The 57,671-nt window shown below is 35.9% G+C and carries 54 protein-coding genes (2 of these 54 cut by a window edge); 32 read left to right on the top strand and 22 right to left on the bottom strand.

Annotated elements, in window-relative coordinates; translation table 11 throughout:
- Nucleotides 1–79 carry the final stretch of a TonB-dependent receptor gene (locus NBT05_RS13115; RefSeq protein WP_265770306.1) on the top strand. The gene continues 2,291 nt to the left of window position 1, outside the view, so 79 of the gene's 2,370 nt are visible here — the last part of the coding sequence; its start codon lies beyond the left edge, outside the window; its stop codon occupies nt 77–79.
- A 2-nt stretch (nt 80–81) separates the two neighbouring features.
- Nucleotides 82–915 (top strand): DUF4249 family protein, encoded by an 834-nt coding sequence (locus NBT05_RS13120; protein WP_265770307.1) that lies wholly within the window; start codon nt 82–84, stop codon nt 913–915.
- A gap of 211 nt (nt 916–1,126) precedes the next feature.
- Here NBT05_RS13120 and NBT05_RS13125 read toward each other — a convergent pair whose 3' ends face one another.
- The 4 genes from NBT05_RS13125 to pheT all read right to left on the bottom strand — a co-directional run bounded on the left by NBT05_RS13125 (nt 1,127) and on the right by pheT (nt 4,868).
- The gene (locus NBT05_RS13125; protein ID WP_265770308.1) at nt 1,127–1,339 is read right to left on the bottom strand and encodes a hypothetical protein; all 213 of its coding nucleotides are present in this window, start codon (nt 1,337–1,339) and stop codon (nt 1,127–1,129) included.
- 10 nt (nt 1,340–1,349) lie between these two features.
- A complete protein-coding gene (locus tag NBT05_RS13130; protein ID WP_265770309.1) occupies nt 1,350–1,577 on the bottom strand; it encodes a putative signal transducing protein in 228 nt (75 codons plus the stop codon).
- A gap of 5 nt (nt 1,578–1,582) precedes the next feature.
- Nucleotides 1,583–2,299 (bottom strand): hypothetical protein, encoded by a 717-nt coding sequence (locus NBT05_RS13135; RefSeq protein ID WP_265770310.1) that lies wholly within the window; start codon nt 2,297–2,299, stop codon nt 1,583–1,585.
- Between the two features lie 142 nt (nt 2,300–2,441).
- Nucleotides 2,442–4,868, bottom strand: a complete 2,427-nt coding sequence (gene pheT / locus NBT05_RS13140; RefSeq protein WP_265770311.1) for a phenylalanine--tRNA ligase subunit beta — start codon at nt 4,866–4,868, stop codon at nt 2,442–2,444.
- Between the two features lie 515 nt (nt 4,869–5,383).
- Here pheT and NBT05_RS13145 point away from each other — a divergent pair.
- The 3 genes from NBT05_RS13145 to NBT05_RS13155 all read left to right on the top strand — a co-directional run bounded on the left by NBT05_RS13145 (nt 5,384) and on the right by NBT05_RS13155 (nt 9,188).
- The gene (locus NBT05_RS13145; protein ID WP_265770312.1) at nt 5,384–5,752 is read left to right on the top strand and encodes a hypothetical protein; all 369 of its coding nucleotides are present in this window, start codon (nt 5,384–5,386) and stop codon (nt 5,750–5,752) included.
- A gap of 140 nt (nt 5,753–5,892) precedes the next feature.
- Nucleotides 5,893–7,986: a phosphate acetyltransferase gene (gene pta, locus NBT05_RS13150; protein ID WP_265770313.1), complete on the top strand. Its 2,094-nt coding sequence runs from the start codon at nt 5,893–5,895 to the stop codon at nt 7,984–7,986.
- 20 nt (nt 7,987–8,006) lie between these two features.
- Complete coding sequence (locus tag NBT05_RS13155) at nt 8,007–9,188, top strand: acetate/propionate family kinase (RefSeq protein ID WP_265770314.1); 1,182 nt, start codon at nt 8,007–8,009, stop codon at nt 9,186–9,188.
- Between the two features lie 66 nt (nt 9,189–9,254).
- On the opposite strand, the gene recG is transcribed toward NBT05_RS13155, so the two are convergent.
- Nucleotides 9,255–11,357 carry an ATP-dependent DNA helicase RecG gene (recG, locus tag NBT05_RS13160; protein WP_265770315.1) on the bottom strand — a complete coding sequence of 701 codons (2,103 nt, stop codon included), beginning with the start codon at nt 11,355–11,357 and terminating at the stop codon, nt 9,255–9,257.
- Nucleotides 11,358–11,486: 129 nt separating this feature from the next.
- Between recG and NBT05_RS13165 the strand changes: the two genes are divergently transcribed.
- Entirely contained in the window at nt 11,487–13,529 is a 2,043-nt protein-coding gene (locus NBT05_RS13165) for a M1 family metallopeptidase (RefSeq protein WP_265770317.1), read from the top strand.
- Nucleotides 13,530–13,533: 4 nt separating this feature from the next.
- A complete protein-coding gene (locus NBT05_RS13170) occupies nt 13,534–14,457 on the top strand; it encodes a patatin-like phospholipase family protein (RefSeq protein WP_265770318.1) in 924 nt (307 codons plus the stop codon).
- An 8-nt stretch (nt 14,458–14,465) separates the two neighbouring features.
- Here NBT05_RS13170 and NBT05_RS13175 read toward each other — a convergent pair whose 3' ends face one another.
- The 4 genes from NBT05_RS13175 to NBT05_RS13190 form a co-directional block, all read right to left on the bottom strand.
- Nucleotides 14,466–14,882 carry a hypothetical protein gene (locus NBT05_RS13175; RefSeq protein WP_265770319.1) on the bottom strand — a complete coding sequence of 139 codons (417 nt, stop codon included), beginning with the start codon at nt 14,880–14,882 and terminating at the stop codon, nt 14,466–14,468.
- 116 nt (nt 14,883–14,998) lie between these two features.
- Nucleotides 14,999–16,570, bottom strand: coding sequence for an FMN-binding glutamate synthase family protein (locus tag NBT05_RS13180; protein ID WP_265770320.1), 1,572 nt, complete (start codon nt 16,568–16,570; stop codon nt 14,999–15,001).
- A gap of 33 nt (nt 16,571–16,603) precedes the next feature.
- On the bottom strand, nt 16,604–17,893 hold the full coding sequence (locus NBT05_RS13185) for an amidohydrolase (RefSeq protein WP_265770321.1): 1,290 nt from the start codon (nt 17,891–17,893) through the stop codon (nt 16,604–16,606).
- 179 nt (nt 17,894–18,072) lie between these two features.
- Nucleotides 18,073–18,348, bottom strand: coding sequence for a hypothetical protein (locus tag NBT05_RS13190; RefSeq protein ID WP_265770322.1), 276 nt, complete (start codon nt 18,346–18,348; stop codon nt 18,073–18,075).
- A 436-nt stretch (nt 18,349–18,784) separates the two neighbouring features.
- On the opposite strand from NBT05_RS13190, the gene NBT05_RS13195 reads away from it, so the two are divergent.
- From NBT05_RS13195 to NBT05_RS13280, 18 genes are all read left to right on the top strand, one after another.
- Nucleotides 18,785–19,180 carry a hypothetical protein gene (locus NBT05_RS13195; protein ID WP_265770323.1) on the top strand — a complete coding sequence of 132 codons (396 nt, stop codon included), beginning with the start codon at nt 18,785–18,787 and terminating at the stop codon, nt 19,178–19,180.
- A gap of 667 nt (nt 19,181–19,847) precedes the next feature.
- Nucleotides 19,848–20,633, top strand: a complete 786-nt coding sequence (locus NBT05_RS13200) for a sensor histidine kinase (protein WP_265770324.1) — start codon at nt 19,848–19,850, stop codon at nt 20,631–20,633.
- A complete protein-coding gene (locus NBT05_RS13205; protein ID WP_265770326.1) occupies nt 20,630–21,307 on the top strand; it encodes a response regulator transcription factor in 678 nt (225 codons plus the stop codon). Before NBT05_RS13200 ends, NBT05_RS13205 begins: the two co-directional genes overlap by 4 nt.
- 346 nt (nt 21,308–21,653) lie before the next feature.
- A complete protein-coding gene (gene ilvD, locus NBT05_RS13210) occupies nt 21,654–23,330 on the top strand; it encodes a dihydroxy-acid dehydratase (protein ID WP_265770328.1) in 1,677 nt (558 codons plus the stop codon).
- A gap of 114 nt (nt 23,331–23,444) precedes the next feature.
- Complete coding sequence (gene ilvB / locus NBT05_RS13215; protein ID WP_265770329.1) at nt 23,445–25,178, top strand: biosynthetic-type acetolactate synthase large subunit; 1,734 nt, start codon at nt 23,445–23,447, stop codon at nt 25,176–25,178.
- A gap of 337 nt (nt 25,179–25,515) precedes the next feature.
- Nucleotides 25,516–26,049: an acetolactate synthase small subunit gene (gene ilvN, locus NBT05_RS13220; RefSeq protein ID WP_265770330.1), complete on the top strand. Its 534-nt coding sequence runs from the start codon at nt 25,516–25,518 to the stop codon at nt 26,047–26,049.
- 65 nt (nt 26,050–26,114) lie between these two features.
- On the top strand, nt 26,115–27,590 hold the full coding sequence (ilvC, locus tag NBT05_RS13225) for a ketol-acid reductoisomerase (protein WP_265770331.1): 1,476 nt from the start codon (nt 26,115–26,117) through the stop codon (nt 27,588–27,590).
- A 520-nt stretch (nt 27,591–28,110) separates the two neighbouring features.
- Nucleotides 28,111–28,782, top strand: a complete 672-nt coding sequence (locus NBT05_RS13230; RefSeq protein WP_265770332.1) for a GNAT family N-acetyltransferase — start codon at nt 28,111–28,113, stop codon at nt 28,780–28,782.
- Nucleotides 28,783–28,801: 19 nt separating this feature from the next.
- Nucleotides 28,802–29,992, top strand: a complete 1,191-nt coding sequence (locus NBT05_RS13235; RefSeq protein ID WP_265770333.1) for an argininosuccinate synthase — start codon at nt 28,802–28,804, stop codon at nt 29,990–29,992.
- Nucleotides 29,989–30,966: an N-acetyl-gamma-glutamyl-phosphate reductase gene (gene argC, locus NBT05_RS13240; protein WP_265770334.1), complete on the top strand. Its 978-nt coding sequence runs from the start codon at nt 29,989–29,991 to the stop codon at nt 30,964–30,966. The genes NBT05_RS13235 and argC overlap by 4 nt, the downstream gene beginning before the upstream one ends.
- Before the next feature lie 16 nt (nt 30,967–30,982).
- Complete coding sequence (gene proC / locus NBT05_RS13245; protein WP_265770336.1) at nt 30,983–31,780, top strand: pyrroline-5-carboxylate reductase; 798 nt, start codon at nt 30,983–30,985, stop codon at nt 31,778–31,780.
- A 262-nt stretch (nt 31,781–32,042) separates the two neighbouring features.
- Nucleotides 32,043–33,197 (top strand): aspartate aminotransferase family protein, encoded by a 1,155-nt coding sequence (locus NBT05_RS13250; protein ID WP_265770337.1) that lies wholly within the window; start codon nt 32,043–32,045, stop codon nt 33,195–33,197.
- 101 nt (nt 33,198–33,298) lie between these two features.
- Nucleotides 33,299–34,519, top strand: a complete 1,221-nt coding sequence (locus NBT05_RS13255; RefSeq protein WP_265770338.1) for a glutamate-5-semialdehyde dehydrogenase — start codon at nt 33,299–33,301, stop codon at nt 34,517–34,519.
- Nucleotides 34,497–35,282, top strand: coding sequence for a glutamate 5-kinase (proB, locus tag NBT05_RS13260; RefSeq protein ID WP_265770339.1), 786 nt, complete (start codon nt 34,497–34,499; stop codon nt 35,280–35,282). Before NBT05_RS13255 ends, proB begins: the two co-directional genes overlap by 23 nt.
- A gap of 159 nt (nt 35,283–35,441) precedes the next feature.
- The gene (locus NBT05_RS13265; protein WP_265770340.1) at nt 35,442–35,825 is read left to right on the top strand and encodes a VOC family protein; all 384 of its coding nucleotides are present in this window, start codon (nt 35,442–35,444) and stop codon (nt 35,823–35,825) included.
- 125 nt (nt 35,826–35,950) lie between these two features.
- Nucleotides 35,951–36,925: an N-acetylornithine carbamoyltransferase gene (locus NBT05_RS13270; RefSeq protein WP_265770341.1), complete on the top strand. Its 975-nt coding sequence runs from the start codon at nt 35,951–35,953 to the stop codon at nt 36,923–36,925.
- Between the two features lie 64 nt (nt 36,926–36,989).
- Nucleotides 36,990–37,769, top strand: coding sequence for an acetylglutamate kinase (gene argB, locus NBT05_RS13275; RefSeq protein WP_265770342.1), 780 nt, complete (start codon nt 36,990–36,992; stop codon nt 37,767–37,769).
- A gap of 643 nt (nt 37,770–38,412) precedes the next feature.
- Nucleotides 38,413–39,477 (top strand): M20 family metallo-hydrolase, encoded by a 1,065-nt coding sequence (locus NBT05_RS13280; RefSeq protein ID WP_265770343.1) that lies wholly within the window; start codon nt 38,413–38,415, stop codon nt 39,475–39,477.
- A gap of 209 nt (nt 39,478–39,686) precedes the next feature.
- On the opposite strand, the gene NBT05_RS13285 is transcribed toward NBT05_RS13280, so the two are convergent.
- Nucleotides 39,687–40,529, bottom strand: a complete 843-nt coding sequence (locus NBT05_RS13285) for an IS3 family transposase (RefSeq protein ID WP_265770344.1) — start codon at nt 40,527–40,529, stop codon at nt 39,687–39,689.
- Nucleotides 40,529–40,924 (bottom strand): transposase, encoded by a 396-nt coding sequence (locus tag NBT05_RS13290; RefSeq protein WP_265770345.1) that lies wholly within the window; start codon nt 40,922–40,924, stop codon nt 40,529–40,531. The genes NBT05_RS13285 and NBT05_RS13290 overlap by 1 nt, the downstream gene beginning before the upstream one ends.
- A 408-nt stretch (nt 40,925–41,332) precedes the next feature.
- Here NBT05_RS13290 and argH point away from each other — a divergent pair, with 408 nt between their 5' ends.
- From argH to NBT05_RS13305, 3 genes are all read left to right on the top strand, one after another.
- Nucleotides 41,333–42,667, top strand: a complete 1,335-nt coding sequence (argH, locus tag NBT05_RS13295) for an argininosuccinate lyase (RefSeq protein WP_265770346.1) — start codon at nt 41,333–41,335, stop codon at nt 42,665–42,667.
- Nucleotides 42,668–42,693: 26 nt separating this feature from the next.
- Nucleotides 42,694–43,053 (top strand): cupin domain-containing protein, encoded by a 360-nt coding sequence (locus NBT05_RS13300; RefSeq protein WP_265770347.1) that lies wholly within the window; start codon nt 42,694–42,696, stop codon nt 43,051–43,053.
- Nucleotides 43,054–43,410: 357 nt separating this feature from the next.
- Entirely contained in the window at nt 43,411–44,574 is a 1,164-nt protein-coding gene (locus tag NBT05_RS13305; RefSeq protein ID WP_265770348.1) for a putative Ig domain-containing protein, read from the top strand.
- Nucleotides 44,575–44,660: 86 nt separating this feature from the next.
- On the opposite strand, the gene NBT05_RS13310 is transcribed toward NBT05_RS13305, so the two are convergent.
- The 5 genes from NBT05_RS13310 to NBT05_RS13325 all read right to left on the bottom strand — a co-directional run bounded on the left by NBT05_RS13310 (nt 44,661) and on the right by NBT05_RS13325 (nt 47,243).
- Nucleotides 44,661–45,476 carry a Cof-type HAD-IIB family hydrolase gene (locus tag NBT05_RS13310; protein WP_265770349.1) on the bottom strand — a complete coding sequence of 272 codons (816 nt, stop codon included), beginning with the start codon at nt 45,474–45,476 and terminating at the stop codon, nt 44,661–44,663.
- Between the two features lie 389 nt (nt 45,477–45,865).
- Nucleotides 45,866–46,240 (bottom strand): hypothetical protein, encoded by a 375-nt coding sequence (locus tag NBT05_RS13315; protein WP_265770350.1) that lies wholly within the window; start codon nt 46,238–46,240, stop codon nt 45,866–45,868.
- Between the two features lie 365 nt (nt 46,241–46,605).
- The gene (locus tag NBT05_RS13320) at nt 46,606–46,917 is read right to left on the bottom strand and encodes a helix-turn-helix domain-containing protein (protein ID WP_265770352.1); all 312 of its coding nucleotides are present in this window, start codon (nt 46,915–46,917) and stop codon (nt 46,606–46,608) included.
- Nucleotides 46,898–46,999: a type II toxin-antitoxin system RelE/ParE family toxin gene (locus NBT05_RS18470; RefSeq protein ID WP_416346167.1), complete on the bottom strand. Its 102-nt coding sequence runs from the start codon at nt 46,997–46,999 to the stop codon at nt 46,898–46,900. The genes NBT05_RS13320 and NBT05_RS18470 overlap by 20 nt, the downstream gene beginning before the upstream one ends.
- A gap of 19 nt (nt 47,000–47,018) precedes the next feature.
- A complete protein-coding gene (locus NBT05_RS13325) occupies nt 47,019–47,243 on the bottom strand; it encodes a type II toxin-antitoxin system RelE/ParE family toxin (RefSeq protein ID WP_322874179.1) in 225 nt (74 codons plus the stop codon).
- Nucleotides 47,244–47,548: 305 nt separating this feature from the next.
- Between NBT05_RS13325 and NBT05_RS13330 the strand changes: the two genes are divergently transcribed.
- Entirely contained in the window at nt 47,549–48,076 is a 528-nt protein-coding gene (locus NBT05_RS13330; protein WP_265770110.1) for an IS630 family transposase, read from the top strand.
- A complete protein-coding gene (locus NBT05_RS13335; RefSeq protein ID WP_265770353.1) occupies nt 48,060–48,596 on the top strand; it encodes an IS630 family transposase in 537 nt (178 codons plus the stop codon). Before NBT05_RS13330 ends, NBT05_RS13335 begins: the two co-directional genes overlap by 17 nt.
- A 149-nt stretch (nt 48,597–48,745) precedes the next feature.
- Here the strand turns inward: NBT05_RS13335 and NBT05_RS13340 are convergent, their stop codons facing one another.
- The 6 genes from NBT05_RS13340 to NBT05_RS13365 all read right to left on the bottom strand — a co-directional run bounded on the left by NBT05_RS13340 (nt 48,746) and on the right by NBT05_RS13365 (nt 55,602).
- Nucleotides 48,746–50,287: an acyl-CoA carboxylase subunit beta gene (locus tag NBT05_RS13340; protein ID WP_265770354.1), complete on the bottom strand. Its 1,542-nt coding sequence runs from the start codon at nt 50,285–50,287 to the stop codon at nt 48,746–48,748.
- 6 nt (nt 50,288–50,293) lie between these two features.
- Complete coding sequence (gene accC / locus NBT05_RS13345; protein WP_265770355.1) at nt 50,294–51,736, bottom strand: acetyl-CoA carboxylase biotin carboxylase subunit; 1,443 nt, start codon at nt 51,734–51,736, stop codon at nt 50,294–50,296.
- Between the two features lie 6 nt (nt 51,737–51,742).
- A complete protein-coding gene (locus NBT05_RS13350) occupies nt 51,743–52,225 on the bottom strand; it encodes a biotin/lipoyl-containing protein (protein ID WP_265770356.1) in 483 nt (160 codons plus the stop codon).
- 458 nt (nt 52,226–52,683) lie between these two features.
- Nucleotides 52,684–53,688: a metal-dependent hydrolase gene (locus NBT05_RS13355; protein WP_265770357.1), complete on the bottom strand. Its 1,005-nt coding sequence runs from the start codon at nt 53,686–53,688 to the stop codon at nt 52,684–52,686.
- Between the two features lie 4 nt (nt 53,689–53,692).
- Entirely contained in the window at nt 53,693–54,886 is a 1,194-nt protein-coding gene (locus NBT05_RS13360; protein ID WP_265770358.1) for a hypothetical protein, read from the bottom strand.
- 311 nt (nt 54,887–55,197) lie between these two features.
- The gene (locus NBT05_RS13365; protein WP_265770359.1) at nt 55,198–55,602 is read right to left on the bottom strand and encodes a response regulator; all 405 of its coding nucleotides are present in this window, start codon (nt 55,600–55,602) and stop codon (nt 55,198–55,200) included.
- A gap of 188 nt (nt 55,603–55,790) precedes the next feature.
- Here NBT05_RS13365 and NBT05_RS13370 point away from each other — a divergent pair, with 188 nt between their 5' ends.
- Both NBT05_RS13370 and NBT05_RS13375 read left to right on the top strand, forming a co-directional pair.
- Entirely contained in the window at nt 55,791–56,660 is an 870-nt protein-coding gene (locus tag NBT05_RS13370; protein WP_265770360.1) for an aldose 1-epimerase family protein, read from the top strand.
- Between the two features lie 11 nt (nt 56,661–56,671).
- Nucleotides 56,672–57,671, top strand: partial view of a protein adenylyltransferase SelO gene (locus tag NBT05_RS13375; protein WP_265770361.1) — the 5' portion only. Its footprint extends 566 nt past the window's final position; the window shows 1,000 of its 1,566 coding nt (coding positions 1–1,000); its start codon is at nt 56,672–56,674; its stop codon lies beyond the right edge, outside the window.

The following is a 57,671-nucleotide window of genomic DNA, read 5'->3' on the forward strand; positions in this document are numbered from 1 at the left end:
TAACGGAAATAAAGAAACTTTAACACGAGTTTCCTTATTGCAATTTGTTCCATCATTTACCTATACTTATAACTTTTAATTATGAAAAACATATATATCCTATTCATAGGCTTTCTTATCATATTAGCTTCCTGTGAAACAGAATCCGATGCCAGCGGGTTGTTTGATGCGGAAGAATTAACGGTTATTCAAGGTTTTATCTCTCCACAGGCAGAAATGATTGTGATAGAAGTAGCCAGATCCGAACCTAGATTTGGAAATAATAATTCACTTTTTGAAGATTTTGTCATACCCGACGCGGAGGTAAGGATTAAAAACGAAGACAGTGTTGAAATTGTATTACCCTTTAATGCAGGTACAAGACAATATGAAATTAGTACGGAAACCTTTAAAATTATAAGTGGTGAATCATATGCTCTAGAAGTAACAGTAGACGGAAAACGATTTACTGCTACCTGCCAGGTACCCGAAAATACAGTGGATATTATTTCCTCAGAAGTAGCAGAGAAAGATCAGGATTTTAATTCGGTGAACATAAGGTTTAAAGACGTTGAAAATATTAGAAATTTTTACGTAGCCGGATTTAATTTTCCTACTAGTGGTTTTCAAAATGCTGAAGTTCAAAACCTTTTTATTACAGATACCAATAAAAACGGAAATATTATATCTTCTTCTGTGGATTATGATACCTTTAATATTAGAACAGATACTATAATCAGTTATACTGTTCGATTAGCAAATGTAGAACCCATTTTATTTGACTACCTAAAGGCTGTTTCTAATGATACAGGTTTTGAAAGTCCTTTTTTAGAACCTATTGTTTATCCCACTAATATTAAAGGAGACAAGAGTTTTGGTATTTTTGCCGGATTCACAGAATCAGAAAAGAAGGCATCTTATGATCCGAGAAACTAAAGTAAAATATAATGGTTTATGGCTCTAGTTTAGGATAGCTTAGATAATTCCGATTTATATAAATCCCATCCTTAGCACTTTCCAAAGGGAAGGTAGCTAAAAGTTTTTTCGTTTGGAAAGGATTTAGGATAAGATAATAGCTGTAAATAAAATAGTTGGGTCAATTTTGATACACTAACACTATTATAAAATAGGGCTTCGTTTATTTCTACTAGGCTTGTTTTCGATAATAACGATAAATTAAAAAACTTCCGAAAAATAGATAAAGGAAGCTAAAACCGTGAGCATACCAGTCAAAATTTTGATGCTTGTAGAATAAAAGAAAAATCTTAAAACTACTATGAACCACCATCATCACTCCAATGAAAAAATCCCATTTTTTGTATTTAAATTTTTCTTTGGTTTCCGGAGTATCATCTGACATTACCATTGATTTAAGCTATGCTTTTTTCAATAATAGGAACAGCAGTTGATAAGTCTGTTTTTTTAACAAATAATTGAATGTGATCCGGAATTCCTCCTCCAAAACCAGCCATCAGTCCGGATTTCATGTCATCTCGGGTAATGGTTGCAATACCTCGGTCTTCTAATACGGACTGTAGCATTTTAATAGTAGCAATGCCACCTGTGTACACCCGTTCGTATTCACTTTCTGAAAACATACTTTTTAAGCGTTAAAATATTTACTATCCCAGATAGCCGTATTAAAGTTTTTGCCTAGTGCAAAACCATAAAATAAAACTACCGCAGCGACGGACTTAAACATAAAGAAAAATACCATGATAAAGTTAGAAACACTATTTTCCTTTGAGAATAACCCGTCTGGTACTAAGAACGTAGCCAGTAAACTAACCAAAAAAGTCAAAACGATCAGGTTTTCAAAACTTTTAAAAAACCACATAAAAAGTTTACGAAAAGGGTTCAAATCGTTACCCCATTTGTGAATTAAGTAAAAATAACCATTTCCGATAGGAGCGAATAATAAAGGGTCATCCGCATTCTCTAATTTAAATAATTTAGAAGGTGCCATGATTTTAAAGCCCTGAAGCTGCGTATCATGTTGTTTTTCTAAATCTTTAATAATTGATAAAGCCTCATTTGGTATTTTACCTTTAAAATACTTCGTATCTAAAAATCGCAACCTGTAATCTACACAAATCTTCTTTATTTGATCAATATGATAGATTCTATTCGTCTCTAATAGATCAAAAGTAAAATCATTAGAATCCGAATAAGTGCCTTCTTTTATGGTTTTTAAAATTTGATCGCTTTTTCTAGAGTCTGTAGCAAAAACAGCCTCTACCTGATCTTTCCAGGTATTTTCATCAAAATGTTTGGCTCTTACCTTCGAAAGTCGGGCTTCTATATTTGTTTTTGGAAACATCTTTATTTTCTTTTTCTTTAGCATCACTAAGTTAAGTAAATACCCAGAATATTACAACAAAGAAAACGAATGATTGTTAATTGGATTCATTCTAAATTAAGGCTAAAAGCAATCAAGGATTTTAGTATTACTAAAGTCTAATTTAACGTAGACTTGCGCCTAATTTTTGTTCAAAATTATGTTGTAGTTTCTTCATCACTTTATCTATCTGTTTATCCGTCAAAGTTTTATTTTCATCGCTAAATATAAAACTTACTGCATAAGACTTCTTACCTTCCGGAAGGTTTTTTCCTTCATAGACATCAAAAAGGTCAATTTTCTTTAATAATTTCCTCTCCGTACTCCTGGCAATTTGCTCAATTTCATTAAAGCGTATATGCTTATCTAATAATAAAGCAAAATCACGTCGTACTTCCGGATATTTCGAAATCTCTTTAAAAGTAATCTTAGATTTTTTAGTCAATTGTACCAAGGTATCCCAGTATATATCAGCGTAAAAAACCGGATTTTTGATAGAAAGATTTTCTAATATTTTAGTATTTACGGAACCAAAATTTAGCAGTTCCAATTTATTATGATAATACGTTAAGGCTTCATTATATATATCCAAAGAAACTTCTTCACTGTTAGTGATTTCAATACCTAAACGTTTTAATATGGCGTGAACAATTCCTTTTAAATAATAGAAATTAGTGGTGTCCGAAGTAACTTTCCAGTTCTCTTTAAACTTTTCACCAGAAATTAAAATACTTAAGCGTTTTTGCTCCGAACGTTCACCATTTTTCTGGTTATAAGTTTTTCCGAATTCAAATAATTTTAGATCGCTTTGTTTTCGATTCGTGTTATAGGCTATGCTTTCTAAACCTGAAAAAAGTAGCGTACGTCGCATTATAGCCAAATCCTGGCTAAGTGGATTTAAAATACTGACGTTCTCCGCATCGTCAAAAGATGAAGTAAGCTGATGGTAACTCGCAGAAGTCAAAGAATTAGCTAAAATCTCATTAAAACCCTGACCAATTAATTGATTTGCAATAGTATCTTGGATACGATGATCAGCATATGGATCAATAGATGCAATAGAAGCATTTAACTTTGTCGAAAAATTAATAGCATTGTAACCATAAACCCTTAAGATTTCTTCAATAACATCTACTTCGCGGGTGACATCATTTCGATAAGCAGGTATACTTAACCCCAAAGCACTTTCTGTAGCATGGTTAATCTGAATTTCAAGGGAGCTTAAGATACTTTTAATAGTTCCCTGCGGAAGTTCCTGTCCAATCAATTTCGTCACTTTTTCAAAAGAAAGAAAAACCTCCTTATCTTCAATTTTTTTAGGGTATAAATCTTCTACCTGGCTGGTTATTTTACCACCAGCCAACTCCTGAATTAACAGTGCAGCCCGTTTTAAGGCATACACGGTAATATTCGGATCGATGCCCCGTTCAAACCGGAAAGATGCGTCCGTATGCAATCCGTGCCTTTTTGAAGTTTTACGTATGGATACCGGATCAAAATAAGCACTCTCTAAAAATATAGAAGTGGTTTGATCCGAAACCCCGGAATGTAGTCCACCAAAGACACCTGCAATACACAAAGGTTTTTCTGTATCGCAGATCATTAAATCATCCGTATGAAGGGTTCTTTCCACTCCATCAAGTGTTACAAAACTAGTACCGGATTCTACTGTTTTTACATGAATTTCTTCTCCTTTAATTTGATCAGCATCAAAAGCATGCAAAGGTTGCCCTAATTCATGTAAAACATAGTTGGTCACATCCACAATATTATTCTTGGGGGTAATCCCAATGGCTTTTAACCGGCTTTGTAACCAGTCAGGTGATGCTTTTACTGTTACATCCGAAATCGTAAGTCCGGTATAACGCGGAGCCAGTTCTTTATTTTCTACGTTTATACTTATCTTTCGTAATTCACCTTCAACGTTAAATTTACTTACCGAAGGGGTAATTAGTTCATAGTGCTCTCCCTGCTGAATAAGGCCTGCTTTTAAATCACGCGCCACTCCCCAATGACTCATGGCATCTGCACGGTTAGGCGTTAAACCTATTTCAATAACCGAATCCTCTTCAATAGTAAACACATCAGCAGCAGGGGTTCCCGGTTGTAAAGATGCATGTAGTACTAAAATTCCGTCGTGACTCGTACCTAAACCCAACTCATCTTCGGCACAGATCATCCCATGACTTTCTTCTCCCCGTATTTTGCCTTTTTTAATTATCCAGGCTTCTCCTTCCTTAGTATATAAGGTAGTTCCGATGGTTGCTACCGGTACTTTTTGACCTTTGGCAACGTTAGGTGCACCGCAAACGATCTGAACCGGGGATTCAGTCCCTATATCTACTTTGGTTACCTTTAATTTATCCGCATTGCTGTGAGGTTCACATGCTAAGACTTCACCTACCACAACTCCCCGAAGACTACCCTTAATACTTTCGTAGGTAGAAATACCTTCGACTTCCAGCCCTAAATCAGTTAGAAGTTCCCCGGTTTTTTCAATATCCCAATCCGGTTTAATAAATTGTTGCAGCCAATTATAGGAGATTTTCATGCGTGCTTATTTAAAGGGAGTACCTCTTAGAATTTAGGTAAGAATCTACTCCATCGTCTTAAAATTTTAACGGCTCAAAGATACTGTATTAAGTAGGTCTTGCAAATTGATTTGTAGCTAAGTTTATCGACATCCTGTAAATGCCTAATTTTTCAGACAACTCTAAAAACGTAAACCTACCTCGTCGTAATTATCAATTTTTAAAAAATTAGTATATTTGATGTGTTGGTAGTTAATAAGTAAACAATCTTAAAATCCGTCAGTTCGAGTGCTTCGACCAAGGGAAGAAGTGTGCTTCAGCTAGTTCAGCAGAACTATTGAGAACAAGGATTTTAGTGAAAAAGCTATGTAATCCTGAGTTAAACCGAAGGACTCGATACATTTTTTTCTTCATTTTATTACGAAAAAATACTCGAATTGACGCTTTTTTAAATGAATCACTTATTATATTTAATATGAATATAAAATAAAAGGTTTTTTACCTTAAATATGCGAACCCCCAAATTTAAATGATTATGAAATTTTTTACTTTCCTTACCTTTTTTATTGCTCTAATTTTTATTGGAAATTTAGATAGTTACGGACAAGAAAGCCCTTGGTTAAAGAAGAACAGTACGCTTAAGACCATAGAACCACCTGTTGCTAAAAAAGAAGTCCCTGTAGTAAAAAGAGATAAATACAGCAAAGCCGAACATGAAGTAAAAATTCTAGAAGCCCGTATTTTATCGGAAGAAAGCCGTCTTGAGGGTACTGCCGAACTAAATGACAACGGAGAAGCATTATCTGAAGAGAAAAAAGCGATTATTAGAAAAAATTTGCAATTTGCACGACAAAAGCTGAGTCAGTTAAAAGCGCAAGCCGGAATTTCTCAAAGTCCAGAGTAAACTAAACCATTACTCCTTTTTATACATATCTTCTTAGATCATTATTTATGTGATAAGAGATAAAGTAATATGTATAACCATAGTAGCGGTTGTAAACATTCCCGTATTTTAGTACCCAATCTATACTAAAGGAGTAAGGAATGAATAAAGCTGTTTATGTTGCGACTATTGAACCCAATAGTGGTAAATCCCTGGTTGTTCTTGGACTCATGCAGGTGCTTCTGGGCAGCGTGGCAAAAGTCGGGTATTTTAAACCGATAATTGATGATCCCAAGGATAATGAAGTAGATGAACATACCAGGACAGTAGTTTCGTACTTTGAACTGGATATTAACTATAAAAAAACCTTTGCTTTCACCCGAAGCGAAATACTTCAAAAGTATAACGAAGGAAAGAGTGGGGAAGTCATTGATACCATCATCCGTAAGTATAAAGCACTAGAAGACCAGTTTGATTTTATACTATTAGAAGGAACCGATTTTTCCGAAGAAAACAATATTATAGAATTTGATGTCAACGTTATTATTGCTAAAAACCTGGGGATTCCGGCTATTTTAATAGCAAATGGTACTTCAAGAGAAGCAAATGAAATTACGGCAAATTTAAAATTGGCGTATGATACCTTTAAAGGAAAGGATGTAGACGTGCTTGCCGTTATTGCGAATAAAGTAAGTAGTAATATTAAGGAAGAATTAGAAACCGCACTCCATGAAGGTTTTGCAGAAGTTGCCAATCGTATTGTAGTACCCCGGATTACCGCTTTAGAATTTCCAACCATTAAAGAAATAACAGAAGCTCTGGGAGGAACTGTACTCTTTGGGAAGGAGTTTTTAAACAATCAGGCAGGGAGTTTCGGCGTAGGAGCCATGCAGTTACGCAATTATTTGACACATCTCAAAGAGAATAGCCTAGTAGTAACCCCAGGAGATCGGGCGGATATCATATTAGGAGCTTTACAGGCTAACATGAGTGATAATTACCCAAAAGTTTCAGGTATTATTTTGACCGGAGGGTTAATTCCGGAAGAACCGATTCTAAAATTAATTGAAGGTGTTTCCCCATCCGTTCCAATAATTTCGGTAAATCAAGGGACATTTTTGGTGACTAACCAGATCGGAAATATTAAAACTCGGATCTATGCGGATAACCTTCAAAAAATTGATACTTCTATTAACACTTTTAAACAAGCCGTTGATATTGAAAAGTTGTTAAATCCGTTAATCACTTTTAAATCAGACAGTATTACGCCTAGTATGTTTCAGTATACTTTATTAAAAAGGGCATTGCAACAGAAAAAACATATTGTCCTACCGGAAGGCTCTGATGAACGGATTTTACGGGCTGCTGCAAAATTACAAACCTTTGATGTAGTGGATTTGACCTTAATTGGTCAGCAACGTAAAATCAAAGCAAAAGCCGCTCAACTGGATATTCCATTAGATTTTGATCGTATCACTATCCTTAATCCTACAAAATCCGAGTATTACAAAGAATATGTCAAAACGTTTTACGAACTGCGTAAACATAAGGGTGTTAATATGGATATGGCTTATGACCTGATGTCTGATGTCTCTTACTTTGGAACGATGATGATTTACAGCGGGCATGCGGATGGGATGGTTTCCGGAGCGGTACATACCACACAACATACAATCCGGCCAGCACTGCAATTTATTAAAACCAAACCTGGCGTCAACGTAGTCTCATCCGTGTTTTTTATGTGCCTGGAAGATCGGGTTTCCGTATTTGGGGATTGCGCAATTAACCCTAATCCAAATGCAGAACAGTTAGCCGAGATTGCTATTTCTTCGGCAAACTCGGCGGAAGCTTTTGGTATCGAACCTAAAATAGCCATGTTGTCGTATTCTTCGGGTTCTTCGGGTAAAGGTGAAGATGTAGAAACGGTAAGACAAGCAACTGAAATGGTAAAGATTAAACGTCCCGATTTAAAAATAGAAGGTCCTATCCAATACGATGCTGCCGTAGATCTAAGGATTGGAAAAAGCAAATTACCGGATTCTGAAGTAGCCGGACAGGCAAGTGTACTTATTTTTCCTGATTTAAATACCGGAAATAATACCTATAAAGCTGTACAGCGAGAGACCGGTGCACTGGCAATTGGCCCTATGTTGCAAGGATTGAATAAACCGGTAAATGATTTAAGCCGGGGTTGTACGGTAAATGATGTCTATAATACCGTAATTATCACTGCCATTCAGGCACAGGACATGTAGCTGATCAATATTTATAATCTATGAAAATTTTAGTTTTAAATTCCGGTAGTTCTTCCTTAAAATACCAACTATTTAACATGCCGGAGAAAGAAGTGATTTGCTCCGGTTTAGTAGAAAGAATTGGTATTGAAGGTTCCCGGTTGACTTATAAAAGAAAAGATGAAAAATACGAAGAAGACCAGTTTATTCCGGATCATAAAAAGGCACTTCAAAAGGTAGCAGCATTATTATTGCATCCGGATCAGGGGGTTATTAAAACCGCCGAAGAAATTAGGGCAGTAGGGCATAGGGTAGTACACGGAGGGAGTTTGTTTACTGAAACCGTAGAAATAACAACCCCTGTTGAAGAAGCCATTGCCGAATTATCAGGCCTGGCTCCGTTACATAATCCGGCAAATCTGGAAGGGGTAAAAGTAGCACGACAAATTTTTCAGAAAGCCAGACAGATTGCAGTTTTTGACACCGCTTTTCATCAAACGATGCCGGCGGTTGCCTATCAATATGCTATTCCGGTAGAATTTTTAAAACAACATCAAATCAGGGCTTATGGTTTTCATGGAACCAGCCATAAATATGTAAGTGAAAAAGCAGTAAGCTTACTTCCCATTTGTAAAAAATTAATTACCATTCATCTGGGGAACGGTTGTAGTATTACAGCGGTTAAGGATGGAAAAAGTATAGATCATTCACTAGGTTTTGCACCTATAAACGGACTTATTATGGGTACCCGGTGCGGAGATATCGATCCTTCGGTCATATTCTACTTATCTGAAAGTTTAAACTATAGCATACCTAAAATTAAAAATTTACTACAAAAAGAAAGTGGTATGCTGGGGTTAACGGGTTATAGCGATTTACGGGATATTGAAAAAGAAGCCGAAGCCGGTAATGAATCCTGTAAACTGGCTTTGCTAATGAACGCTTACCGGGTTAAAAAATATATTGGCGCCTATGTTGCCGTTATGAATGGCCTGGATGCCATCGTTTTTACCGCAGGGATAGGAGAAAACTCCACACTAATGCGTTCTTTGATCATTAAAGATATGGAGTATTTAGGTCTAAAATTAGATATAAAGGCTAATGAAGTTCGATCTTCAGAAATTCGCGAAATTCATAAGAAAGATAGTAACGTACCTATATTAATAATTCCAACTAATGAAGAATTAGAAATTGCTACACAGAGTTATTCGTTAATTAGGTGATTTTATAACAGGTTTAGCTTTGTTATATAGAAAAGGTTCTATACTATAGATTATACAACGTACCTTCTAACTTATATAGTTCCAGATATTTTTAAATTTAGAAATCTGCTGATAGGTGTAAAGAACAATACTATTTTTTTCTAATTGAAGCCCGGGATCTTCCTTTAAAAGCGCAACTGCATAATATCGAGCTGTTTTTAGGATGTCATTATCTCTTACCACATCTGCAATTTTTAAATTGAGAACCCCACTTTGCTGGGTTCCCATCATGTCTCCCGGCCCTCGTAGTTTAAGGTCAACTTCTGCTATTTCAAATCCATCGTTAGTCCTGACCATGGTTTCTAAGCGGGTTTTACTGTCCGCAGAAAGCTTAAAACTAGTCATTAAGATACAAAAACTTTGTTCGGCACCACGGCCTACACGTCCGCGTAATTGATGTAGTTGGGATAACCCAAAGCGTTCGGCACTTTCAATAATCATAACACTGGCATTAGGTACATTAACGCCCACTTCAATCACCGTAGTAGCGACCATAATTTGTGTAGCACCATTTACAAAACGTTGCATTTCAAACTCTTTATCGGCTGGCTTCATTTGACCATGAACGATAGATACCTGGTACTCCGGAGTAGGGAAGTAGCGAACCACACTCTCATACCCGTCCATCAGGTCTTTATAATCCAGTACTTCGGATTCTTGAATTAAGGGATATACTATATACACCTGACGACCTTTAGCAATCTCATCTTTAATAAATTTAAATATCTGTAACCGGTGACTATCATAACGATGCAAGGTTTGAATGGATTTACGGTCCGGGGGCAATTCGTCAATTACGGATATATCCAGGTCACCGTACAAGCTCATCGCTAAAGTTCGTGGAATCGGGGTAGCCGTCATGACCAAAACATGGGGAGGATAAGTATTTTTACGCCATAATTTGGATCGTTGTGCCACACCAAACCGATGTTGCTCATCGATAATTGCCAACCCCAGGTTCTTAAACACCACTTTGTCTTCTAAAATAGCATGGGTACCAATTAAAATATGTAAAGTTCCTTCTTCCAGTTCCTGGTGTATTTCACGTCTTTGTTTAGTTGTGGAACTTCCCATAAGCAAAGCCACTTTAAGATCTACTTTATCCGCCAGTTCTTTAATACCCTGGTAATGTTGACTGGCGAGAATTGCTGTTGGAGCCATCAGGCAAGCTTGAAAATCATTATCAATAGCCAGTAACATTGCCATAAAACCTACAATGGTCTTACCCGAACCTACATCGCCCTGCAACAAACGGTTCATCTGGGCGCTCCCGCCCATATCGTTCCTGATTTCTTTAATCACTCGCTTCTGCGCTCCAGTTAGCTCAAAAGGTAGGTGATCTTTATAGAACGAATTAAAAACTGTTCCTACCTTCGTAAAAGGATATCCTTTAATTTTATGTTGACGGGTTAATTTTTTGATCAGAAGCTGAAGTTGTACATAAAACAATTCTTCAAACTTTAAACGAAATTGTGCTTTGGCTAACCACTCCTGGCTTTTAGGAAAATGAATGTTAAGTACGGCGTTTGTTTTTGAAATTAGTTTTAATGATTCAATTAAGTCGATCGGTAAAGTTTCTAAAAATGACAAATTACTATCCTGAAATATCTGTTGTATCATTTTACTGATTACCCTGTTAGTAACACCTCGATTAGAAAGCTTTTCAGTGGAAGGATATACGGGTTGCATGGCAATACGTTCGTTTTTTTCATGCTCCGATAGCAGTTCCATTTCCGGATGTGGCATACTAAAGCCATTATAGTATTTGGTTTTCCCGAAGATCACATATGGCACGTTTATCTTTAAATTTTCTCGAATCCATTTATGGCCTTTAAACCATACCAGCTCCATCTGTCCGGTATCATCAATAAAAGTTGCGACCAGTCTTTTTCCTCTTTTCTGTTCTACTGTTTTAACATGTATGATTTTGCCAATCACCTGAATGTCTGCAGAGGTTTGTTGTAATTGACTGATTTTATAATACTGGGTTTTATCAATATAGCGGTTAGGAAACAGATTTAATAAATCCTGGTAGGTATGAATTCCCAGTTCTTTTCTAAGCAAGTCCGCTCGTGCCGGACCTACACCTTTTAAATAGTCAATAGGAGTTTGTAACTTTCCTGGATTCATTAGTTTTTAAAAGTAGGAATGGTTGTTGTACCTTTTGTCCCGTAACAATGCCACTTTAGGATCGTTACTTTATCAAAAATATAAACATAAATGGTAAGAACCATTATTTTCATATCGCTATTCTTAACTGTGATAAAGAGTTTTTCTCAAAATACGGTAGATTTTCTAAAAGGAAATATAGATATCTCAATAGATCCTAATAAAAAGAAAGTAGAAGGAAGGGTATTGTATACTTTTAAAGTTATTGAGAATACCGAAAGAATAGCTATTGATGCTAAGAAAATGCGTATTAGCCAAGTACTTCTGGAAGAACAACCGGTAGATTTTGAGTATAAAGAAGATAAAGTTGTTGTTTCTCATTCTTTTAGGTCAAACCAAAATTATAAAATTGCAATTACTTATACTACCTCTCCCAATAAGGCGATGTATTTTGTAAAGGATCAAACCGGCAGCCACCAGGTATGGACACAGGGGCAGGGAAAATATAGTTCTAATTGGGTTCCCAGTTTTGATGATATGAATGAGAAAGTTGAATTTGACTTTACAATAACAGCGCCAAAGAGTTATACGATAATTGCCAATGGTCAACTAGTCCAAAAGGAAGTAGTCAAAGATCAAAAGTTAAAATGGATTTTTGACATGGAAAAACCGATGAGTAGTTATTTATTAGCACTTGTGGTTGGTACTTATAATCAACTACAGCTCACTTCTCAAAGCGGAACACCTATTTCTTTATATTATCATCCTGCGGATAGCACAAAAGTGGAACCTACTTACCGACATTCAGTAGAAATTTTTGATTTTCTTGAAAAAGAAATAGGATACGCTTATCCGTGGCAGAATTATAAACAAATACCCGTAAAAGATTTTTTATACGCAGGTATGGAGAATACCGGAACTACTATCTTTTCGGATGCTTTTGTCGTGGATAGTATTGCATTTGCTGACCGAAACTATGTGAACGTAAATGCACATGAATTGGCACATCAATGGTTCGGTAACCTGGTGACAGAGACCGATGGCAAACATCACTGGTTACAGGAAGGTTTTGCTACCTATTACGCTTTATTAGCAGAAAAGAAGATTTTCGGAGAAGATTATTTTTTATTTAAACTTTACGAAAGTGCCGAACAATTGACCACCCAATCGCGGAAGGAAAACAATACTTCTCTACTAGATCCCAAAGCGAATTCTTTGACTTTCTATCAGAGAGGAGCATGGGCTTTATATGCTTTACATCAGCTGATCGGGGATAAAAATTTTAAAATTACCATACATAATTATCTGGAGAAGTATCAGTTTAAGAATGTTACTACTTCAGATTTTATTAAGGTAGCGCAAGAAGTATCCGGAACAGATTTAACTGAGTATCGCCGGGTTTGGTTGGAAGAAAAACCGTTTCCATCAGAGAAAGCATTAAAACTGTTGACCAAACATGATTTTATCAAACAGTATTTAACTTTGGCACAGCAGCGAACCCAACCTTTAGCAGGAAAGTGGGAATTGTTAAAGAAAACTTTAAAATTTCCGGTAAACGATTTTATGGGTCAGGAGGTAGTATACCAATTAAATGAAGATACTTCAGCAGAAGCTGTTGCTTTGTTAGACCAGGCTTTTGAATCTAATAATACTTACGTGCGCCAGGCAATTGCCACTTCTATTACTAAAATTCCAAATGAGTTACAAAAACAGTATGAAAAGTTACTAAAAGACCCGTCCTATGCGACTATCGAAGCAGCTTTGTATCATTTATGGATTCAATATCCGTCAAAACGAAAACTATATTTAGATCAAACTAAAGATTTTATTGGATTTACGGATAACAACATACGTTTGTTATGGCTAGTGTTGGCTGTAAGTACTTCGGATTATAATACGGATCGACATCAACAGTATTTTCAAGAATTATCTAATTATACCAGTCCTAAGTATTCTTTTTCTACTCGTCAAAATGCTTTTTCTTACCTACAGAGTTTACAATCTTTTTCTAAACCTGCATTAGAAAATCTGGCAGAAGGAACCGCGCATCACCATTGGAGATTTAGAAAATTCTGTCGTCAATTATTGGATGAACTATTAAAAGACAGTTCATATAAAAAGAAATATGTAGATTTACTCCCAAATTTGTCTATAGCAGACCAAACCTACTTACAATTAAAATTAAGCGAATAAATCTATGCATGCATTAGTCATTTCCGGGGGAGGGAGCAAGGGTGCTTATGCCGGAGGTGTTGCTCAATATTTAATACAAGAAGAAAAGCGCAAGTATGACCTTTTCCTGGGAACTTCTACGGGAAGTTTGCTAATTCCTGCCCTGGCTTTGGGTAATATTGAAAAAGTATACGATATTTATACCAATGTAAATCAACATACTATTTTTAATATTAATCCTTTTGTAGTCCGAAAAAAAGGAAACCGGGAGTATGTTTCTATTAATTTTAAAAACACCTTGCTTCAGTTTTTAAAACGAAAACGAACTTTTGGAGAAAGTAAAAATCTACGGAAGGCTATCCGTAAAAACTTTAGTGAAGCCGAATTCAGGTTGGCTCGCGAAAAAGTAAAGGACGTAGTGGTTACCGTATCGAACCTTACTAAAAATAAAACCGAATATAAATCCATCCAGGATTATTTATACGAAGATTTTTGCGATTGGATCTGGATTTCCTGCAATTATGTTCCTTTTATGAGCCTGGTTACCAAGAATAAATGTGAATATGCTGACGGAGGATTTGGTTGTATGATCCCTATCCGGGAAGCTATTAAACGAGGGGCAACGCATATTGATGCCATCATCCTGGAATCCGAAAATATGGAACATAATAAGGTACTTGGAAAGAACCCATTTTCACTAATGGTAAACCTGTTCAGTTTTATGTTTGACCAGGTCGAAGATCATGATACTATTGTAGGAAAGCTGGCAGCAATTAATAAAAACGTCTCCCTTAATTTATACTACACTCCCTCAAAATTAACCGAAAACTCCTTGATCTTTAATAAAAAATTGATGCGGAGCTGGTGGAAACAAGGATTTAACTACGCAGCGGATAAAGCTACTTATGCTTTGGAAAATAAGCTGAAGGAAACGGAGAAGGATAAATAAGCTTTTGATTAAAAAATATCAGCGACCTCACTTTTAATTGCACGTAATGCATCTTCCGTAGGATTACCATCCGTAATTACCTGATTTAAAATTTTTTCCCGAAGCGTCTGAGCATTTGTAACTTCTTCGTCAACCAAATTCTTTCTGATAACCTGTACGATTTCATTTTTAGAAGACCGGATGATATTCCAGCAATCTTCAGACATATAAATCTGCTGTGCCAAGTTGTGGTCAAATTCCTGTTCGATGGTTTGAATTAATAAAGAAGCATATTGTTGTTTATTATCGCCAATCGGAGCAATACGTAACATCAATTTTGCTGGTGCAATACGCTCCATAAGTAGGGATACCCGTTCGTAGGCTTGTAATCGCAGGGGTAGAGCTTCTTTTTGTTTTTCTCGTTGTAATTCAAATTTTCTACGCATGGCCTCATTGCGAAGATGCTGTTTAAAAAAGAACAAGGACAACAGCGTTAAAAAAAGAGCAGGTATTAATGAAATTAGTAAAGTTATTACGTTGATCTCCATTGATAAATTAGTATTTATGCGATAATCTTTTGATACGAACCTCCCAAATACGGGCAGTTCCGCAAATGCTCCACTGAGGTAAAGGATACAGGTTCTTTTTGATAAGAAAATGAATCCTCTAAAGAACGGGTTAAGGCTACATCTTCTACATTAATAGCAATATCCTGCATATTGTATTGGCAGGGATGCTCATGTCCTACGGCATGGGTAATCTCTAGGAATTCTTTCCGAAAAGTTTTAAAATATTGAGCCGCTCTTTCGGATTTTAATGGGACATCAATACCGCGTTGTAACCATTTATTTTGAGTGGCAATACCAGTTGGACAAGTATTGTTATGACAAACCTGCGCCTGAATACATCCGATACTCATCATGGCTTCACGAGCTACATTAATACAATCCACTCCCATAGCAAAAGCCATGGCTGCCTTTGCCGGAAAGCCTAATTTACCACTTCCGATAAAAACAATACGATCAGTTAAATTTCGTTGTTGAAAAATCTTATATATTGCAGCAAAGCCAAAACTCCAAGGTAGCGAAACATGATCTGCAAAACTTGGAGGTGCGGCCCCGGTACCTCCTTCACCCCCGTCAATTGTAATAAAATCAGGTCCGGAATTCGTACTTTTCATTAGGTCAGCCAGTTCTTCCCACATCTCAGTTTTACCTATGGCAGCTTTAATACCTACGGGCAGACCGGTTTCTTCAGCAATACTTTCTATAAAGGTAAGAAGTTCAGGAACCGTACCAAATGCTTTGTGGGTTGCCGGGGATAAGACGTCTTCTCCTTCTTTAACACCCCGAATTTCTGCAATTTCCTTTGAAATTTTTGATCCTGGGAGAACGCCTCCTTTTCCGGGTTTGGCACCCTGGGATATTTTGATTTCGATAGCTTTAATAAAAGGATTTTCAGCTACCAATTTTTTCATTTTTTCCATGGAAAAATTACCATCTTCGGTACGAACACCAAAGTATCCGGTTCCAAAGTGAAAGATTACATCACCCCCGTTACTATGATAAGGAGACAAGCCACCCTCTCCAGTATTATGATAGGCATGAGCCATTTGGACTCCTTTGTTTAATGAATCAACCGCTCGTGCAGAGAGGGATCCGTAACTCATGGCAGAAACATTAATTATGGAAGCCGGACGATATGGTTTTCTCCTTTGGTTATGCAATCCCATCACTTTTGCACAGGGTAAGAAATATTTATCCTTTTTATTAGGATGCGTGTCGTCTACCTGGTAAGGCATCATCTGATTTTTAATAAAAATATGCTGATGTTCGTAAATGTTACGATCCGTTCCAAATCCTTCGTAATTATTTTCTCCTTTGGAAGAAGCATATATCCAACCTCTTTCAATACGATTAAAAGGTAACTCTTCTCTATTGTTAGCTACAAAATACTGTCGCATTTCAGGACCAATACTTTCCAATAAATACCGAAGGTGCCCGACCACCGGAAAATTGTGCTTAATGGTATGTTCCCGGTTAATTACCACATCATAAAACGCAATCATTAAGAGTACTACAAGTATCCATACCCACCAGGGTATACTACTGATAAAATCCATAACTACGTTCATTCAATGTCCTTTTAAAATATCTGCTAAAATATCTTATTTATTTAAATAATCTATGGCAAGTTGGGACAAAGCATTTACACCCAGTAACATTCCGCTTTCATCGATATAAAAATCCGGAGTGTGATGGGCTGGTGCATCTTCTGGTTTGGTTTCTGGCGACATTCCACCCAGGAAAAAGTAAAATCCAGGTACTACTTCCTGAAAATAAGAAAAATCTTCTCCGCCTGTAGAGGCTTTTGCTATTTCTACTTTTTCAGAACCTGCCACATTTTGTAAAGTAGGTAGCATTTGTTCCACTAATTTTGGGTCATTATACGTAATGGTCGTATTATTTTGAATGTCGATAGTAGCTGAACCTCCGTAGGCTTTGGCGATTGCCGGAACCATCTCATTCATTCTTTTGATAATGGTAGCTCGCATCTCTTTATCCAGGGTACGTACGGTTCCTATCAATTCTGCGGACTCGGGGATAATATTAAATCGTACGCCACTGGTAATTTTACCCACGGTAATCACTGCTGCCCCGTCAATAAGCTTGGAATCCCGGCTGATGATGGTTTGCAGCCCATCAATGATTTTAGCTGATATTAGAATAGGATCAGTTCCACTCCACGGAGCAGATCCATGCGTTTGTTTACCTTGTACATTAATTACAAAGCGTTCTACGGAGGCCATCGTACCTTCCGGGCGATATCTAATGGTTCCCACCGGAGTACCGGAATTAATATGTAGCCCAAAGATGGCATCTACATCGGGTTTGGTTAATACTCCTTCTTTGATCATTAGTTTGGCTCCGCCTTCTTCTCCGGGTGGCGGACCTTCTTCTGCAGGTTGGAAGATAAATTTTACGGTACCTTTAATTTTATCTTTATGTTGTGACAGCACTTCGGCAACTCCCATTAAAATAGCAGTATGCGTATCATGACCACACGCATGGCTAACCCCAACTTCTTTATTCAAAAAAGTAGTTTTTACCTCTGATTTAAAAGGAATTTCAGTTCGTTCTGTCACTGGTAAAGCGTCAATATCTGCCCGTAGTGCAACCGTTTTCCCTTTAGTTTTTCCTTTTAAGATACCAACAACCCCAGTTTTAGCCACATTTTCAGTGACTTCCATTCCTAATTTTCGAAGATGGTCTGCAATTTTTTTAGCAGTCTCTACTTCCCGATTTGAGAGTTCAGGGTTTTGATGAAAATCCCTTCGCCAATTAATCACTTTAGTTTCTACTTCTTTTGCAGAAGTAGTAATTTTAGTTGAAGCATTTTGTGTAAACCCAAAAAAACTGGATAGTAAGCAGAAGTAAATCGTCGTTTTAAAGATCATTGAAGACAAGTGTTTGGTGTATTTATAAAACAAAAATACAAATTACAACTTGTTGTGATATTTACCGTATTCTTAACAATTATTTTAAAATTTCAGATTATTCAAATTTGTATAAAACTACAAATCCCCAATACTAAAAAGTATTGAGGATTGCATTCGAATACTTTCATATTCGAGAATCAAGCAATTTGTAAAATTCGCTTAAGGGGTATAAGTATTGAGTTTTTCAAAAAGACGGCATTATCCGTAACCTTCCGAAGGGTAGTTTCGATAGTATTTAAATATTCAATTTGAATAGAAGTGATAGTAGCTTTCACTTTTTCTAAATTACTTAAAGTCATATCTCGATTAAGTTCGAAAATAGGAGCTAATTTTTCAGAAATTTCTGCTATTACCTCTGCTTTTAGAAAAGGTAAAAAGGGTAGTTGTTTTCTTTTTATATTTTGCAACAACATATCACCATAATTTTGGGGTTAAGTGAAAAAACTAATCAAATATATGTTTTTTATCTTTAATTAATGCATTTTAACTAAAAATAATATTTTAAAAGTAAGTTTTTACTTTCTTTTATTTGATGATAGCTAGGATTTTTAAGATATTTTAAAGGTGCATGCATACGACTTACTCTTGTATTGTAGAAGTAATCAATTAAAATACTACGTATAAATACTTAGATACAATAAGAGAGAGGGGGGGTAAACCCCCTAGATGGAACTAAGGGGTACACCCTATTTGCTTTATATTTAAAAAAATTTGGCAATTGATTAAAATTCTAAAATTCAATTCTTTACAGATTAATTACTGCTTACCTGTAAAAAAGGTAAGGGTCTGTTTGTTTTTCATAACCTATAATTTTGAATACATTAGGCGAAACAATTAAATTTTAATATTATGGGCATAAAAGTACCTGAGAAATGTATAACAGTGGAAGAGGCAAAAGAATTACAAAAATCCTGGTGTGATACTCGACTTCCTGAAATTAATAGTTGTCTAGGATTTGAAGATACTCGAGAGTTTTGGTGGAGTGTTAAAGAATTAAAAAAATATATAAGATATGTAGAAAAAGAATCTAAGGAGCAAGGAATTGAAAATCCTGGAATTCGTGCTTACTTTGGTGCTTATCCAAAAGAAAAATGTAAAATGAAAAAAGGCTATGCCACTTTATTTTTAGCACCAACAGGCTCCCCCGCAGGAGAGTTAGGAAAAGGCGGGGATCGTGCTAGGAATAACCATAGTATTCAGGCTTATAACTCTGGTAGTAGTGGAGAGCCACCAATTTCATATTAATGAATAAGAATCTTTTAATAATTGATGGATTTGAGTTACTTGCTAGTATTTCTGGTAGTATATACATACTAAAATATCGAGTTGATAATTCAATTCGATATTTTGTTTATTTTTTATGGTTTACTTTATTAGTTGAACTTGTTGGTTTAATACCAAGTTTGATATATTACTACAATTATTTGGATTTCTTAAAAGATACATTTTTAGAAAAAAATAATTGGCTTTTTAATATTTTTCATATTTTAAATTTTCTTTTTTACACATATTTTTTTCGAAGTATAATTAATACACTTCTTTATAAAAAAACATTGAAGTATTTAGCAATATTTTTTCTTTTAACAACTGTAAGTAACTTATTATTAACCGATGTGTTCTTTAGTGTTGCTTCAGCATTTACCTACATATTTGGATCTATTTTAATTCTTATTTCAGTCATGTTTTACTTCCTTGAGTTGTTACAAAGTGATGATATATTAAGATTTAATAAGAATCTATATTTTTACATAGCAATTGGTAGTTTAATTTTTCATCTAGCTGTAACTCCTTTATTTATTTACTCTAATTATTTTGATTTAGGAAAAAGCCCTTTTTATGTCGAAATCAGGAGGGTAATACTTCGGTTTACCAACATTTTTATGTATTCTTGCTTTACTATAGGTTTCTTAGTATGCTCGAGAAAGAACAAATCTTATTGATAATATATTTTACACTTATCATTCTCTTTTTTCTGATTTTTGGAATTGTCTTCTTTATTGCCTTTCAAAAAAGAAAAAACAAATTACTTTTAGAAAAACTTCAGGCGGAAAAGCAGTTTGAAGAAACCCTACAAACTTCAAAAATTGAGATTCAGGAGCAAACCTTACGTAATGTGAGTTGGGAATTACATGATAATATTGGGCAACTCTTATCTACCGCCATGCTTCAGATTAATATGGCTTCTAATAATAACAATCAGATTAAAGAAGAAGACCTTGCAGATGTAAAGGTTTTATTACAATCCAGTATGAAAGAAGTTCGTAGCCTTTCACACACCTTAAACTATAAAGTTTTAGAGAATATTGGCTTGGATAAATCAGTAAAAGCAGAACTAGAACGCTTTGAACGCCTAAATTTTTTAAAAACAAGCTTTACTATTGAAGGTACTCCTTTTGAAGTTAACGCTAAAGATGAGGTAATTATCTTTCGGATTATACAGGAGTTTTTTTCAAATACCATTAAGTATGGGGAGGCAAATTGCTTAGATGTTTTATTTAATTACTATGTTAAAGGTCTGGCGATTACTTTAAAAGATGATGGTATTGGGTTTGATATGAACCACCAAAATAAGGGAGCCGGATTACTAAACATGAAGGGTAGGGCGGACTTATTACAAGCAACATACGATTTAACTACACAACCAGGTAAAGGTACTTCGTTACAATTAACTTATCCTTATAAAATACATTACTCATGAGCAAGTCGAAAGCTGAAAAAAAACCAAAGGAAAAAGGGGTGATCATCGTAGATGACCATATCTTATTTGCTCAATCCCTGGAAACTTTAGTTGCTAAAATAGAAGGTTTTCAGGTATTAGCTACTTTAAAAAACGGAAAAGAAGTTAAACGTTATTTTCTTCATAAACGAAAACGCCCTGATATTATATTGTTAGACATTAAAATGCCTTTGATGAATGGTATTGAAACTATGCAGTGGTTACAAGAGAATTATCCGCAGCAGGTAGTACTTGCTTTATCTATGGAAGATGATGAAGAAACAGTAATTAAAATGCTAAGTGCCGGAGCAAAAGGGTATTTGTTAAAAGATATCCACCCGGTAGCTTTTGAACATGCCATGAATACCGTTTTACAACATGGATTTTATTATTCTGATAAAATTAAAGATGCCTTACGTAATGTAAATAATAAAAACCTAGATAAAGAAGCCGTAAAATCTAAACTTACGGAGAGGGAATTTGAATTTATGCATTTGGCATGTTCGGATTTGACCTATGTTCAGATTGCAGACGAAATGGGGATTACGGCAAAAACGGTTGAGAATTATAGGGATTCGGTTTATAAGAAATTAAATATAAGTTCAAGGATTGGATTGGTAGTTTTATGCTTTAAAAAGAACCTTATTAAATTATAGTGCATTCTTTATCGATGCAACAAATCTTTCATTTATTTTCTACATAGTAACATTATCATATTTATAAATACAGTTGTATGCTATTAAGGTAGATTTTATTCCTACCTCATAAAAATTATAGTAATTTTGTGAAAGTTATAACAAGTAGTGGTTGTAAAATTTGATAGCTAAATCACTAATTGACAAGGATATAGTTTTTACGTATAATACTTGAATGTTGTAAGAACTGAATAGATGAGACTATTAATAGTTAAAGACCTAATACTTTTAAAATAGAAAAGATTACATTTTATAGTATTCATGTAATTATTGTTAAAAAATAAAAATTTGATAATTCAGAAAACCTATGCATCTGAATAAATATAGTAAACAAGTTACTCAAGATGATTCACAACCGGCTGCACAAGCGATGTTGCACGCTATTGGGTTAACTAATGAAGATCTAACCAAACCATTGGTAGGTATTGCAAGCACCGGTTACGAAGGAAACCCTTGTAATATGCACTTGAACGATCTTGCCAAACTGGTTAAAGAAGGAACGTTAGAAGAAGATGTGGTAGGTCTCATTTTTAATACGATAGGAGTCAGTGATGCAATCGCTATGGGAACGCCAGGTATGCGGTTTTCTCTTCCGTCCAGAGATGTTATTGCAGATTCTATGGAGACTGTGGTTCAAGGCATGTGTTACGACGGTATGGTAACTGTAGTAGGATGTGATAAAAATATGCCGGGTGCTTTAATGGCTATGATACGCTTAAACCGTCCGTCTATACTAGTATACGGAGGTACCATTGCTTCCGGAATACACGCAGGCAGAAAGTTGGACATTGTTTCCGCTTTTGAAGCCTGGGGGGAGAAGGTGGCTGGTACTATGAACCAAACCGAGTATCAGAATGTTATTGAAAAAGCTTGTCCCGGGGCGGGTGCCTGTGGAGGCATGTATACTGCGAATACCATGGCATCCGCCATAGAAGTTTTGGGTATGTCCCTACCTTATAATTCCTCCAATCCTGCAATTAGTAAAGAAAAAGAAGCAGAATGTATTGCTGCAGGTCGAGCCATGCGCTTGTTGTTAGAAAAAGATATCAAACCTAAAGATATTGTTACTAAAAAATCTTTAGAGAACGCTATCCGCTTGGTCACTATATTGGGAGGTTCTACTAATGCCGTATTACATTTCTTAGCCATTGCAAGAGCAGCAGATGTTGAATTTACTTTAGCAGATTTCCAGCGAATAAGTGATGAAACCCCGTTTTTAGCTGACTTAAAACCAAGTGGCAAATACCTGATGGAAGATGTACACCGAGTGGGAGGTATTCCGGCAGTGTTAAAATATTTACTTAAAAAAGGATTATTACACGGGGATTGTTTAACCGTAACCGGTAGAACACTGGCGGAAAATCTATTAGATGTGCCGGATTTAACCGAAGGGCAGCAAGTAATTAAACCTTTAGATCAACCTATTAAAAAGTCAGGGCATCTACGTATTCTTTTTGGCAACTTGGCAGAAGAGGGTTCGGTAGCCAAAATTACTGGTAAAGAAGGTTTACTTTTTGAAGGTAAAGCGGTTGTTTTCGACAGTGAATATGATGCTAACGACGGGATTAGAGACGGTAAGGTACAAAAAGGGGATGTGGTGGTAATTCGCTATGAAGGCCCGAAAGGTGGTCCTGGAATGCCTGAAATGTTAAAGCCTACCGCTGCTATTATGGGTGCCGGACTTGGAAAAGAAGTTGCTCTAATTACAGACGGTCGTTTTTCAGGAGGAACTCATGGATTTGTAGTAGGTCATATTACTCCCGAAGCTCAGGAAGGCGGTTTGATTGCCCTGGTAGAAGATGGAGATATTATTACCATCGATGCGGAAAGTAATACGATTAACGTAGCTATCAAAGAAACAGAAATAGAAAACCGAAGAAAGCGTTGGAAACAACCCGATTTAAAGTTTAAAAAAGGGGTTTTATACAAATATGCGCATACCGTTTCACCAGCGTCCAAAGGCTGTGTAACGGATGAATTTTAAGTATAAACGTTGATATCGAGAATACTATAGATTAGAGTTAACCATATAATCATCTTAATATTTTATTACATTAATTTATAATTCTGAATTCATAATTCATAATTTTAAAAAAGTATGGCAACACAATTAAAGACAGAAGAAAAGAAAATGGAAGAGAAAATGCTAAGAATTTCGGGTGCCGAAGCGGTCATTCGATGTTTATTAGCTGAAGGTGTTGATTTAATTTACGGCTATCCCGGAGGAGCCATCATGCCCGTCTACGATGAGTTATATAAATTTCAGGATGAACTTACTCATATTTTAACCCGTCATGAACAAGGGGCTACTCATGCCGCTCAGGGCTATGCTAGAACCAGTGGGAAAGTAGGAGTAGCTATTGCGACTTCGGGTCCGGGTGCGACTAATTTTGTAACCGGAATTGCAGATGCGCAAATAGATTCGACTCCAATGGTTTGTATTACCGGTCAGGTAGGTTCTCACTTATTGGGAACAGATGCCTTTCAGGAAACCGATATCATTGGGATTTCTACTCCGGTAACCAAGTGGAATTGCCAGGTAACCAAGTCAGAAGATATTCCCGGAGTTATAGCCAAGGCTTTTTATATTGCCCGATCAGGAAGGCCCGGTCCGGTACTAGTAGATATTACTAAAGATGCACAGTTCGGTCAGTTAGATTTTAATTACGAAAAATGTAAAGGAGTACGTAGTTATATACCGGTACCAAAAACAGATCCTAAAACATTAGAAGCGGCTGCCAAACTGATAAATGAAGCTAAAAAACCTTTAATCGTTTGGGGACAAGGAGTGATTTTAGGCAAAGCCGAAAAAGAGTTTAAAGATTTTATAGAAAAAACCGGAATTCCGGCTGCCTGGACTATTTTAGGACTGTCCGCACTACCCACTGCTCATCCATTAAACGTTGGGATGGTGGGAATGCACGGTAATTATGCTCCTAATAAATTGACAAATGAATGCGATGTCTTGATTGCTATAGGTATGCGTTTTGATGATCGGGTCACCGGTAATCTGGAAACTTATGCCAAGCAGGCAAAAGTAATCCACCTAGAAATTGATCCGGCAGAGGTAAATAAAAATGTACATGCCGATGTAGCGGTAATGGGTAATGTTAAGCATACGCTAAAACAACTACACGAATTAGTAGCATCTAATTTCCATAAAGAATGGTTACAGCAATTTGAAGATTATAATCAAATAGAGTTTAATAAAGTAATCGACTCCGACCTGAATCCTACCAAGGATAAATTAACGATGGGGGAGGTGCTTAAATATATTAACGAAGAGACTGGTGGAGATGCTATTATCGTTTCGGATGTGGGACAACACCAGATGGTTGCCTGTCGTTATGCCAAATTCAATAAAACTAAAAGTAACGTAACTTCCGGAGGTCTGGGAACTATGGGGTTTGCGTTGCCGGCTGCCATTGGTGCCAAGATGGGCGCTCCTGATCGCGAAGTAGTGGCTATTATCGGAGACGGTGGATATCAAATGACTATTCAGGAATTAGGGACTATCTTTCAAACCGGAGTACCAGTTAAGATTGTAGTTTTAAACAATGAGTTTTTAGGGATGGTGAGGCAATGGCAGCAATTATTTTTTGAAAAAAGATATGCTTCTACAGAAATGATCAATCCCGATTTTGTTAAAATTGCTGAAGGTTATTCTATTGAAGCAAAAAAAGTAGATGAACGTAACGATTTACGAGAGGCAGTTAAAAAAATGATTCAATCTAAAGAACCGTATTTTTTGGAAGTACGAGTAGAAAAAGAAGATAACGTGTTTCCGATGATCCCTACCGGGGCTTCGGTTTCGGATATTCGGTTGGAGTAGTGCTGGTTGTAGAGTGGCTTGTAAGGTACCAAGTATAAAGTATGAAGTAGGAAGTGTTTAGTTTGAAAATAAAAGTGGTAAATAGAGTAGATAAATCTTTCAGCAAAACTCTTCACTATTATTCTTTAATTCAATATAGAAATGAAGTTTTTAAGAATTGAAATAGTTACAAAATGGATGCTTTATTTGTTATTTAGTTCTTTCTCAGATATCATAAATAATAAACATTCTCAGAAAATATCAATATAAAAATAAAATCATTTTATAACCGAATTACCAAATAATTAAAAAATAACCAAAGAGTAAATACATAGATGTATATCGCATTACTGTACTAATGGAAAAAGAACGATTTACAATTTCGGTATATACCGAAAACAATATAGGTTTGCTTAACCGTATTTCAGCTATATTCTTAAAAAGGCATATCAATCTGGATAGTATGACGGCTTCCCGATCAGAGATTCCGGATGTGTACCGTTTTATTATAGTGGTCAAGATTACCGAAGAACAGGTCAAAAAAATTATCGGACAAATTGAAAAGCAAATTGAGGTCATTAAGGCATTTTACCATAAAGATGACGAAATTTTTCATTTGGAAACCGCACTTTTTAAGATTGACTCTTCTCTGCTATTCGAAAAGCGGGAAATCCAGAATATTATCAAAAACAACAATGCCAATATTGTTACGGTTACCCGCGAATTCTTCGTGATAGAAAAAACCGGAAGACGAAGAGAAACCGAAGCTTTATATAACAAATTAGAACCTTATGGATTGATGCAATTTGTAAGATCCGGTAGGATTGCTATTTCTAAAGAAAAAATGCATATTTCAAAAATATTAGAAAGCTTTACCCCCGAAAATATATAAATACCAACCCATTTATTCATACGATTATTAACGTCCGTAAAGGACGCAACTATAAATTTTAAAAAATGACTAATTATTTTAACACACTATCATTAAGAGATCAATTAACTCAGTTGGAAAAATGCCGATTTATGGATACTAATGAGTTTGAAGATGGTGTTGAAGCGCTAAAAGGTAAAAAAATAGTTATTGTAGGATGCGGAGCTCAGGGATTAAACCAGGGGTTAAATATGAGAGATTCCGGTTTGGATATTTTATATGCTTTAAGAGATTCGGCTATTTCTGAAAAGCGGCAATCCTATAAAAATGCCAGCGAAAATAATTTTAATGTAGGAACTTATCAAGAATTAATACCTTCGGCTGACCTGGTCATCAACCTAACCCCGGATAAGCAACATACCCAGGTAATCAAAGCAGTAATGCCTTTAATGAAAGACGGGGCAACTTTATCTTACTCACACGGATTTAATATCGTAGAAGAAGGAATGCAAATCAGAAAGGACATCACTGTTATCATGGTAGCACCAAAATGTCCAGGTTCTGAAGTTCGGGAAGAATATAAAAGAGGTTTTGGGGTACCGACTTTAATTGCAGTACATCCTGAGAACGATCCGGAAGGTAAAGGGTTTGCCCAAGCAAAAGCATATGCCGTAGCAACCGGAGGTGACCGGGCGGGAGTATTAGAATCCTCTTTTGTAGCCGAAGTAAAATCGGATTTGATGGGAGAACAAACCATTTTATGCGGATTATTACAAACAGGTTCTATCTTGTGCTTTGATAAGATGGTTGAAAAGGGAATTGATAAAGGATATGCTTCTAAACTGATTCAATACGGCTGGGAAACTATCACTGAAGGATTAAAATACGGTGGAATTACTAATATGATGGATCGTTTGTCCAATCCTGCTAAAATCAAAGCTTTTGAACTTTCAGAAGAATTAAAGGATATCATGCGTCCCTTATTTGAAAAGCATATGGATGATATCATATCCGGACATTTCTCAAAAACCATGATGGAAGATTGGGCGAATGATGATAAAAACTTATTAAAATGGCGAGCAGAAACCGGCGAGACTGCATTTGAAAAAACACCTGCCGGAAATAATGAAATCTCAGAACAGGAGTATTACGATAATGGCGTATTAATGGTAGCTATGGTAAGAGCTGGAGTAGAACTTTCTTTTGAAGCAATGACCAGTGCCGGGATTATCGAAGATTCTGCTTATTACGAATCCCTTCACGAAACTCCGTTGATTGCAAATACTATTGCAAGAAAAAAACTTTTTGAAATGAACCGGGTAATTTCTGATACCGCGGAATACGGTTGTTATTTATTTGATCATGCATGTAAACCTCTATTAGCTGATTTTATGAAAACCGTAGATACGGATATTATTGGTAAAACTTACGGAGAAGGTAAAGATAATAGTGTAGATAACGCAAAGCTAATCGAAGTAAACCATACAGTAAGAACTCATCCGATAGAAGTAGTAGGAGCAAGATTAAGAGCATCCATGACGGCTATGAAACCTATCGTGTAATTATTCTGATTAAAGCTTTGGAATTATACACTTTCTAAATAAAAAAGGTCAGTTTATGCTTGTTACATTGTTTAGAATATTATCTTAAATAAATACGACAGGTTTAAACTGACTTTTTAAATATGACAATCCATTAAGAAGTCCGAATAAGTTAAAATTGATTACACCTAAAATATTTCCGGAATTTTATAAAAAAATTGTCTGTTAAGGTTTTTATAATTATCTTTAACCCTTACTTAGTTAACGAAAGGGGCAATCGCCGACGATTTAGAGTTACTATCATGAGAAATAAAAATTTACAGAAACAACCATTATCCATTCTTTCGCAGAATACATCATTAGTATTACCTAATTTAAATTTTTGTTTCTGCCGCCCCTAGTGGGTTCTTCAATTTTTAAACTTGGGTGTGTCCCGGTTTCCAAAGATGTTCATCTTTAGTATTATCGTTTTTATTTAAAGAATAGCTTTTAGAGCATTTCTATGCTGTTAAGTTATATTTCTAATATTTCTATTACCTAAATGGGTAACATACAACTACATATTGCCAATTCAAAACATTTTCATTTTGCAAAAGAAATTTGCGAGGTGATTGAACAATCTGCAAAAGTGAGGGGAACTGGTATTGCTAAGCGAACTCCCGAGTACGTAAAAGGTAAAATGGAAAACGGTAATGCTATTATCGCCATTGACGGTAATAAATTCGCCGGATTTTGTTATATAGAAGTCTGGGGACATGAAAAATACGTAGCACATTCCGGATTAATTGTACACCCGGATTTTAGAAACCAGGGGTTGGCAAAAAGGATTAAAGAATTTACCTTTAATTATTCTTTAGAAAAATATCCAACTTCTAAAGTTTTTGGTATTACTACTGGTCTAGCTGTAATGAAGATTAATTCAGATTTGGGATATAAGCCAGTGACTTTTTCAGAACTTACGGATGACCCTAAATTTTGGGCGGGGTGCCAAACCTGTACCAATTATGAAATTCTAAAGGCAAAAGATCACAAGATGTGCTTATGTACAGGAATGCTTTATGATCCGAAGAAAAGCAGTCAACAAAATAAGAGTAAAGAACCAGAAGGTTGGTTCGATCAGACCTTATTGCAACGTTTAAAAAAGATCAAACAAACCATGTTTTTTAAACAAAAACTAAAATCATTGATTTTTACAATAATTAATAAAAAATAGAAAAGTCCTAAAAATACCTATGGAAAAAGTAGTAGTAGCTTATAGTGGTGGTTTAGATACCTCTTATTGTGTTAAATATTTAATTCATGAAAAAAACCTGGAAGTGCATACGATTTTAGTCAATACGGGTGGCTTTTCTGAAGAGGAGTTGGAGCATACGGAAAAACGAGCCTATGAATTAGGAAGTTCTTCTCATGTAAACAAAACCATCTTAGATAAATTTTATGAGAAAGCAATTAAGTATTTAATTTTTGGTAACGTACTTAAAAACAATACGTATCCCTTATCTGTAAGTGCCGAACGAATTTTTCAGGCTATTGAAGTAATTCAGTATGCAAAAGAAGTGGGGGCTAAGTATATTGCTCACGGAAGTACCGGAGCCGGAAATGATCAGATTCGGTTTGACGTTATTTTTCAAACCCTGGCCCCTGAAATTGAGATTATTACTCCAATTAGAGATTTAAAACTTTCACGACAGGAAGAAGTTACGTATTTAGAGAAACACGGAGTGCACTACAGTTGGGAAAAAGCGCAATATTCTATCAATAAAGGAATCTGGGGAACCAGTGTAGGGGGCAAGGAAACCCTTACTTCTCATAGCACTTTGCCGGAAGAAGCCTACCCAAGTCAATTAACTAAAAAAACACCGGAAAAAGTTACCTTACAATTTACGAATGGAGAACTTACAGCAATTAACGGGGAAGATGGTGATCCGGTTAAAAATATTCAAAAGTTGGAAAAACTAGCCAGTGCTTTTGCAATTGGCCGAGATATTCATGTGGGAGATACGATTATTGGAATTAAAGGCCGGGTAGGATTTGAAGCAGCGGCTCCTTTATTAATAATTAAAGCACATCATCTGCTGGAAAAACATGTACTTACCAAATGGCAGCAGTATTGGAAAGAACAATTAGCTAACTGGTACGGAATGTTATTACACGAAGGGAATTACCTGGATCCGGTGATGCGAAATATCGAGGTATTTCTGGAAGATTCGCAAAAATCAGTGACCGGTACCGTCAAGGTTATTTTACAACCTTATCATTTTACATTAGAAGGTATCGAATCTGAATTTGACATGATGAAATCTGACTTTGGGCAATATGGTGAGATGAACAACAGCTGGACTTCTGATGATGCTAAAGGTTTTATAAAAATTTACGGGAATGCCAATAAAATCTATCACAATGTAAATCCATCCGAATTATGATTAAAGCAGGAATTATAGGAGGTTCGGGATATACGGCAGGCGAATTGTTACGGATATTGGTTCGGCATTCAAAAGTAAGCTTGGATTTTGTATTTAGTACCACCAATGCAGGTAAATATATCTATGAACAACATACGGACTTAATTGGTGATACCGAAGTTATATTTACAGATCAGGTAAACCCGGAAGTAGACGTATTGTTTTTATGTCTGGGTCACGGACGGTCCAGGGCTTTTTTAGAACAACATACGTTTTCTAAAAGGACTAAAGTAATTGATCTGGGAAATGATTTTCGGTTAAATAAAGATCGTAGTTTTTTAGGACGCGAATTCGTATACGGATTACCAGAACTACAAATCGATCAAATCCGAAGCGCTTCAAATATTGCAAATCCGGGATGCTTTGCTACTGCTATTCAGTTAGCACTACTTCCGCTTGCAGCGAAGAGAGAATTAACCGCTCCGGTACATATTAATGCCACTACCGGAAGCACGGGAGCCGGGATTATGCCGGGAGGAACTACCCATTTTAGTTGGAGAGATAATAATTTTTCAAGTTATAAAGTATTTACCCATCAGCATTTAGGCGAAATTTCAGAAAGTTTACAACAATTACAAGGGAATGTAGACCATCCTCTGTTCTTTATACCGAACCGGGGGAACTTTAGTAAAGGGATTTATGCGACATTATATACTTCTTACGCAGGAAGTGAACAAGAAGCGATTGATCTTTATAGAGAATATTATAAAAATGCCGTTTTTACTATACTTTCAGATAAAGAAATAAGTTTAAAACAAGTATTAAATACCAATAAGTGTATACTCCATCTGGTAAAGAAAGAGGGAATGCTGATTATTACTTCTGTTATTGATAATTTGGTCAAAGGCGCATCCGGACAAGCAGTACATAATATGAATCTAATGTTTGGGTTTGACGAGAAAGAATCTTTGGCATTAAAATCAAGTGTATTTTAATTGAGAAATAATAAAAATGAAAGACAAAATTACAATTATAGGCGGAGGTAATTTGGGGAAATCTATTATTTCCGGATTAGCTGCCAGCTCGATTTTTAAACTTACGGATATTACTGTGGTTGACAAATCCCGGTATAATTTACAGCAAATAGAAGAATCCTTAGGGGTAGTTACTTCACAGGAGATTAAAAGTTCTATAAAAGATGTAAATTGGGTGATTTTATGTGTCCAGCCCCGGCAATTGACTACTGTACTCAGTGAAATCAAAGAAATTTTAACCGATAGCCAAATTTTAATTTCAACCGTCACGGGAACATCTATAGCCGAAATTAATGAAGTAGTACCTGATAATAAAGTGATTAGGGTGATGCCAAATACAGGAGCTGCTAAAAAGTTATCTATGACCTGTATTGCCGCTAATGATAATGCGAAACAGGAATTGGAAAAGGTGGAAGAAATGTTTAAAACTATTGGTGAAACCTTGGTGATCGAAGAGCGTTTGATGCAAGCGGCAACCGTATTGGGAGCTAGTGGTATCGCTTTTTTCCTTCGGTTTTTAAGGGCAATGATCCAAGGCGGAATTCAGATGGGTTTTCATCCGCATGAAGCTCAGGTAATTGCGGTACAAACTGCCATCGGTGCAGCTACCCTGGTCGCTGAAAACGGAACGCACCCAGAACGTGAAATAGACAAAGTAACTACGCCTCAAGGATGTACGATTGAAGGTTTAAACGAAATGGAACATCAAGGACTTAGCTCATCAGTCATCAAAGGAGTCATGGCTTCTTATGAAAAAATTAATACGATTAAGTAGGTGGTTTTTAGTTTATGGTTATTGGTTGATTGTTGTTAGTTGTTGGTTTTTAGTTGATAATTGTCGGTTAGTAGTCAATGGTTACAAACTACTATAATTAAAGCTAGTTTAAAAAATTAAAATAAAGTAGAAAGAAGCATTACGATAAATAAAATTATAATTTAAAAGAATGAGGTTACAAGAAGTTGATAATACTTAGTACTTTATACTTTGTACCTATTACTTAGCACTTTGTACTCACCACTTAATACTCGTAAAAAAAATGAAACTATTCGAAGTATATCCGTTGTATGATGTAGAGCCGGTAAAAGCCTATGACAGTACCGTAGTTGATAAAAATGGAACAAAATACCTGGATTTATACGGTGGTCATGCGGTTATTTCTATTGGACATTCGCATCCGCATTACGTGAAAAGAATACAAGATCAGGTTGCACAAATAGGATTTTATTCTAACGCCGTACAAAACAGCCTGCAAAGTGATTTAGCAGAAAAATTAGGGCAAATGTCAGGATGTACTAATTACAGCTTATTTCTTTGTAATTCAGGAGCAGAAGCCAATGAAAATGCGTTGAAACTCGCTTCCTTCCATACCGGAAAATCACGGGTAATTGCTTTTCACAACGGTTTTCACGGACGGACTTCGGCTGCGGTAGCAGCTACGGATAATAAAAGTATTAATGCACCTTTAAATCAACAGCAGAACGTCACCTTCCTACCACTTAATGATTTTGAGTTAGCCAAGACTGAAATCCAAAAAGGTGACGTTTGCGCTGTTATTATTGAACCTATCCAGGGAGTAGGAGGCTTGGATGAACCTAACACGGAATTTTTGCAGAATATAGAAAAAGTATGCAAAGAAAGCCAGGTGGTTTTGATTCTGGACGAAGTTCAGTCAGGTTTTGGACGAAGCGGGAAGTTTTTTGCACATCAACATCATGGAATTACCCCGGATATTATTTCGATTGCCAAAGGTATGGGTAATGGATTTCCGGTGGGGGGAATTATGATTGCCCCTCATATTAAAGCCAGTTACGGTTTGTTAGGAACCACCTTTGGAGGAAATCACCTGGCTTGTGCTGCGGTTATGGCGGTATTAGAAGTGATGGAAACGGAAGAATTACTGGACAACACACGATTAACCGGTGAATATTTTATAGCAGAAGCAAAAAAACTACCGGGAGTAAAGAAAATAAAAGGAAGAGGCTTAATGTTAGGATTAGAATTTGACTTTGAAGTGGGAGCCTTACGTAAAGAATTAATTTACCAGGAACATATCTTTACTGGCGGAGCTAAAAATAAAAAGGTATTACGAATCCTTCCACCCTTAAACATCGGAAAACAAGAAATCGACCAATTTTTTAGTTCGCTGAAAAAGGTATTAGAAAAGGCTGAATTTTTAAGTTTAAAGGGCTAAGGTTTTCAAATCAGAGGGTTAGAGGCTCTCGAAGCCCTCGAAGCCCGGATCTAAAAACTAGTACCTATTGACTAGTGATTAATAAGGACAACAAAAAAATTATGGAACAAATAAAAGAACAGACATCCAAAACTATTTTAAGTATCGCTCAGAGAAATGCGGTACTTAGTCGAATGGCAATACTGGTCGATAAAAACCGAAAACAAATTCTGGAAGCAAATCAAAAAGATGTGACCAGCTATTCCGGGGAAGATATTGCTATGTACGATCGCTTAAAAGTAGATGATGTGAAGATCGAAGGTATGATTGATTCTTTAACGCAGTTAGCTAGCCAGGAAGATCCGATTGGAGTGGAGCGTTTTAGCTTTACTCATGACAATGGACTACAAATTTATAATAAGACCGCAGCTTTTGGAACCATATTAATCATTTACGAATCTCGTCCGGATGTTACCATTGAAGCTGCCGGAATTGCTTTTAAATCCGGGAATAAGATATTGTTAAAAGGCGGTAAAGAGTCCCTAAATTCTAACCTTGCTATCGTTGAACTTTGGCATCAGGCATTATCTGAACAAAGTATTTCTACGGACTGGGTTACCTATCTCAACTATGATCGTAAAACAACCCAAGCTTTTTTAGAAAAACCTACGCAAACAATCGATTTAATCGTACCCCGAGGAGGAGAAAAGTTAATTGCCTTTGTGAAGCAACATGCAAGCTGTCCGGTAATTGTGAGCGGAAGGGGTAACAATTTCGTATACGTTCATAAGGATGCAGATCCATCCATGGCATTGGATATTATTATCAATGCAAAAACAGCCAAAATTTCAGCTTGTAATGCAGTAGATAAAGTATTAATTGATACTAACTTACCAGATAAAGAGGTTTTTATTCAAAATTTAATTGAAAGGTTACAAAGCTATAAAGTTGAAATTTTAGGAGATGCCGCTATTGCGACGTATAAAGAAGTTTTTCCTATCGAAAATAAGGAAATTTGGAAAGAAGAATTTTTGGACTATAAAATTGTTATAGGTTCGGTTGAAGATATTGATGATGCTATACAAATGATCAATACCCATTCCGGAGGACATTCCGCTACTATTACCACCAGAGATAAGATTGAAGCTGAAGCTTTTATGTCGGCAGTAGATTGTGCAGCGGTATATCACAATGCTTCCACTCGTTTTACCGATGGATTTCAATTTGGACTGGGTGGAGAATTAGCAATAAGTACGGATAAATTACATCAAAGAGGACCTATTGGATTACAACATTTGGTTACAAATAAATGGTATGTTCATGGGAGCGGACAAATTCGGTAAAAAAAGAATTGTTTTAAAAATAGGTACTAATACCCTAACCCGGCAAACCGATCAAATTTCGAGGGGAAAACTTGAAGATATCGGAAGACAAATTCTGGCACTACAGGAACATTACGAATTTGTATTGGTAAGTTCAGGTGCAATTGCAGTGGCTAAGCAATTTGTCAACCTGGAAGCTAATGGTAAAGAGATTAAAGTAAAACAAGCTTTGGCTTCTATCGGACAACCTCATTTAATGCGTATTTTTCAGGAAAGTTTTCGTGATTTAGGACTTTTAACCGCTCAATGTTTAATGTCGTATGCCGATTTTGAAAGAAAAGAAGCTAGGGTTAACATTGTCAACACTATGAACGTCTTACTGGAGAATAACTATATCCCCATCATTAACGAAAATGATACGGTCGCTACAGATGAAATTCAGTTTGGCGATAATGATAAATTAGCCGGGTTAACCGCTTCTTTAATAAAAGCTGACTTACTAATCATTGCCACTAATACCGACGGAATTTATACTCGAGAATCGGTAGAAGATAAATCGTTTAAGACAATAGAAGAAGCTTCGGATTTGAAATTGCTTCAGAAAGAGGTAGCAGAAGGAAAATCAACACATGGTACCGGAGGAATGAAAACCAAAATTGAAGCGGCCGGAATTGCCCAAAAAGCCGGGGTTACTACCTGGATTGTGAATGGTTTAAAAGATCATTTTATAACAGATGCCATTGAAGGAAAATCTTCTTTTACCAGGGTTGGGTTGGTTGGTTGAGGGTTGCTGGTTGTTGATAGTTGGTAGTTGATGGTTCATAGTTTTTGGTTGTCAGTTTGTAGTTGATAGTTGGTGGTTGGATAATTAATAGTTTTGCATGTGGGGTAAGTTTGTATAAAAACAGTAATGTTAATATAAATCTTTTATGAAGAATCAAATATGAGGTTGCTAACTTATCAGGATGGAAACGCCGAAAAAGCGATGAATTTTTATATAGATATATTCAATAATTCTAAAATAATCAATGTTATACGTTGGAAAAAAGAAGCACCTATTACGGAAGGAAAGATTATGCAAGCAACCTTTGAACTTGATGGAAATTTATTTATGTGTAGCGATAATCCCCCAATTCACGATTGTAATTTTTCACCTGCCGTTTCGAACTATATCGATTGTGAGAGTGAAGTAGAAATAAATAGACTTTTTTCAAAATTATCGGATAACAGAAAAGTTACCATGGAACTAGCTAATTACGGTTTTAGTCAAAAGTTCGGATGGGTAATTGACCAATTCGGCGTTTCTTGGCAATTTAATTTAAAATAGATTTATATATAGGTCTAATTATAGATGTAATAAAGATAAATAGAGGGCTGAGGTTCTCGAAGCCCTTATACTTAAATCAAAATAAAACTAGTGGCTAGTGCCTTTTGCCTTATAAACTAAAAATAATGAAAAATTACACTTCAGTACAAGATATAGATTCGGTAGCAACCTGGGTAGAAGAAGCTATTCAATTAAAAAAAAATCCTTTGGTTGATAAAGACCTGGGGAAAGATAAGACGATTGGTTTGGTATTTTTTAATCCGAGCCTTCGTACCCGGTTAAGTACGCAAAAAGCGGCTTTAAATTTGGGTATGAACGTAATGGTAATGAATTTTACCGGTGAAGGTTGGGCGCTAGAATACGAAGATGGTGCGGTAATGAATCAGGGAACTTCAGAACATGTAAAAGAAGCTGCTCAGGTAGTTTCACAATATTGTGATATACTCGCAATCCGTGCTTTTGCTAAACTGGAAAACCGGGAAGAAGATTACCAGGAAAAAGTGCTTACCAACTTTATAAAGTACGCTAGTATTCCTATTGTAAATATGGAAAGCGCCATTGGACATCCTTTACAAGCCTTGACGGATGCAATAACCATCACTGAACACAACACTAAAAAGAGGCCTAAAGTGGTATTATCATGGGCGCCACATCCTAAAGCTTTACCGCAGGCGGTAGCCAACTCCTTTGTAGAAATCGTTCAAAAAATGGATGCGGAATTTGTGATTACGCATCCCGAAGGCTTTGAACTTTTAGAAAAAATTACAAGAAATGTTCCTATTGAGTATGATCAAGAAAAGGCATTTACCAATGCTGATTTTGTGTATGTAAAAAACTGGAGTTCATATAAAAACTACGGGGAAATTGGTAAAAACCTGGAAGATTGGATCATTACCGAAGAGAAGATGAATAAAACTAATAACGGGAAGTTTATGCATTGTTTACCAGTTCGAAGAAATGTGGTGGTTGCAGATGGTGTTCTAGATAGTGAAGCATCTATAGTGATTGAACAGGCAAATAACCGGACGTATGCCGCGCAGTTGGTGTTGAAGAAAATTTTGAGCCCCCTAGCCCCCCAAAGGGGGAATTTGATTTTGTGAACGTGCTATGAGCAAAGTAAACTTTGCCATTTAGATATAATGTTGATATAAATTTTTATAAGCAATGAAAGAAGAATTATTGGTAGTTAAAATAGGAGGAAATGTGATTGAAGATGAACAAACTTTGCATTCTTTTTTGGCGGATTTCGCTAGAATTAAGCAACCAAAAATTTTAATACATGGAGGCGGTAAGTTGGCAACTCAATTAGCAGCAAAATTAAAAATTAAAACGGAAATGATTGACGGCAGAAGAATTACTTCGGCGGAAAATCTAGAGGTGGTAGTAATGACTTATGCAGGACTGTTAAATAAAAAAATAGTAGCTCAACTACAGAAAAATAATTGTAATGCGATTGGATTAAGCGGAGCGGATGGAAACAGCATTCAGTCTAAAAAGCGGGAAGTACAAATGATTGATTACGGTTGGGTAGGGGATGTCGTAGCAGTAAATCATAGTTTTATACATCAGCTACTATCTGCAGGAGTGATTCCGATTTTTTGCGCCGTCACACATGATAAGGAAGGACATTTATTAAATACCAATGCGGATACTATCGCAGCAACGGTGGCTTCGGGAATGAGTGCATTGTACGCCACTTCTTTATTTTATTGTTTTGAGTTAAAAGGGGTTTTAGAAGATATTAAAGATAAAGATTCGGTTATTTCGGAGATTAATCTTAGGAAGTACAATGAACTGGTTGAAAGCGGTAGTATTGCAGATGGGATGTTACCCAAATTGCATAATTGTTTTGAAGCGCTAAAAGGCGGAGTAGAGAAGGTGCATATTGCGAATAGTGAGTTTTTAAAGAATCCTGGTATAGTGCATACGGTTCTGAGGCTTTAGTTTGGATTCTAGTTGTCAGTTGTTGGTTGATGGTTGTTAGGATGGAAAAGAGAAGATAGAGAATAGACCCGTGCGCTTTTGCTTACTGTTTCTTATACTTAGTGTTTTGATTTGAGATATTGTTAATAATATATAATAATGGATAATAGTATAAAATTGTAGATGGAGAGTGCGAAGTATAAAGTATTAAGTGGATGTGGGGAATTTTTGAAATAGTAGGAGTTGAATAATGTGAATGGGTATATAGAGGTACACGAAGTACAAAGTATGAAGTATTAAGTGGATGTGGGGAGTTTGAAAATAAGATGGTACTGATAAATTATGAAATTTTCGGTTTTGGGGGGCTTCGGGCTTCGAGGGCTTCGAGAGCCTCAGCCCTCTGTCGGAGTTTGAATTTAAAATTCAAATTTTTAATATATTTTGAAATACTTATGTAAACTAATTAACAGATAACTTCAACTAAATAACTCAGTAACCAAATAACTAATAACTTTTACCTAAAAAACTTTTGCCTAGTGCCTTTTACCTAAATAATTTAATAATCAGTAATAGAATAACGAATGACTTGTAATAATCTCAATACTCAATACTAAAAAACTAGTGCCTTTTGCCTAAATAACTAATAATCAACAACTAAAAACCCGTGCAACAAGAACTTACAAAACAAGCTATAGCCCTTTTAAAAAACCTGATTGAAACGCAATCTTTTTCTTCGGAGGAGGAGGGGACTGCGGTACTTATTGAAAATTGGTTTAAACGTTACAATATTCCTTTTCAACGTGAGAATAATAATATTTGGGCGTTTAATAAGAATTTTGATGCCTCCAAGCCCAGTATTCTTTTAAACTCACATCATGATACGGTAAAACCTAACGGTAATTATACCCGGAACCCGTTTGAAGCCAAAGTTGAAGAGGGAAAATTATTCGGGTTAGGAAGTAATGATGCCGGTGGTTGCCTGATTTCGTTAATTGCAACCTTTACCTATTTCTATGAACGTACGGATTTGGCTTACAACTTAATCATTACCGCTACCGCCGAAGAGGAGAGTAGCGGTCCGCTTGGTTTAAAAAGTATTCTCAGTCATTTTACAAACGTAGAATTTGCTATTGTAGGCGAACCGACCTTAATGCAATTGGCAATTGCTGAAAAAGGATTGTTGGTTTTAGATGTTTCGGTTAATGGAACGGCAAGTCATGCTGCACATCCTAATAATGACAACTCTATTTATAACGCCTTGCCAGTGATTCAATGGTTTCAAAATTATCAATTTAAAAAAGAATCTGAAACTTTAGGCAAAGTCAAAATGACGGTCACACAGTTGGCAGCAGGAAATCAGCATAACGTGGTTCCTTCTCATTGTAATCTGGTGGTAGATATTCGGGTGAATGATTGTTATACGAACCAGGAGGTTCTAGAAGAAGTCTCGAAAGCTATGCCTGAAAATACCACAGTCAAACCTAGATCATTGCGTTTGGGCTCTTCATCTATTCCTAAAGATCATCCGGTCGTTTTATCCGGTATGGCTATGGGAAGAACTACCTACGGTTCGCCAACGCTCTCCGATCAATCGGTTTTGAGTTGTCCGTCGTTAAAACTAGGCCCGGGGGATTCAACCCGATCACATTCGGCAGATGAATTTATTTACGTAAATGAGATTGAAGAAGGGGTAGCATTGTATATTCAGATTTTGGAGGGGATTTTATGAAGTATAGAAAAGAAATCGTTTCGCTGCTAGATGTTAGATCGTTCGCTTTGCTTACTGTTGATGTTAAGAATTTGAAAGGCAAAGTCGCAAAGAAGCTAAGAAGCTTAATAGAAAAGAATTAGAATTTTAGTCATCTATTTAAATTAGCAGTTAGATTAGAGGACTGAGGCTCGATGTACATCCCTAAATAGTGTTGACCGCTTTTAGGTTTATATTTCATTGTTAAAAATAGTTATTGTTTTCCTTTGATCTTTGTTTATTGAAGGAAAGTTTTCTTCAAACTGGACTGGCGTTTTCTTATCGATGTTGTTATGTGTCCTTACATGGTTGTAATGGTTGACAGCTTGCTTCATTCTTTTCTTTAGTTGATCAAAGGTTTTAATCTCCCAGTAGTCAAGATAATCCCTTTTGATAGTCCTGTTGATACGTTCTGCATAAGCGTTATCTTGGGCAGATTGTGCCATACTGATCCTACAGTCATGTTGTTCTAAAAGCTTGATATAGGCTTTGTAGATATATTGACCGCCCCTATCGGAGTGATGTACCTTTGGTGGTTTATGGTCCTTTAGTGCCATTTGTAAAGCTTTTAGGTTAGCCGTAGCACGCATATGGTCCGATAGGCAGTAACCTACAATTTTCTTTGTATAAACGTCAATGATAAAGACTGCATAATAATGCTTCCCACAAATAAGAATGTAAGTAATATCACTTTGCCAAATTACTGACGGTGCAGCTACTTCCATCCCTTTAATTAAATTAGGGTAATACACCTTAGCGGCAATAGTCGTCCTTTTATAGTTCTTCTTGATCTTGAGCCTATAGCCCAATAACATCATAGTTTCTACAAACCTGTCCCTACCAATAAAATTAGGTTGTAGTATATCGTACATCTTTTCTACCCCACAACCCGGAAAGTCTTTGCGCAACTCATCTACCTCTACTACTAAGCCCTCAATCTTCCGATCAAAGACTTCTTGGCGCTTAGCGTATTGGTGTACGGCTTGTTTGCTAATACCTACAACGTTATATAGCTTATTTAATGAATAACCCATTACTTGCTGATGCTTTTGGAACCACCTAATTGTGGGGTGTTGAAGTTTTTTTTAATATCGATGTTAAGTTCATCTTTGGCTATCTCCACCACCTTCTCCAGATAGTCAATCTTGATTTGTTTACGCCCCAGGGCAGCTTCCAACTCTTTAACCTTTTTCTCTAATTCTTTTAACTTCTCCGAACTACTGTGTTTCATCTCTACAACTCTTGATCCATGCTCGTTAAAGGTAGAATATTTATAAATCCATTTGTAGATATTTGAGCGGGATATCTTATGTATCCGCTCCAATTGTGGGACACTGAACTTACCCGATTCAAAGTCACTGACCAATTGTTTTTTAAAATCCTCAGAATATTTTCTTCTCTTCTGAATACTCTTTAAATTTGCTCTCATATATTAATCACTTTATTTAAAAGTGGTCAACCTATAGCAGGGATGTACAGTACACGAAGTCCGAAGTCGGAAGTTTTAAGTGAATAGTATTAAGTGTAAAGTCCTAAGTCTCAAGTTTTGTTGAATAGTAGAAAGGTTAAGAAGAATGGAAAATATATTATTAGCTAGAATTGCAAAACTTGAATAAAAATAAATACTAATAACTAATAATTGATAGAAATTAATAACTAAAAAACTTTTGGCTTTTGCCTAAATAACTAACATATAACAAGTAATTAATAACTAGAAAGAATAACAAATGATGGCGTACTTGTAACTAGATTTTTTCCAGAAATAAAAGAATACTAAAAAACTTTTAGCTATTGCCTATTGACTAACATATGCTATTGCCTAAATAACTAACGAATAATGAGTAATAACAAAAATAACGATCAAAGTAGTGTTCCACCTTCGGGGGTTAAGGGGCATAAACTTTGGGATAAAGGATTACCGACCGATCAAAAAATAGATTTATTTACCGTGGGGAATGACCGGCAATTGGATTTGGTTATTGCCAAGTATGATGTACAGGCTACTCTGGCGCATGCTAAAATGCTCTATAAGATTGAATTATTATCAGAAAAAGAGATAATTGCAATTGAAAAGGAACTGAATCAAATTGCTAAGGATATAGAATCCGGAACTTTTACCATCGAAGATCAATTTGAAGACGTACATTCTAAAATTGAATACGAACTGACCCAACGTATTGGGGAAGCTGGTAAAAAAATCCATACTGCCCGATCACGGAACGATCAGGTTTTGGTAGCTATGCATTTGTATTTAAAAGAAGAATTAGCTCAAATCAAATCTTCCATAAAAGAACTATCCGACAATTTGTTAGATGCTGCTGAAAAATATAAAGAAATTTTACTTCCGGGATATACGCATTTGCAGATCGCAATGCCTTCATCTTTTGGTCTTTGGTTTTCTGCGTATGCTGAGAGTTTTGTGGATGATCTGTATTTTGTAAACGCTGCCTACAAAGTAGTAGATCAAAACCCATTAGGAAGTGCTGCGGGTTACGGAAGTTCGTTTGCAATTGATCGGGAGTTTACTACTAAAGAATTGCGTTTTGAAACATTAAAATATAACGTGGTAGCAGCGCAAATGAGCCGCGGTAAATCCGAAAAATCAACTGCTTTTGCCATTAGTAGTTTAGCAGGTACCTTATCCAAGTTGGCTATGGACGTTTGTTTATACATGAGCCAAAATTTTAATTTTATGAGCATTCCTTCAGAATTTACGACGGGTTCTAGTATTATGCCGCATAAAAAGAATCCTGATGTTTTTGAATTAATTAGGGGGAAATGTAATAAAATTCAAGCCTTGCCTTATGAACTTACTTTATTAACCAATAATTTGCCGAGTGGATATCACCGGGATTTACAGTTATTAAAAGAAGGAATCGTTCCTGCTATTCAGGACGTAAAAGCTTGTATAGAAATGGCTACTTATGCGCTAAAGAATGTCAAAGTAAATAAAACCATTCTCGATGATACTAAATATGATTACTTGTTTAGCGTAGATACCTTAAACGAATTGGTTCAAAACGGAATGTCGTTCCGGGATGCCTATGTAAAAATCGGACAGGATATTGAAAACGGAAATTATCAACCTAAAAAGAGTACCAAACATACGCATCTGGGGAGTATTAATAACCTAGCTTTAGACCAAATTCGCCAGAAGCTTAAAAATGCGTAAATTTCCATTTTTTAGAAAATGTATTTATGGAAGTAGTCAATATAAACGAAAAATTCGAACAATTTCAGGATTTTTGGAACCCTAGAATTATAGGTGAGTTAAACGGGCAACAGGTAAAAATAGCCCGGTTAAAGGATGAATTTATCATGCATCAACACGAACAGGAAGACGAACTCTTTTTGGTTATTGAAGGTGTTTTGGAAATGGAATTTAAAGACCAGATAAAACGTATTCACCCAATGGAGTTTTTAATTGTTCCCAAAGGTACGCCACATCGTCCTAAAGCCATCGGAGAAGTAAAAGTACTCTTATTTGAACCCAAAACTACTTTAAATACAGGGGAATTCACGAATGAGTTTACTAAGGAAAAGTTGGATAGGGTTTGATCTTAAGCGATTTTAGGAAGTTTATCTTCTACCAATTTGATTAATATACTTAGTATTTTTAAAAATTAGTTTCTGGTAAAGAATCAAGATCGCTATCGCTTTTAGAATCAAGAAACAAGACTATTAATTATAATATTAAAAATCAAAATTGTAGAATTATTTACGTTAAAAACAGTTTTTTAAAAAATTAATAGCAGCTTTAACATATTTTGAAGTTTGGGATTAACTTATTTTACCATGCTTAATATATTTTTATTTATTTAAACAGGACACTAATGATTTTTAAAATAGAATTAAGTTTCGAAAATATATGATTTAGTGTTAACGGAAAATTTTAATAATGAAGTCAAAAATTTGATGGCAAAGGTAATTACCATAACCACAATACTCCTTAATTTATTCATAAATAAAACCTACAGTCAAACCACAGACTTTTTTAAACAACCCTACCCAGACTCTATTCCCGCTGTTTTTGCTCCGGGGGCGATATCAGTAGCAGGTAGGTTGGAACATGGATTTTCGTTGACACCAGATATGCAAGAAATGGCTTTTGGGGTTTTAGATAAAAAAGATTTTAGTGGTCGGATTTGGTATACGCATAATACAGGTGGACAGTGGACAAAACCGGAACTGTTTAGACCTTTAAAAAATAAATGTGTTTTTCTACCGTACTTTTCGCCGGATGGAACCTCTCTATTATACGCAAAAAGTAAAACGCTTAAAGACAATTATATTACTGATATTTGGAGGTTAGAAAAACAAAGTGGTAAATGGGGTAATTCTCAAAAACTGACTGGTGCTGTGAATACTTCGGCTAGAGAGGCTTCGGCTTGTATGACGTTAACTGGTACTATTTATTTTTCTTCTAACCGTAAGGAAACGTCCTTGTCAGATCTATTTTATACGGTACCTAATGCAACAGAGTATTCTGAGGTAGTACGTATAAATACTCTTTCTTCTATAAAAGATGAGGAAAGTATCTTTGTGGCTCCGGATGAAACCTATATAATCTTTAGTCGATTTGAAACTACGGATAAGGGTCCGGACTTATATATCAGTTATCGAACTATTGAAAATCAATGGACTTCTCCCGTTGCTTTGGATGTCAACATTAATACTTCTGAATGGGAGCGAAGGCCTTTTGTGACTTCGGATCAGCGTTTTTTATTCTTTACTCGGCTAAGTATTAAGGGCTCTGAAATAACGGAATCTGATATTTATTGGGTAAATACCCAAAAAGTTTTTAAACCTTATGTTTTTCATCCGATTCCAGTTAAAACTATTCAAAAAAGTAAAGAAACAATACTGGAAATGCTACCGGATTTCTTTAAAGATATCGATGATTCCAAATTAGAAATTAGTTTAGATACTACAAACCCAAAATGGGTAACTTTTAATAGCGAAAAGCAAATTTTGAGTTTACATCCAAATCAAACCGGAGAATTTAAGGTTACACTGGTTGCAACAGATAAAGCCTTTAACAAAACCACTGCCAGTATTAAAATTATGGTGATAAATTAGTGCTAGCCTTCGAATGCAACTGTATAATTCAGAAACTTAAGTAAATAATGATACGCTTAAAAGTAAACCTAAAAGTTGATCAAAAGCTATTTTAAAAACTTCCGAATATAGGTTGCAACCCCATCTTCTTTACCTGTACTAGTCACGTAATCAGCAATGGCTAATACTTCCGGTTTGGCATTGGCTACGGCAATTCCGATTCCAGCTGCTTTTAACATCTCTATATCATTGTAATTATCACCAAAAGCAATAACTTCTTTTAGATCAACCTTATAATAGTCCGCTAGGTATGCTATTGCAGTTTTCTTTGAAATGGACTTTTCTGCAATTTCAATATAAGTATCTTTAGAACGGTAGCAATGTAATTGATCTTTAAAATTTTCGGTTAAGAAACAATAGGCTTTATCAATGGCTTCGGTCTCTCCCATACACATGATTTTATGTGCTTCTTTTTGTTCTTTTCCCCATATTTCTAAAACCTGATCGTTGGATAGTACCGTAGGTTGTACTTTTGTATTGTTAATCTCCCTTTTTGCCCAAAAATCCAATTCCGGAACATACCATTCATCGTTTTGATATAAACTAAGGTGAAAAGGCGTGGTTTTATTAAAAGCAAATAACTCTTTAGTAATGCTATTAGAAATCGTTTTGGAAAATACTGTTTTATTATCAATCAGGATCAGTCCGCCGTTGTAACAGATTAGCGGTAATTCGGATATGTTTAATTTTTCCTGTAAATGTTTCATAGCAGAAGGCATTCGCGAAGAAATCAAAATTATTTTTATCCGATCTTTGATTCGTTGAATTTCGGTAATTGTAGCTTCGGATAGTTCTCGTTCTGTATTTAGTAAAGTTCCGTCAATATCGGTGAAAAGTATTTTGGGGAGGGTAGGGGTTGTCATTTTGTAGTTATTTAGGCAGAAAGGTACTGGTTATTGTTTTAGTATTGAGTATTGAGATGTTAGTATTAAGACTATTGCACAGTTTTATAGTTATTGTATTACTGGTATTAAGTTATTAGTTGATAAGGCACAAGGAAAAAGGCACTAGGCACTGGTTTTAAGTTATTTCTATTGGTTAATAAGGCACTAGGCACTAGTTATTTAGTTACTAAGTTATTATTTGTTGATATGGCACAAGGTACTAGGCACTGGTTCTTAGTTATTTGGTTATGTATTATTTCTTACTTTTTGTTAGCTCTGATGCTGTCTTTTTTCTTCTAAATTCTTTCCAAAGAAAAGGACTTTTTGACTTTTACCCAAGGGATGGTTTATATCCATTTTGTAATTTGTTAGTTAAGAATGAATTGGTTGATGTATAATTTTGTGTCCTGAATTACATCCATACCGTGTCTTGAAATAGCAAAAAGGATAAATAGAATGATAAAAGCAATTATAAAACCAAAAAATACGCCACTTCGGCTGCTGCTTGATACTTTTTTTGAAGTTTTTATATAGACTTTAGATGCCTTTTTTGTGATTCCAGAAACTACGGCAAAAGCGGGGGCAAAAATCAGTACAACCAATGCCATATCTGCTAAAACTAGAAAATATCCGTCCACGTGAATATATTTGGATATAAATTTTAAGATATATTGATTAATCAAGGTAGCACTCAACACAGCAACAATATAGGTTGCATATTTGGTAAAGGTTCGGGTATTCATTTGGGGAACTACTTATATTATTAGTTCAAAAATAGTGTATTTTTTTATTGGTATTTGGTTTTTAATTTGAGGAATTTTAGAGGTGAAGGTTCAGAGATTTATAGAAGCAAAGGCTCTAAGAATCTAAGAAACAAAGTTCCAAAGGTTCAAAGATTTTTGAAATACGGTTTTAGAGGTTCTTAGGAGCAAAGGCTCTAAGAATCTAAGAAGTAAAGTTTCAAAGATTTTTTAAGATAAAGTTGTGGGACTCATGGTAGCGTAGAGGTAAGGACTATTAAAATATAGAGTTATAAAGATGCTAATAGTATCAATTTTAATACTTTAATTACACATCCATTTTTAGCGAAATTTGAACTAAAGTACTTTTAAAAATCTATAGAAATGGTAACCTTTCCACCCAATCCTTTTTCAACAATCTCATAAAGCGTTTTTAAGGTTAGGTTACTTCCATTATTCTCTACACGTGATATGTAGGTACGTTTTTTATCTACCAGTTTGCCAAGTTGTTCCTGAGTTAGGTTTTTTTCTTCTCGTGCATTTCGCAATAACAAGCCTATTTTAAAAGATTCAAAATCTCTTTCTAATTCATCTCTACGTTCCGTACCCTGTTTTCCGTAGACGGTGTCTTTGATGTCTTTCCAACTTTTAGTTTCCGGTTTATCTTTCTTTATCTTCATAATATGAATTCATTAATCTGACTGCTTTGTTAATTTCTTTACTTGGTGTTTTTTGTGTTTTCTTAGCAAATCCATTTAACAAGATGACTAATTTTCCGTTATCAAAAAAAACAAAGTACCCGCCATATATTTGACCCCAATTTTATACGCGCTTCATAGAGGCCTTTAGTTCCTGCGATAGCTCTAAGATATGTAGAGGGAACTCGTTCATAAGTTTCTATTATTTCGATTACCTTAAATATTTTATCTTGAACCTTTTTAGGTTGTTTTATTAAAAATTCTTCGAAATAATTTTTATACTGGATTACTTCCCTAACCTTATCCATTTTTCAAAGGTAACTTTAAAGTTACTAATTTACATAATTTTGTATGATGTTAAGTTGTGAAGATGCTGAGAATCTAAGAAGTAAAGTTCCAAAGGTTCAAAGATTTTTTTAAGATATAATTGTTGAGAGTCTGGGGAAATATATTCTAAAGAGATTTTGTATTTGGGGTGAAAGTTATTTTGGTGGTATCAAGTATAAAGTCTTAAATTTTTTTACTACTTAAAGTTGAAATGTTTTTGAAGAAGAATTTTATTTAAAGTCTAATATTTTATTACACAAAAAAGGTTTATCTTTGTTAAAAACATATGGGTAGATCTACACGTAAAGTGTCTGGTTATACACCGGATCAAATAAAGGCACTTTTCAACAATGAGGATAAATACAAAATAGGTTTACGCTTGTATGCCGTTTACCAAGTTTCTTTAGGAAAGCCAAGCCGGGAACTAGAGGCGTTGTACAACACAAGTTTCAAGCAAATTTTAAACTGGGTATCCAGGTTTGAAAAAGAAGGTATTGAAGGGCTAAAGGATAAAACAGGTAGAGGGCGCAAACCAAAGCTTACAGAGGATCAAAAAACGGAGTTGAGCCAATTAATTCTAGAGGCAACCCCGGAGGATTACGGGTACAACTCAGCTACCTGGAACGGTCCTTTACTTATTGATTGGATTGAGAAACATATGGGGGTTAGCTACAAACGGGCTCAGATCTATAATATATTAAAGGGCCTTGGCTTTAGCTATCAGAAATCGAAAGGCATCTATCCGGAAGCTGATCTTGAGAAACAAGGGGAGTTCAAAGAGGAGTTAAAAAAAACTCTTGGAGAGTCCTGCTGACACGGTACTTTTGTTTGAAGATGAGTTCTCCCTGTCAAACATTGCCACCGTAGGTTATCAATGGTCACCTAAGGGCAAGCAACCTAAAACAATCTGCAAACAAAGAAAAAGGGAACGCCAGACAGCTATGGGGAGCTACAATTTTGAGACCGGGCAAATTACCGTTACCTTTCATCAAAGGGGGAACTATCAAAGTTTTAAAAAGCACTTGAAAAAGATAATGCACATCTATAGAAAACACACTAAGATTATTATGGTAGTGGATAACGTAAAGTTTCACCACGCAAAATTACTAAAAGTATGGTTAAAGAAACACCCAAAACTTGAGATCGTATACTTGCCCCCGTATAGTCCGGAACTCAACCCTGTAGAGAGAGCATGGTGGTTTATGAGAAAAAAGATCTCACACAACCGTTTTCTTCATTCATTAGAAGAGAGAAAAGTGGCTTTCTGGAAAATGTTTTCGCATTTTCAAAAGCCAAATCAGAAAATGATTAAAATTTGTGAAATTAATTTTTAGACTTAATATAATCAAAAAATAGAATACTTTTAGCTTTTGCCTGACACCTACAACACTAATGAACTAGTAACTTGCTACCAAGAATCAACAACTACTTACTACTAATAAAACAACTATTGCCTTTTACCTATTGCCTAATCAACTACATATTACAACGGAATATTACCATGTTTTCTATTGGGAACCGGAATTTCTTTATTTTCTAAAGTTTTAAAAGCTTTGATTAGTTTTCTTCGGGTGTGTTCGGGGAGGATGATCTCATCGATAAAGCCTCGTTGTGCAGCGCGGTAAGGATTGGCAAAAGCTTCGGCGTAAGCTTCTTCCTTTTCTTTTAGTTTTGCTTTGGGATCGGTAGCATTTTTAATTTCTTTTTTAAAAATTATTTCGCTGGCACCTTTAGCTCCCATGACCGCAATTTCAGCTGTAGGCCAGGCGAAGTTAAAGTCGGCCCCAATATGTTTTGAATTCATCACATCATAGGCACCGCCGTAGGCTTTTCTGGTGATCACGGTAATCCTTGGCACCGTTGCTTCGCTTAGGGCATAAAGCAATTTGGCCCCGTGGGTGATAATTCCATTCCACTCCTGATCGGTTCCAGGTAAAAATCCGGGAACGTCTACCAAAACAAGTAAAGGAATATTGAAACAATCGCAAAAACGAGTAAACCGGGCTGCTTTTTTGGAACTATTTACATCTAGAACACCTGCCAAAAACATAGGTTGGTTAGCGATGATACCTATACTTTTTCCACCTAAACGAGCAAAACCTACTAAAATGTTTTCGGCATACTCCTTATGAATTTCAAAAAAAGAATCCTCGTCAATAATTCCAGTAATTACCTGGTGCATATCGTAAGGTTTATTAGGATGATCGGGAATAATAGAAGACAGTTCCATGCGGATTTCATTACCAAATTGTACTGAAAGATCCTCAGGTGTAGCTATATTACTTTGTGGTAAGTAACTCAACAATTTTTTAATAGCTTCCAGGCACTGTACATCATTTGCCGAAACATGGTGTGCCACCCCAGATTTAGATGCATGGGTGTAGGCTCCACCCAGGGCTTCGGCAGTCACTTCTTCATTAGTTACCGTTTTCACGACATTTGGTCCGGTAACAAACATATAGCTAGACTGGTCGACCATGAAGGTGAAATCGGTCATTGCGGGTGAATATACGGCACCCCCGGCACAAGGTCCCATGATTGCCGAAATCTGAGGAATTACCCCAGATGCCTGTACATTACGGTAAAAAATATCAGCGTAGCCACCTAAAGATCGAACGCCTTCCTGAATACGGGCACCCCCAGAATCGTTTAAACCAATTAAGGGAGCTCCGGTTTTTACGGTTAAATCCATGACCTTACATATTTTTTCAGCATGGGTTTCTGAAAGTGCTCCGCCAAATACCGTAAAGTCCTGTGCAAAAACATAGACCAATCGCTGATTTATCGTTCCGTACCCGGTAATAACCCCGTCCCCGTAATATATTTCTTTGTCCATTTCAAAATCCGTCGTCCGGTGGGTGACTAACATACCCATTTCTTCAAAAGAATTGTCATCCAATAGATACATGATGCGTTCCCGTGCGGTCAGTTTCTTCTTTTGGTGTTGAGCTTCAATCCGTTTTTGGCCTCCGCCTAATTTGGCGAGTTCCACTTTATCAGCGAGGTTTTTTAAATGCGCATCCATAGAATATTATATAATAGGAAGTTTAAGGGTTTCTTTTTCTAAAAGATACTGTTTTAAAGCCAGTTGTGCCGCCAGTTTCATTTCTGCTTCTTTTTCTTTTTGAATATCTTCGGGTTTGAAGTATTTCTTTACAAAATGCGTATCAAAGTTCCCGGAAGTAAAAGCTTCGTGTTGGCATACAAATTTTCCAAATTCTAAGGTATTTTGTATCCCTTTGATTTGGTACTGCTCAATAGCTTCAATCATCAGGGAAATAGCTGCTTCACGGTTTTCTGCGTGTACTACTAATTTTGATAACAACGGATCGTAATAGATAGGGACCTCCATACCTTCCACATAACCATCATCCACCCGAATTCCTTTACCTTTTGGGGGTTGATAGGTGGTGAGTAACCCGGTACTGGGTAAAAAGTCCTGCGTTGGGTCTTCTGCATACACTCTTAATTCCAGGGCATGCCCGTTGATATGTAAATCTTCCTGTGTAAAAGCTAAGGTTTCACCACGGGCTATTTTTATCTGCAAAGCAACTAAATCCGTACCAGTAATGAGTTCTGTTACCGGATGTTCTACCTGTAAGCGAGTATTCATTTCCAGGAAATAGAAATTGGAATTTTCATCTAATAAAAATTCAACGGTACCGGCACCCAGGTAACTACAGGACTTAGCTACCTTGACCGCAGCTTCGCCCATTTTAGCACGTAATTCAGGGGATAGAATACTAGATGGAGCTTCTTCAACTACCTTTTGATGCCGTCTCTGGATGCTACATTCCCTCTCAAAAAGATGTACGGTATTGCCTTGTCGATCTGCCAATACCTGAATTTCGATATGCCGGGGGGAACCTATATATTTCTCAATAAATACGGCACCATCACCAAAGGCAGACTGGGCTTCACTAACGGCGCGTTGCATTTGGTTTTCAAAATCGCTATCTCTTTCAACCATACGCATTCCTTTACCACCACCTCCGGCAGAAGCTTTGATAAGAATAGGATATCCAATTTCTACAGCAATTTTTTTAGCTTCTTGTATATCCGTAATGGCATGTTCGGTTCCGGGAACTAAAGGGATGTTATAGGCTTTTACGGTTTCTTTTGAAGCTAATTTGCTTCCCATCACCCGAATACTTTCCGGATTAGGTCCGATGAATATGAGTCCGCTGTCTATTACTTTTTGCGCAAACGAGGCATTTTCACTTAAAAAACCATATCCGGGATGAATACCTTCTACCTGTAAATCTTTTGCCACTTCAATAATTTTTTCGCCTTTAAGATAGGAATCGTTTGAGGCAGCGGCACCAATACAAACCGCTTCATCGGCAAATAACACATGAGGCGCATTACGGTCTACTTCGGAATATACGGCTACGGTAGCAATATTCATCTTTTTACAGGTCTTTAAGATTCGAAGCGCAATTTCGCCCCGATTGGCTACCAGAATTTTTTTCATGTTTTATTATTCAAATTCAACTAAGATTTTTCCTTTTTCTATGGCATCACCGTTTGCTACAAAGATATTTTTTAAGACCCCTGCTTTAGGTGCTGTAATGCTGTTTTCCATTTTCATCGCTTCCAGAATAACAAGTGTATCTCCTTTATTTACTGCTTGTCCTGCTTTTACTTGTACTACTAATACTAAACCCGGCATAGGGGCTGGTACCGAATTGATATTCGTATTATTGACCACCGATAATCCCATGCCATCAATAAACATATCTAATTCATCAGATAGCTGAACTTTATAATCAGTATTATTAACCCGGATTGTATATTTTTTGTTAGCAAAATCCGACTTTTGAACGGAAGCTTTCCATTTTTTAGCATCTTGTAATATATGATATTGAGTGGTTGATTGTTGGACGATGTTGAGGATAGAAACATCACTTTCAGTTATCTCAAAGTCTATCAAATTATCAACCTTAGCTTTATATCGTTGCATGTGCTATATTTTTCTTAGATAAATATAGGTAAAAAGAAATTGACTTCGAGAGCCTCAGTCAACTACTTCGGGAGCCTCAGTCTAGTGGATTTCGAGAGCCTCAATCCACGACTTCGAGAACCTCAATCCACGACTTCGAGGGCCTCAATCCACGACTTCGAGAGCCTCAATCCACTGCCTCGATAGTTTTAGGTATTTAGATGTAGAGCTAAAAAGAATCTAAGGTTCAAAGGAGCAAAGAATCTGAGGGGTTTTGATTTTTTCTTTTAGGTGGTGTATATTATTTTATATATGATTTAGTTTTATCCAATTTTGAATGTAATTTTCATCCCCGTAACTTTTATTTTTTACGCATATAACTTTGCAACTTTGCTTCTCTATAACTTTGCTACTTTAGTACTTAGTATTCTATATCTCTGTTACTTTGAATCTCAGCGTCTTGGATTCTAGTAAAAAACTTAATTCCCCCAAATGCGATCCCATAATGAAGTCAATAACCCGGAAGCTTCACTCATATCCCGTTCTTTTTCTTCGGCTTTAAGAATTTCATCATCTTTATAAAATCGATATCCAAATACAAATTCAGGAGGTTTTTGTTTTATTCCTAAAACTCCGAAACGTAAATCGTTTAAGTATAATGTATTATCTTTTCTTTCAACGGCATACCACTGGTTCGTTAGTTGTTTTAAACGTTGAACAATGGGTTCATTGTTAACTGCTTGTAGCAATTGGTAATTTTTTGGGAACTCCGTAAAGGAAATAGTTTCCCGAGTGTCGAAGAACGAGTAATATCCAATCAAAAAAGAATCTTCGGTTTTTACATTTGCCGTCCATAAAATAGTATTAAACGGAGTAGGGCGGGTTTGAATAGCATTATATGAAATGCCTTGTTTTTCTAATTCGTTTTTAAACTGTTTTGTAGCAAAAAACTGAATGACTAAAGTACTTAACAAATACGTAGTACTTAGACTAATTCCCAGCCAGTTAAGTTGAGAACGTTTAGGATGATTCCGCTTGTAAAACGATAGGGCAATTACAGAACCTAAAAAAGGTAATGTATATAGAGGGTCTACTACAAAGATACTATTGAATGCAATCCGATACTCAAAAGGCCAAAAAAGTTGGGTGCCCCAGGTGGTAAATGCATCGAGTAACGGATGTGTGAAAAGCCCCCAAAACATGAATTGAGTCCAATCCCACCAGGTTGCTTCTTGTCTTTTATAAATTTTGGCTACTGACCAACCAAAAACAGGGGCAAATAGCAAACAAAATATAATAGAATGAGAGAATCCGCGGTGTAATTCGTTTGCGGTTACGTCATCTACAAGAAATTTGGTAAGTACATCCAGATCAGGAATCGTACCTGCAATGGCTCCCCAAAGTAAGGCTTTATTTCCTACTTTTTTACCTAAAACCGCTTCACCAACAGCCGCTCCTAAAACAATTTGTGTTAATGAATCCATATGATTATACTTGTTTAAACGGCGAACGTAATTCAAACTCGTTAGGCTTAATTAACCGGGTAAGGGGAGTTAAAACGGTATTGGATATTCCATTTATATGACGAATGTACAATTGCATGGGTATTGGAACGGCACCTACGCTACTTTTAATAGTTTCTGCGGTACGTCCAAAATTAATTTGTGCTTTGTGGTTTACTATGGCTGCTTTAATGTATTCGTAAAGCATTCTTTGATACACCTGGTAAGCTTGATTTACCCGATAGTCCAGTCCGACATGACTTGTTTCCAGTATATTTTTATTTAAAAAATAAGTAGTAAAGCCTACTAAATGTTCTTCTAAAATATAACCGGTAAACATAAAAGATTCCGGAAGTGTCCTTTTAAATTCTATAAAAGAATTAATCGACAAAGAACTCAATTTATAGTCGGCTTTATCCAATACATTTTGATATAAGGTGCTAATTTCTTTTTGATACTTAATAATTGCGGCAGTATCAAAGTCAACTAGCTTTATTTCGGATGATTTTTCAAAGGTTTTTTTAAGTCTTGACCGAAATTTGGTTCGAAGGGCGTTTTGATAATCCTCAAATATTTTCCAGGCTTCAGGTATCTGCATTATCATGACCTGATCTATTGTAATTGGCTTTAATTTAAAATTCTCCCATTTAATCCCCGAATTTTCACGGTTAGGAAAATCTTTAAAAAGTATAAAGGAAGGTTTTTTGTCTTTTTGATAGTTTTCTGTATCTAACAGATATTTAACTAAACCATTAAGAAAAGCTTGTTGCCAGGAGTTGGGAATAGTTTGAAATCCAAAAGACCCGGTGGCAAAAATATTACCACATATTAATAAACGGGTTTCCAGCTTTTGTGATACTATTTTCTTTAACCCATCACCTATTTCACAAGGTAATGTGGTTTCTTCCAGTAATTTTCTATCGACTACAATGTTTTGAGTAAAGGCGATACCTATCACTTTATTATTATCGTATCCTAGATAAAAATTAAAGGATAAGGTATTACTACCGGATTTTTGTAAAGCTTTTAAATATGGAAGATCTAGGAATACGGAAGCATATTTTGAAACCTCTTTCCAGTGACTTTCCGGAATCTCTTCAATGTTAGTATATCTTTTAATAGTGATACTTAAGTCATCAGTTTTATCAGAAGGTGGGATAGGACAAGATATTTTTAGCAAGCTTTTCTTTCAAAAATAATCAGTAAAAACCGTAATTAAAAGAAGTTCAGTTAAATTTATGAATTATATAAGTTTATTCGAGGTGCATTTGAATAATAATTATTGTAAAATACGTCCGTTGGAATAATTTGACAAAAGGAAGAAGTGTGCTTCGACTAGTTTAGCAGGACTATCGAATCTTTCGACCAGGCTCAACATTATAAGGGTTTTAATTAAAAAAGCTATTCTCGATATATTTTTTCTTCATTTCATTACGAAAAAACACTCGAATTTACGCTTTTTTCCCTAAATACACTAGAGGTTAAGTTTAATCAGGATACTACGGGGATAAATTTTGATAGGATGGAAGCAATATGCTCTTTACGGATAGGTTTGGTAATAAAATCATTACTACCGGCCTTTTGCGCTTTTTCCCGATTTTCTTCAGAAGTATATGCAGTTTGAATCACTACCGGTATTTCCGGAAACCTACGTTTAATATGTTCGGTAGCCTGAATACCATTCATAATAGGCATTTCGATATCCATAAAAATCAAGTCCGGTTCTCCACATTCACTGCAATAATCAACAGCTATTTTTCCATTTTTAGCCCTGATAATAGTGTATTGAAAATGAGCTGTACGTTCAATGATCTTTTGTAATAATAAAAAATTAAGATCGACATCCTCAACAATTAAAATAGTCTTAGCAGTTGCTTGGGGAGTTGCAAGAAACATAGTTGATTTATTAACATCAATAAAGTTACTAAAATTATGTTAATTTGAATGATTTTTCCGTTTTTATTTTAGAATACGTCAAAAGGAGTAGAAAAAGTAAGTTATTGCAGTCGTTTTTATGGTAGTTTTAAGACAACTTTTAAATCAAGCTTATTGTTATAAAGTACCTTTAAGTTTTTAAAGTGCTTATGGAACAAATAGAAAATAACGAATTAAAAATTGCTGTAAACCCTATTGGAGCAGAACTTTCCAGTATTAAAAAAAAGTCTAATCAAAAACAATATTTATGGCAGGGAGATCTTGAATTTTGGAAAAGCCAAGCCCCCGTATTATTTCCGATTGTAGGTGGATTAAAGGATGAATTCTATTTATATAAAAATAAGAAGTACTCTGTGCCAAAACATGGTTTTATCCGCTATAACCCTGATTTAAAGTTGGAAAAACCAGCTGGTGATCAAATAGTTTATTCCTATGCTTCCACGGAAGCAACAAAGAAAAATTATCCTTTTGATTTTAAATTTAAAATAACTTATGAATTAGCTGACAACAGGATTATCGTTAACCATGAAGTGAAAAACACCGGGGATGATATCCTATATTTTGCTATTGGAGGGCATCCAGCATTTAATTGTCCGTTAAATAATCAGGAGTCTTATGAAGATTATTACATCCAATTGCAAAACGGACATAATACGCTTAGTTATGTATTAAATTCATCCGGTTTGATAACTGATCAAACGAAGCAGGTAATGGAAGGAGATAAAATTCATCTAACTACCCACCTTTTTGATGATGATGCTTTAATTTTTAAAAATATTAAGGCTGAAAAAGCTACGCTTGTTCATAAGGAAAATGGTGCAATACTATCGGTAAACTTTTCGGATTTTCCGGATTTGGGGATTTGGGCAAAACCCAAGGCACCTTTTATTTGTGTAGAACCCTGGTTAGGTTATGCAGACCTGGAAAACAGTAATCATATTTTAGCTGAAAAAGAAGGCATCCAGTCGCTAAATGCAACCGAAGTACATCATAGTTCATATACCATTTCAATTTTATAAAACTTTACCTATTGCAATTTCCTGTTAACATCATAGATTCTTTTCAAAAAGAATTGCCCGCTGACCCTAATCATGAAAATACCAGACGTCAGGTATTTAAAGCTTGCTTTTCTTATGTAACGCCTAAGAAACCTTCCAATCCAAACTTACTACATAGCTCCCCGGATTTATTAGAAACCTTAGGTCTAACCGATTTTTCTAAAACAGCTGATTTTTTAAAGGTTTTTTCCGGTGAAAAGTTGATTCCCGGTACACATCCATATGCCATGTGTTATGGCGGACACCAATTTGGTAATTGGGCCGGACAGTTAGGTGATGGTCGGGCTATTAACCTTACTGAAATAGAACATCATCATAAAAGCTGGGTATTGCAGCTAAAAGGGGCAGGAGAAACTCCTTATTCACGTACGGCAGATGGTTTGGCTGTCTTACGTTCTTCGGTAAGGGAATATTTGTGTAGTGAGGCTATGTATCATTTGGGTGTGCCTACTACCCGAGCATTAAGTTTAGTCACTACGGGAGACCAGGTATTGAGAGATGTATTATATAATGGTCATCCGGCCTATGAAAAAGGTGCGGTAGTTTGCCGGGTATCCCCTTCTTTTTTACGATTTGGTAACTATGAATTATTGGCGGCTAATCAGGATATACATACGTTACAAAAGTTAGTGGATTACACGCTTATACACCATTTTTCCCATTTAGGAGAAGCTTCCGTAGAAACCTATCTTCAGTTTTTTACCGAAGTAGCAGATAGAACTTTAGAAATGGTTATCGAATGGCAGCGAGTTGGTTTTGTACATGGTGTGATGAATACGGATAATATGTCCATTTTAGGTTTGACTATTGATTACGGACCTTACGGGTGGTTAGAAGGTTATGACCCCAACTGGACGCCAAATACCACAGATAGTGCCCATAAACGGTACAAATTCGGAACACAACCTCAAATCGCGTTGTGGAACCTGGTAAAACTGGCAAATGCTCTTTTTCCTTTAATCAAAGATGCAT

The organism is Aquimarina sp. ERC-38 (assembly GCF_026222555.1).
In the GTDB taxonomy this organism is placed as follows: Bacteria; Bacteroidota; Bacteroidia; order Flavobacteriales; family Flavobacteriaceae; genus Aquimarina.

Excerpts from the sequence above, each read along its gene's own strand:
- NBT05_RS13120 (WP_265770307.1), top strand. The coding sequence starts at position 82 with ATGAAAAACATATATATCCTATTCATAGGCTTTCTTATCATATTAGCT.
- NBT05_RS13125 (WP_265770308.1), bottom strand. The coding sequence starts at position 1,339 with ATGTCAGATGATACTCCGGAAACCAAAGAAAAATTTAAATACAAAAAA.
- NBT05_RS13130 (WP_265770309.1), bottom strand. The coding sequence starts at position 1,577 with ATGTTTTCAGAAAGTGAATACGAACGGGTGTACACAGGTGGCATTGCT.
- NBT05_RS13135 (WP_265770310.1), bottom strand. The coding sequence starts at position 2,299 with ATGTTTCCAAAAACAAATATAGAAGCCCGACTTTCGAAGGTAAGAGCC.
- pheT (WP_265770311.1), bottom strand. The coding sequence starts at position 4,868 with ATGAAAATCTCCTATAATTGGCTGCAACAATTTATTAAACCGGATTGG.
- NBT05_RS13145 (WP_265770312.1), top strand. The coding sequence starts at position 5,384 with ATGAAATTTTTTACTTTCCTTACCTTTTTTATTGCTCTAATTTTTATT.
- pta (WP_265770313.1), top strand. The coding sequence starts at position 5,893 with ATGAATAAAGCTGTTTATGTTGCGACTATTGAACCCAATAGTGGTAAA.
- NBT05_RS13155 (WP_265770314.1), top strand. The coding sequence starts at position 8,007 with ATGAAAATTTTAGTTTTAAATTCCGGTAGTTCTTCCTTAAAATACCAA.
- recG (WP_265770315.1), bottom strand. The coding sequence starts at position 11,357 with ATGAATCCAGGAAAGTTACAAACTCCTATTGACTATTTAAAAGGTGTA.
- NBT05_RS13170 (WP_265770318.1), top strand. The coding sequence starts at position 13,534 with ATGCATGCATTAGTCATTTCCGGGGGAGGGAGCAAGGGTGCTTATGCC.
- NBT05_RS13175 (WP_265770319.1), bottom strand. The coding sequence starts at position 14,882 with ATGCGTAGAAAATTTGAATTACAACGAGAAAAACAAAAAGAAGCTCTA.
- NBT05_RS13180 (WP_265770320.1), bottom strand. The coding sequence starts at position 16,570 with ATGAACGTAGTTATGGATTTTATCAGTAGTATACCCTGGTGGGTATGG.
- NBT05_RS13185 (WP_265770321.1), bottom strand. The coding sequence starts at position 17,893 with ATGATCTTTAAAACGACGATTTACTTCTGCTTACTATCCAGTTTTTTT.
- NBT05_RS13190 (WP_265770322.1), bottom strand. The coding sequence starts at position 18,348 with ATGTTGTTGCAAAATATAAAAAGAAAACAACTACCCTTTTTACCTTTT.
- NBT05_RS13195 (WP_265770323.1), top strand. The coding sequence starts at position 18,785 with ATGGGCATAAAAGTACCTGAGAAATGTATAACAGTGGAAGAGGCAAAA.
- NBT05_RS13200 (WP_265770324.1), top strand. The coding sequence starts at position 19,848 with ATGCTCGAGAAAGAACAAATCTTATTGATAATATATTTTACACTTATC.
- NBT05_RS13205 (WP_265770326.1), top strand. The coding sequence starts at position 20,630 with ATGAGCAAGTCGAAAGCTGAAAAAAAACCAAAGGAAAAAGGGGTGATC.
- ilvD (WP_265770328.1), top strand. The coding sequence starts at position 21,654 with ATGCATCTGAATAAATATAGTAAACAAGTTACTCAAGATGATTCACAA.
- ilvB (WP_265770329.1), top strand. The coding sequence starts at position 23,445 with ATGGCAACACAATTAAAGACAGAAGAAAAGAAAATGGAAGAGAAAATG.
- ilvN (WP_265770330.1), top strand. The coding sequence starts at position 25,516 with ATGGAAAAAGAACGATTTACAATTTCGGTATATACCGAAAACAATATA.
- ilvC (WP_265770331.1), top strand. The coding sequence starts at position 26,115 with ATGACTAATTATTTTAACACACTATCATTAAGAGATCAATTAACTCAG.
- NBT05_RS13230 (WP_265770332.1), top strand. The coding sequence starts at position 28,111 with ATGGGTAACATACAACTACATATTGCCAATTCAAAACATTTTCATTTT.
- NBT05_RS13235 (WP_265770333.1), top strand. The coding sequence starts at position 28,802 with ATGGAAAAAGTAGTAGTAGCTTATAGTGGTGGTTTAGATACCTCTTAT.
- argC (WP_265770334.1), top strand. The coding sequence starts at position 29,989 with ATGATTAAAGCAGGAATTATAGGAGGTTCGGGATATACGGCAGGCGAA.
- proC (WP_265770336.1), top strand. The coding sequence starts at position 30,983 with ATGAAAGACAAAATTACAATTATAGGCGGAGGTAATTTGGGGAAATCT.
- NBT05_RS13250 (WP_265770337.1), top strand. The coding sequence starts at position 32,043 with ATGAAACTATTCGAAGTATATCCGTTGTATGATGTAGAGCCGGTAAAA.
- NBT05_RS13255 (WP_265770338.1), top strand. The coding sequence starts at position 33,299 with ATGGAACAAATAAAAGAACAGACATCCAAAACTATTTTAAGTATCGCT.
- proB (WP_265770339.1), top strand. The coding sequence starts at position 34,497 with ATGGGAGCGGACAAATTCGGTAAAAAAAGAATTGTTTTAAAAATAGGT.
- NBT05_RS13265 (WP_265770340.1), top strand. The coding sequence starts at position 35,442 with ATGAGGTTGCTAACTTATCAGGATGGAAACGCCGAAAAAGCGATGAAT.
- NBT05_RS13270 (WP_265770341.1), top strand. The coding sequence starts at position 35,951 with ATGAAAAATTACACTTCAGTACAAGATATAGATTCGGTAGCAACCTGG.
- argB (WP_265770342.1), top strand. The coding sequence starts at position 36,990 with ATGAAAGAAGAATTATTGGTAGTTAAAATAGGAGGAAATGTGATTGAA.
- NBT05_RS13285 (WP_265770344.1), bottom strand. The coding sequence starts at position 40,529 with ATGGGTTATTCATTAAATAAGCTATATAACGTTGTAGGTATTAGCAAA.
- NBT05_RS13290 (WP_265770345.1), bottom strand. The coding sequence starts at position 40,924 with ATGAGAGCAAATTTAAAGAGTATTCAGAAGAGAAGAAAATATTCTGAG.
- argH (WP_265770346.1), top strand. The coding sequence starts at position 41,333 with ATGAGTAATAACAAAAATAACGATCAAAGTAGTGTTCCACCTTCGGGG.
- NBT05_RS13300 (WP_265770347.1), top strand. The coding sequence starts at position 42,694 with ATGGAAGTAGTCAATATAAACGAAAAATTCGAACAATTTCAGGATTTT.
- NBT05_RS13305 (WP_265770348.1), top strand. The coding sequence starts at position 43,411 with ATGGCAAAGGTAATTACCATAACCACAATACTCCTTAATTTATTCATA.
- NBT05_RS13310 (WP_265770349.1), bottom strand. The coding sequence starts at position 45,476 with ATGACAACCCCTACCCTCCCCAAAATACTTTTCACCGATATTGACGGA.
- NBT05_RS13315 (WP_265770350.1), bottom strand. The coding sequence starts at position 46,240 with ATGAATACCCGAACCTTTACCAAATATGCAACCTATATTGTTGCTGTG.
- NBT05_RS13320 (WP_265770352.1), bottom strand. The coding sequence starts at position 46,917 with ATGAAGATAAAGAAAGATAAACCGGAAACTAAAAGTTGGAAAGACATC.
- NBT05_RS13325 (WP_322874179.1), bottom strand. The coding sequence starts at position 47,243 with ATGGATAAGGTTAGGGAAGTAATCCAGTATAAAAATTATTTCGAAGAA.
- NBT05_RS13330 (WP_265770110.1), top strand. The coding sequence starts at position 47,549 with ATGGGTAGATCTACACGTAAAGTGTCTGGTTATACACCGGATCAAATA.
- NBT05_RS13340 (WP_265770354.1), bottom strand. The coding sequence starts at position 50,287 with ATGGATGCGCATTTAAAAAACCTCGCTGATAAAGTGGAACTCGCCAAA.
- accC (WP_265770355.1), bottom strand. The coding sequence starts at position 51,736 with ATGAAAAAAATTCTGGTAGCCAATCGGGGCGAAATTGCGCTTCGAATC.
- NBT05_RS13350 (WP_265770356.1), bottom strand. The coding sequence starts at position 52,225 with ATGCAACGATATAAAGCTAAGGTTGATAATTTGATAGACTTTGAGATA.
- NBT05_RS13355 (WP_265770357.1), bottom strand. The coding sequence starts at position 53,688 with ATGGATTCATTAACACAAATTGTTTTAGGAGCGGCTGTTGGTGAAGCG.
- NBT05_RS13365 (WP_265770359.1), bottom strand. The coding sequence starts at position 55,602 with ATGTTTCTTGCAACTCCCCAAGCAACTGCTAAGACTATTTTAATTGTT.
- NBT05_RS13370 (WP_265770360.1), top strand. The coding sequence starts at position 55,791 with ATGGAACAAATAGAAAATAACGAATTAAAAATTGCTGTAAACCCTATT.